The sequence below is a fragment of the Acinetobacter sp. ANC_7504 genome, assembly GCF_056779995.1.
The window spans coordinates 57,672-115,342 of record NZ_JBWYIZ010000008.1 but is presented as its reverse complement, the minus strand read 5'-3'; the positions used below and the strand labels follow the sequence as shown (position 1 = coordinate 115,342).

Below are 57,671 nucleotides of genomic sequence, written 5' to 3'. Positions count from 1 at the left end.
AATCCAGTAACCGCACTTGGACCAACAGAAGGCTACTGGAATCTAGGTTTGAGTGCTCAGTTTAGCCCTACTCCTTCAACCTTTATCGGTGGCGGTGTAAAATATTTTTGGTTAGGAGATGCTGATGGCCGATCTGTTGGTCGTGAAGTGGGTAAGTTTGAAGATAACAATGCTTGGGCATATGGCCTAAAAATGGGTTATCGTTTCTAAACTCTATTCATTTTTTGAAGAGCACTTAAGTGCTCTTTTTTATTTAATCATGAATGCCATTGACTGACTGTATAGTTCATTTATGTATTAACGATAAGATAGTGTCATTCAAAATTAAATAACTCATAAATTCAATAATTTATATAAAAATAAAATTCCTATTATTTTTATCAGAATTAAAATTCAATTATAAATTTATTTCCTTAGAGTATTTACTCTGATTCTTAATGTGTTATTTTGTGAACATAAGATTTAGGATCAGTTTAAGATAACTAATCCTCAATTCAATTGGAAAATACAAAATAATTCATTGAAGAAGATCAGGGAAAATTCAAGTGAAATTAACAAAATTATCAGCTGCTGTATTATTCGGTTTGGCATCATCAGGCACTTTTGCTGCTGCATTAGATCGTTCTGGACAATCTATTTCATCATTCCTTCAACCAGGAAATTACTTCGAAGCTGGCATCTCAATTTTAGATCCATCTGTCTCTGGTAAAGACTTATCTGGTAATTACACTGGTGATATGGCTGGTGATTACTACTTTCCTTCTGCAGCATTAAAAATTCAAGCGACTGATAAAATCTCATTTGGTTTGATTTATGACCAGCCTTTCGGTGCTGATGCAGCATATAAAGGTAACAATAATTTTACCACACAAGGTTCTGATACAATTTTAGGCGCACTCCCAGTTTACCTTGGTGAAAAGCCAGCAAGTGCTCCTATAGGTGTAGGTTTAAATACTGGTGTAACAGGTGGCACATCAGTCGAAGTAGATACACAAAATATTTCCGCTATTATCGGCTTCCAACCTAACGAAAATTTTAATTTCTATGGCGGAGCTGTTTATCAGACTGTTAAAGGAAATGTAAAATTAAGAGGATCGACGTATAGTATCTTTAATGGATACGATGCTGATATTAAAGAAGACGGCGACTTCGGTTGGTTAGTCGGTGCAGCTTATCAAATTCCTGAAATCGCTTTAAAAGCCTCTTTAACATATAGATCTGAAATTAGTCATGACGTTGAAGTAAATGAAAGTATTCCTGCTGCAACCGCATTAGCAAATCCAGCAAATGCTCCTCAATTGATTGGCCTCATTACAACTTTGACTGCACTTGGACAAATCGATCAAGATCGAGCAGATAGCCTACAAGGAGCAATCGGTGCTTTAGGTGCTGGCTTCAAACCTGGATCTACAAATGTTACTACTCCACAATCTGTCAACTTAGATCTACAAAGTGGCATTATGGCGAACACCGTAGCATTTGCAAACATACGTTGGGTGGATTGGTCTAGTTTCTCAATTAAGCCTAATAATTTCGGTCAATTGGCTGATGCACTTGGTAGTGCCGGACTTATCCCTGGCAAACCTAATGGATTTAACCTAGTTGATTATTCTAAAGATCAATGGTCTGTAACAACAGGTGTAGGTCGTAAATTTAACGAGCAATGGGCTGGTAATGTTTCAGTTGGATGGGATTCAGGTGCAGGCAATCCTGTAACGACACTTGGACCAACAGAAGGTTATTGGAATGTAGGTTTAGGTCTTCAATATAGCCCTACTCCAGCTACGTTTATTGCAGGTGGTGTTAAATACTTCTGGTTAGGTGATGCTGATGCTCAGACAGGTGCACATAGCGCAGCAGGAAAGTTTGAAGACAATGACGCTTTAGCTTATGGTCTTAAAATCGGCTATAAATTCTAATCATTCATCAATAAAAAAAGACCACAATCATGTGGTCTTTTTTTATTTTTATACAAGTATAAATTAATTGTCTGTTATATCATCATTTAAAATAAGAAAACGACTCAAACTACAATTCCTTTTTTGCTCAATAATACTTTTTAAAAACATGGACATAATTATTTAATCTCATAACTTGATGATGAAGCAATATAAATTTGATTATATTTCAATCATTTCCGAGTATTTACTCTTTTTTTATTTATGTTATTTTTCATGCAATTTTTTAGCCATATGGCATTCATGGATGAACATCATGAAATTTAAAGTACTTTCATACTCAGTCTTATTATCTACACTCCCATTAACTTCAATCTACGCCGCAGGATTAGATCGTTCAGGTCAGTCGATTTCAGCATTTCTCCAATCAGGTAATTATGCAGAAGCTGGCATTTCTGTTTTAGATCCTACCATTAAAGGTTCTTCCACAGTGATTAATAAAATCACTGGTCAGGATTTAACAGGCGAAAAAATTACCGATATGGGCAGTGATTATTATTTTGTAAACACTGCTCTTAAACTACAGATTACTGACCAAGTTTCTTTAGGATTAATTTACGATCAGCCTTTTGGTGCAGATGCATTATACGATGCTAAAAATCAATCATTTGGCAATAGTTTAAGTGGTACATCAGTTGAAGTTAAGACACAAAATTTAACTGCACTCATTGGCTATCAACCCACTGAAAATTGGAATTTTTATGCTGGTCCAGTATGGCAAACAGTTGAAGCTGATATCAATTTAAAAGGTAGTGCATACCAAGTCTTAAATGGCTATAACATCCATGTAGACCAAAAAGAAGCTTATGGCTGGATTGCAGGTACTGCATACCAAATTCCAAAAATTGCATTAAAAGCATCTATCACTTATCGCTCTGAGATTAAACACAAAGCTCAGTCGAATGAAACCTCGCTCCTTCCACTTTACGCCGATGCATTAAAAAAGCCTGAGTTTAATAGATTAGATAAGATCGCTGCAGTAACTGAAGCAGTTACTCCACAATCTGTAAATATTGATTTACAGTCTGGAATTACAACAAACACTTTGGCGTTTGCTAACCTGCGTTGGGTTCATTGGGATCAATTTACGGTTACACCTAAATTACTTGGATTAGTTGGACAGGACCTCATTTCGTATTCCGATGATCAGTACTCTGCAACCTTAGGTGTTGCACATAAATTTAATGATCAATGGGCAGCAACCACAACTGTAGGCTATGACTCTGGAGCTGGAAACCCTGTAACCACTTTAGGTCCAACTGAAGGTTATTGGAGTGTAGGCTTAGGTGGTCAATTCAACCCATCACAGCAAAGCTTTATTCAAGCTGGTGTTAAATATTTCTGGTTAGGCGATGCAACTGCACAAACGGGTGGCATAAATGTTGGAGAATTCAGCAACAATTATGCATTAGGTTATGGCATGAAAATCGGGTATCGATTCTAACAATTGTTATAAGAAAAGGACGCTAAAGCGTCCTTTTTTCAAAGTAATAATTTAAGCTGGAATATCACGAACAGAAGCGTTGCGAATCGCTTCTTTCAATGCAGCATAACCATTAATCGCAGGAAATTGTGGGAATTCTGCAATTACATTATCTGGCGCATCAAATAAGAAACCTTGATCTGCTTCACCGAGCATCGTGGTATCGTTATACGAGTCGCCTGCAGCAATTACACGGAAATTTAAACCGTGTAAAGCTTGCACTGCTTTACGTTTTTGATCAGGTTGACGTAGTTTATAATTTGTAATCATACCATTTTCGTCAGTTTCTAATTTGTGACAGAAAATCGTAGGCCAACCTAACTGCTTCATCAATGGATGAGCAAATTCATAGAATGTGTCTGATAAAATGATGAGTTGGAAATGAGTACGTACCCACTCGACAAACTCCTTAGCGCCTTCAAACGGTCCCATATCTGCAATAACAGCTTGAATGTCATTTAAACCTAAACCATGCTGTTTAAGAATATTTAAACGCTGAGTCATGAGCACATCGTAGTCTGGAATATCTCGAGTTGTTGCTTCAAGCTCTTTAATTCCTGTTTTTTTTGCAAAATTAATCCAAATTTCAGGAACCAAAACGCCTTCAAGATCTAGACAAACGATTTCCATGATACTGCCCTCAGCATTAATAAAATTTGCAATATCATAGCCGAAGATTGTTGAATATCGATGTAATTTTTTAAATCTATTTTATTCATAAGTATTTATTTTTATTTCATAAGATAAATCTCTGAATTCAACTAAAATATACATCAAATATTTTAATATAGGACTTGTTGTTTCCAAGCCTATATCGCCAGGATTCTCATGACTACCATTCCAAGCATAGATTTAATTGATGCACTTGCATCAGAGTATGAAGATAAATCCCCTTCGGAAATTATAGCCTTAGCTTTAAATCAAACAGGTGAAATTGCCATTTCATTTTCAGGTGCTGAAGATGTTGTATTGATTGATATGGCTGCAAATTTAGGTAAACCTTTTCGCGTGTTTAGTCTAGATACAGGTCGCTTGCATTCAGAAACTTATCAATTTATCGAGACTGTTCGTAAACACTATAATATCAACATTGAAATATGTTTCCCGGAAGCTGAAGCTGTTCAGAATCTGGTCAACGAAAAAGGACTGTTTAGCTTTTATCAAGATGATCATAAAGAGTGTTGTGGTATCCGTAAGGTTCAACCTCTTCGTAAAAAGTTAGCAACACTTGATGGTTGGATCACGGGTCAACGTAAAGATCAAAGTCCGGGTACACGTACTGAAATTCCAGTCATTCAAGCTGATCTAGGTTTTTCAGGTGAAGGTAAACAACTCATTAAATACAACCCTTTGGCGAATTGGACGAGTGCTGACGTTTGGAATTATATTCGCATGATGGAAATTCCATATAATCCATTGCATGAAAAAGGTTTTATTTCAATTGGATGTGAACCATGCACGCGTCCAGTACTTCCAAATCAGCACGAGCGTGAAGGTCGTTGGTGGTGGGAAGAAGCAACGCATAAAGAATGTGGTTTACATTCAGGTAATTTAAAAAAGTAAAAACTGTCTCACAAAGTTTTAAGCCACTGATTTAAAGTGGCTTTTTTGTACTGACCATTCATTAAAAAAATTTATGCCCCCTCCAACAAATACGTCTATACTGATCTCTTGGATTGATAATTCTAAAAAACAATTTTAGAAATTTGCAGTGAGGCAAACCTAGACTATGCGCCCATTACACCCGCTTGATTTTATTTTCTTATCTTTGGAAAAAAGACAACAGCCCATGCATGTTGGCGGATTATTTTTATTTGAAATTCCAGAAGATGCGCCACCAACCTTTATTCAAGATTTAGTGGCAGATATTCGCAACTCAAAATCTATTCCAATTCCACCGTTTAATAATAAATTAAACGGACTGTTTTGGGACACAGACACTGAATTCGATCTTGATCATCACTTCAGACATATTGCTCTACCACATCCTGGTCGTATTCGTGAGCTACTCACCTACATTTCCCAAGAGCACAGTTCATTAATTGATCGAGCTAAGCCATTATGGATGTGTCATATCATTGAGGGCATTGAAGGCAATCGTTTCGCCATGTATTTCAAAATACATCATGGGATGGTCGATGGTATTGCAGGCATGCGTTTAATTGAAAAATCACTCTCTCATGATCCAAATGCAAGAAGTATCGTTCCGCCATGGTGTGTCGAAGGTCCGCGTGCTAAGCGACTTAAAACACCTAAAGTAAGCCGTGCAAAACAAATCTTGTCTAATTTGAAAGGTCAAGTGCAGTCTACACCAGGTGTATTCAAAGTGCTGTCTGAAACTGTCTTTAAAGATATGGGACGTAATCCGGACTATGTATCCAGTTTCCAAGCCCCAAGTAGTATTCTGAATCAAAAAGTCAGCTCATCACGTCGTTTCGCTGCTCAGTCATATGAGTTTAAGCGTCTCAACCATATTTCAAAATCATTGGGTGTGACCATTAACGATATTGTGCTTGCAATTTGTTCCGGTGCTTTACGTGAATATTTAATCAGTCAAAGTGCTTTACCAGAAAAACCATTAATTGCTATGGTTCCTGTCTCCGTTCGTACGGATGATTCAGACATGTCAAATCGTATTACGATGATTCTGGCGAACTTAGCGACACATAAAGCCGATCCATTAGAGCGACTCGATCTTATTCGTCGTAGCGTAATGAATGCGAAACAAAAATTCAAACGCATGACTTCAGATCAGATTCTCAACTATAGTGCCTTCGTATATGGTCCTGCAGGTTTAAATATCATCTCTGGTTTAGCACCTAAACGTCAGGCATTTAACCTCGTTATTTCTAACGTACCAGGACCTAAAGAGCCGCTATATTGGAACGGAGCACGTTTGGACGCACTTTACCCTGCTTCTATCGTACTTGATGGTCAAGCGTTGAATATCACAATGACCAGTTATATGGATAAATTAGAAGTCGGTTTAACCGCATGTCGAAATGCTTTGCCTAAGATGCAAAATTTATTGACCCATTTAGAAGATGAGATTCAACGATTTGAAAAAATTGTGGGTCTACCTGAAGATGAAAAACCGCAGATTATAAAAAAGGCTACTAAGCGTAGTACAGCAAAGAAACAAGTAGTAGCGGATATAGAAATTGCAAATGAAAAACAAGCTTAAGGCTGTATATTTCGATATTTACAAAAAAATTAAGGGGCTTTAAAAAGGCCCCTTAATTTTTAATATTACGACACTGCTTGATTAATTGCTGACAGAGAGAAACGACCATCGCTTGTGTAACTCGAACTTCTTGACCTTGATCGTTGAGCATCAAGCAAGCGCTTTTGTTTGAATCCACAATTTGACGATGGCTACCCGCTAATTGTTCCGTTAAATTCATACCCACTTTGACCTCACTTTGCTAAGACAACATCGCTGTCTTTGGCTATTCGATTTGATTTCTTAAGTATTGAGAAATCGAGATCGAATGTAAAATCTCAGTTGTAACAAGTGTTTAACGATATTCTGTTACAATTTCAATTCAAAATGATATCGTATTGCTCTTGCGTGTATAAATTTTCGACTTGGAACTTAATGACACGTTTCACAAAATGCTCTAAATCAGAGACGGCAGCAGCTTCTACGGTTAATAAACGATCCACAACCGATGGATGCGCAACGACAGTAAAGTCAGTCTGAGACTCAAAATCTCGAGCATATCTTAATATCTCTCGAAAGATTTCGTAACAAACAGTCTCGGCACTTTTCACATAACCACGTCCCTGACACGTTGGACAAGACTCACATAACAAATGTTCAAGTGATTCACGCGTCCGTTTACGCGTCATTTCTACTAAGCCAAGCTCAGACACTTGGGTGATTTTAGTTTTTGCATGGTCACGTTCTAAGACTTTTTCAAATTGCTTAAGCACTTCATCACGGTGTGAGGCCTCTTGCATATCAATAAAGTCAATAATGATAATTCCACCTAAGTTGCGCAGTCTGAGTTGACGCACAATGACTTGTGTCGCTTCCATGTTGGTCTTAAAGACGGTGTCCTCAAGAGAGCGTCCACCTACATATGAGCCTGTATTGACGTCAATAGTGGTCATGGCTTCTGTCTGATCAATCATGAGATAACCACCAGACTTTAATGCAACACGTGTTTGCAGTGCTTTTTGAATATCTGTTTCAACATTGTATAAGTCGAATATCGGACACTCACCAGGATAATGTTTCAGACGATCAACCATATTTGGTACAAACTCAGCCACAAACTCTTGTAGCTTGCCAAACACTTCTCTTGAATCGACTTGAATTTTTACCGTATCTTCATTTGCCAGATCACGGATGATGCGTTGAGGAAGTGGTAGCTCTTCAAAGATAAGTGATGGCACCACGACACTTTTTTGTTTACGTTGAATAAATTCCCAAAGTTTTGCCAAATACGCCATATCTTGCGCAATAGCGGCTTCTTCGATCCCCTCTGCTGCAGTTCGTACAATGACAGAACCGGGTAACTTATGTTCAGCTTGAATACGCTCAATGATCGAACGTAAACGATCACGCTCTTCTTCTGATTCGATTCGCTGAGACACGCCAGTATGATGTCCATAAGGCATCATCACCAAATAGCGAGAAGGAATGGAAAGATCAGTACTTAGACGCGCACCTTTTGTGCCTAACATATCTTTCATCACCTGCACTGTCAGAATCTGACCTGGTTGCAGAAGATCAAAGACATTTGGCGTCGGTTGATTACGAGGCCAAATCATGTCATTGATATGTAAAAAAGCAGTACGAGATAAGCCAATGTCTACAAATGCCGCTTGCATACCAGGCAATACACGTACAACTTTGGCTTTATAAATATTCCCGACTAAACCACGTTTAGCGTTGCGTTCAACAAATAGTTCGTTGACCGTCCCATTTTCAACTAACGCCACCCGACACTCCATTGGGGTGACGTTAATCAACAACTCGTCAGACATAAAAAACACTCAAAACATTATAAAAATTTTTTTAAAAGGTTAATTTAGTGCCTTAACCACTTTTCAATATTTGATTCAGTAACTGTGATGTTTCATGTAAAGGCAAACCCACCACATTGGTGTAGCTACCTTCAATACGAGGAACGAACTTTGCGGCGATTCCTTGTATTGCGTAAGCCCCTGCTTTTCCTACAGGTTCCCCAGTTGACCAATATTCTTCCATATCATGATGACTGAGTGATTGAAAATCAACCTTTGTGCTCACTACCGTAATTATTGTTTTATGTTGTGAAGCCACACAAAGGCCACTGAGAACTTCATGCTGACGCCCTGACAAGGATTGCCAAATTTCAAACGCATGTTGCTTCGAGTCAGGTTTGCCAATAATTTGCCCATCTAAACTGAGGCTTGTATCTGCGGCAATGACCACCGCATCTGGAAATTGTGCTAAAACAACCTGAGCTTTTTGTTCTGCCAAACGTCGAACATAATCATGTGCTTGCTCACCATCACGTACAGACTCATCGATTTCTGGACTAAAAATATCAAATTTAAGTCCAAGCTGTGCAAGCAATTCTTTACGCCGAGGCGAGCTCGACGCCAGGATTAAATTCGCCATTTTCGAAGCAAATAATACAAGATGGGCCAAGTTAAAATACTGCTCATTAGTGGCTGCCAATGACGAGTTATCGAAAATTGCATATCGGAAATAATTTGTGCAAAAAGGACATAAATCAAATGTGCCAATATAGCAACACTAGCGATTGCCCAAGTATTTCCAAACGTCATTAAACGGCGTTCACGCACAAACCAACGGATGGTAAATGTTAGTAAAACGAAGCTTAACGCATGTAATCCAAGGGGTGCATCAAGCAGTAAATCTGTAAATAATCCGACTGCAAAAGCAAACCAAACACCACACCATGTCGGTTGAAGCAAGATCCAATACACCGTAATCATCAACATGATCAGCGGTCGCCATCCTGCCAATGTATAAGACAGAGGATACACCACCAACACTGAACCAATAATGATTGAAAGCACGATGATCCATAGAGGATCACGTGTTTTAACTGACGATATTTTTTTAGCGCTGAGCATGAGGTTGCTCCATGGCTAATGAGTCTGAGAACAGCACCACCACGTGGTGTCCACCTGCCAACTGAGCTGCAGGTTTCACGTCTATCTGCGCAAACTCACCGGTATTTTCACGCTTAACTTTGGACACTGTTCCGACCAAATATCCCGCAGGAAAATGTTGTCCTAAACCTGAACTATACACCTTGTCCCCGACTTTGACGTTAGCGCTGGTCGGTACATATTCCATTTTCAGACGACCTAAATCACCAGTGCCTGACACAATGGCACGCATGCCAGAGTTTTCAAGACGTACTGATAGGGAGTGTTCTTTATCAGACAGCAACATGACACGGCTACTGTGCGGATAAACATTGATGATCTGACCCATGATACCGTTATCATCCAACACCGTTTGCCCGACACGCAGTTGGCTCGCAGCACCGCGGTTAATGATAATGATATGACGTAATGGATCAGCATCTGTGCCGATCACCTCAGAGATTTCCATACGACCGTCAATGATCAAAGGCGTATCCAATAATCCACGTAAGCGCGTATTTTCAGCGGAGAGTTCTGAGAGTTTTTGAAGGCGAACCTGAGCCTGAAGCAGCTCTGCCTGCATCGCAGTATTCTCACGACGCAGTTGCGCTTCAGACTTGGTTTGTTGACTGAGCCATTCTTTCGATAAAACGGGATAGCTTGCAATGGCATAAATGGGATTGTATGCCGCGTACAAGACATCTCTTGCTGGTTGAATCAAGTGTGGAGCGCGCCAATTAAACATTAACACGAACAAACACACGATGACTGCAATGATGAAAGAGCGAAAAGATGGCGGTTGTCTTGAAAACAGATTCGGTTGCACCGCCTCGTCCTTAAATTAAATTACAGAAAATTAACCAACAAACAGCATGTCATGGTTCGGGTTGTCGAAGAGTTCTAAGACTTTACCACCACCACGTGTTACGCAAGAAAGCGGATCTTCAGCAACTACTACTGGCAAACCTGTTTCTTGTGACAATAACTTGTCTAAGTTACGTAATAACGCACCACCACCAGTCAACACAATACCGCGCTCCGCGATATCTGATGACAACTCAGGAGGTGTTTGTTCAAGCGCAGATTTCACTGCAGAGACAATGCTTTGCAATGGATCAGTGATTGCTTGAGTAATTTCATCAGAAGTCACCGTAATTGCGCGCGGAACACCTTCCGCCAAGTTACGACCACGAACTTCGATTTCTAGCACTTTGCCATCTTCATCCGGAAGCGCCATACCCACTTCTTTCTTAATGGTTTCAGCCGTTGTTTCACCAATGACGCAACCGTGTGCTTTACGAACATAATGAATAATTTGTTCGTCAAATACATCACCACCAATGCGTAATGAGTCTGCATAGACACAACCTTGCAATGAAATGATTGCAATTTCAGTTGTACCACCACCCACGTCTACGACCATCGAACCACACGCTTGCTCAACTGGCATGCCTGCACCAATCGCTGCTGCCATTGGCTCTTCGATTAAACGTACATCACGTGCGCCTGCATTGAATACAGCCTCACGAATCGCACGACGCTCAACCAAAGTTGATTTACATGGCACACACACCACAACACGCGGCGCTGGTGGGAAAAGACGCTTTTCATGCACTTTACCAATAAATTGGTTTAACATGGTCTCAGTGACTTCGAAATCCGCAATCACGCCATCTTTCATTGGACGAATTGCAGAAATATTCGCAGGGGTACGACCAAGCATTTGCTTAGCATCCAAGCCAACAGCGGCAACTATTTTTTGTGAACCACTGTGACGAATTGCCACAACAGTCGGTTCATTTAATATAATGCCCCGTCCTGGCGCATAAATTAGTGTATTAGCGGTGCCTAAATCTATGGCTAGATCTGGCGAAAACAAGCCAATTAGTCGTTTTAGAATCACGGGTCGTTCTCAGTTCAACGTTATATAGACGTAAGATGGCAACTTTAACTAAATGTGATGCTTTGGACAAGTCAATCGCTTATTATAACGCATGATATTTTGAATATTTTTATTACTGATTAGGTGAGACAGCATGTCAGCATCAGATGCTCAGCAATCTGCAGATTTAAATGCACAAACCGTTTCAAGCATTGCACACTTAGCACGCTTGTCTTTGGATGACACTCAATCTGCTGAATATGCTCAAAGTTTGAATAAAATTTTAGGAATGATGGAAACCTTGAAAGGCATTGATACCGAAGGTGTTGAGCCACTAAAGAGTCCATTTGACCATCCGCAGCCATTACGTGAAGACGCTGTGTCTGAACAAAACCATCGTGATGACTATCAAGCCGTTGCACCAGCTGTGCAAGACGGTTTGTATCTTGTTCCACGTGTAATTGAATAATTGTTCAGTTTTGCCCTATTTAAATTTTAGTTAAGAATTTTTCTCATGACAGATTTACATCGCTTATCGGTTCGTGAACTTATCGATGGTTTAGCAACCGCTAAATTCTCTTCACGTGAATTGACGCAACATTATTTAAACCGTATTGAAAAAATTGATGCGCAAGTCAAATCTTATGTCACTGTGACTGCTGAACAAGCATTGGCTCAAGCTGATGCAGCTGATGCAGCGATCAAGGCAGGTACAGCGACCACTTTGACTGGTTTACCTATTGCACATAAAGATATTTTCTGTACGCAAGGCATTAAAACCACGGCTGGTTCTAAAATGCTAGACAACTTTATCTCTCCGTACGACGCAACCGTTGTAGCGAAAGGTAAAGCTGCGGGCCTAGTGACTTTAGGTAAAGTGAACATGGACGAATTTGCCATGGGTTCTACATCAGAATCATCTTACTTCGGTGCAACGGCGAACCCTTGGGCTTTAGATCGTGTCCCAGGCGGGTCATCAGGTGGTTCTGCTGCGGCTGTAGCAGCTGACCTTGCACCGTTTGCGACTGGTACAGATACAGGTGGTTCAATCCGTCAACCTGCATCGTTCTGTGGCCTTACAGGCTTAAAACCAACCTATGGTCGTGTATCCCGTTTCGGTATGATTGCCTATGCATCATCACTTGACCAAGGCGGTCCAATGGCACGTTCGGCAGAAGACTGTGCGTACCTTATGAACGTGATGGCAGGTCATGACGCAAAAGATTCAACCTCTGTACAAAAAGATGCTGATGACTACGTTGCAAACTTGAACGGCACGTCTGTAAAAGGATTACGCATTGGTATTCCTAAACAGTACTTTAATGTTGAAGGTTTGGCTGCTGACGTTAAAGCACGTGTTGAAGAATCTCTAAAAAAATTGGAAGAGATGGGCGCAACGCTTGTTGAAATTGACCTCAACATGACTGAGGCATATGTTCCAACCTATTACCTGATTGCCCCTGCTGAAGCATCTTCTAACTTGTCACGTTTTGACGGCGTACGTTATGGCTACCGCTGTGAAGATCCAAAAGACATCATGGACTTATATAAACGTTCTCGCTCTGAAGGTTTTGGTGCTGAAGTTCAACGCCGTATTTTGATTGGTACTTATGCGCTGTCTGCAGGTTATTACGATGCGTACTATGTCAAAGCACAAAAAGTACGTCGTTTAATCCAACAAGATTTCTTAAAAGCATTCGAGTCTGTTGATGTGATTGCTGCTCCTTCTGCGCCGACAACGGCGTATAAGATTGGTGCAAACCTTTCTCCAGTTGAAATGTACTTGGGCGATATCTATACCATCGCGGTCAACCTTGCAGGTCTTCCTGCGATTAACGCGCCTGTTGGTTTTGATCAAAATAATTTACCTGTTGGCTTACAGTTGATTGGTAACTACTGGTCAGAATCTCAATTGTTGTCTGTGGTGCACCAATACCAACAAGCAACTGATTGGCACACCAAACGCGCTGCAATTGCTGAGGAGAATGCATAATGGCGAAGAACAATGCAAAACCTAAGTCAAATTTGATTGATGGTTGGGAAGTCGTTATTGGTATTGAGATTCACACTCAACTTGCGACTAAATCTAAAATCTTTTCAGGTTCTTCAACTGAATTTGGTCAAGACCCAAATACACAAGCGAGCCTTGTTGATTTGGCAATGCCGGGCGTACTGCCTGTATTGAACAAAGAAGTGGTTGATCTTGCCATTCGCTTTGGTTTGGGTATCGATGCGTACATCGACCAAGCATCTGTATTTGCACGTAAAAACTACTTCTACCCTGACTCTCCAAAAGGCTACCAAATCAGCCAAATGGACAACCCGATTGTTGGCTTGGGTCATATCGACATCCAACTTGAAGATGGTACGACTAAACGCATTGGCGTGACTCGTGCACATTTAGAGGAAGATGCAGGTAAATCAATCCATGACCAATTTGAAGGCATGTCAGGTATCGATTTAAACCGTGCAGGCACACCACTTCTTGAGATTGTATCTGAACCTGATATGCGCTCTGTAGAAGAAGCGGTTGCTTATATTAAAGCGATTCACACACTCGTGCGTTGGTTAGGTATTTCTGATGGTAACATGGCAGAAGGTTCTTTCCGTGCCGACTGTAACGTGTCTTTACGCCGTCCGGGTCAACCTTTCGGTACACGTTGTGAGCTTAAAAACCTCAACTCATTCCGTTTCATTGAACAAGCGATCAATGTTGAAATTGAACGTCAAATGGAAATCTTGGAATGGGACGGTACCATCGACCAAGAAACTCGTTTGTTCGACCCTGTGAAGATGGAAACGCGTTCTATGCGTTCGAAAGAAGAAGCGAACGATTACCGCTACTTCCCAGATCCAGACTTGTTGCCTGTGATCATTGCAGATGAGCAAATCGAAGCGATTAAAGCGACTATGCCTGAGCTTCCTGCTGCACGTCGTGCGCGTTTTGTAGCGGACTTTGGTGTGACTGAATACGATGCGCACGTTTTAACATTGACTCGTGAAATGTCAGAGTTTTATGAAGAAGTTGTTAAGGCTGCGGGCGGTGCTGCACAAGGTAAGATTGCTGCAAACTGGGTGATGGGTGAATTCTCAGGTGCTTTAAACAAAGCGGGCTTAGAGTTGGCAGACTCTCCTGTATCAGCAGAGAAATTGGGTGGCATGATTGCGCGTATTGTGGATAACACCATTAACGGTAAGATTGCAAAACAAGTGTTCGGCTTTATGTGGGAAGAAGGCAAAACTGCGGACGAGATTATTGCGGAAAAAGGCTTGAAACAGGAAACTGATACAGGCGCAATTGAAGCAATTATTAAAGACGTTCTTGCTGCTAACGAGAAGATGGTTGAAGAGTATAAATCTGGTAAAGAGAAAGCCTTCAACGGTCTTGTGGGTCAAGTGATGAAAGCAGCGAAAGGTAAAGCCAACCCTGCTCAAGTGAATGAATTGATGAAGAAGTTGATTGGTTGATCTGATCTTTCTTTAAAAGAAAACCCGCGAAAGCGGGTTTTTTTAATAAATTGGAGCCATAGTAAAATCATATTCAACCCGATTGAGAAGCAATTTATTCATACTTATTATGTCTAGCGTACTATCACGCAATGGATAGCCAAACAAAGCAATGCTTTGTACAATTTTATTAGCTTCAAAAGCTTGAAAGTCATTAAGACGTCTATGACTTATTCCTAGCACCGTTTCAAATGGAATATTCCCAGTTTTTAACATACTAAAATATGATGGATAAATTATTCCATCAAACCCACTTTCTCTTATAAAATCAGATAGCTTTTGTAAAATTTTATAAGCATGTTGACTAGCTAAAAATAACATTAAAACAGATAGATCTAAACTTTCAAACTCACTACAGTCCTCATTAAGAATGACACTTAAATCTAAAAGCTTTAAAGTTTTGGACGGCTTAAAAGTTCCAACATAAATTTGATCCTCTGATGAAACTCGACATTCATGTAAACATAACTCCAAATCAGTTGAACAGTAAAATATCGGATTATCCTTACTATCCAATCTTCCATTACCCAAATACTCCATTGGCGGTGAATCAAAATCTGCTGTATTCGGATTCCCTTCTGGATTTTTTCGAACTCTATAAAGAATTTGCTCTTCAGATAAAAAAACTATCGGATATTCTTTTATAATTTTTTTAAAAATTTCTTTTTCTTCGCCATTGAGCAATTGCATTTGTTTAAGAGGTTCAATTTCTCCAACCATCCACAATCGTGGACCATAATCAAAAAAGCCTATTTTAAGCTGTTTTTCAAAAATTTTAAGATCTATATCCAACTCACTACCAAACTTCACTCCTGTAACTTGATACTCATTAAATTGAATTAAAGGTGCAGCACCATAATATCCCTTATGAATTGTCCCTCTTACAAAGAAGTTAAATGCGAGTTTTTCCAACAAAGCATTATTAAGTTTTTTATATTTTTTAGAGCCACATAATGAACAAATATTTTTTGAATAAAACCCAATTTTTTCTGCTTCCAATCTCAACCCATGATTTTTAAAACAACCACTACAAGCTATTGTCGTTATACTTTGAATTTTCATGTGATGATCTATTCAATCTGTTTTAAGTAATTAAAACTTATTCAAAACATAAAAATCAATTACTTATAAATATTTTATATATATTTTTAAAATAAATTTAAAACCTAAAAATATCCCTTAAAAATTAATCTAAATCACTACAATCGAAGACTTAAGACGTATCCAACATTCAAAGTCATTCATTATGCGTGACTAATTCCCTCACCCCCTTGCGCAACAATGTTGCTCATCCCATAGGGAGAGGGAGTGTCATGTAATTATTTTGATACGCGGTGTTCCCTCTCCTGAGCAAGATTTAAAGCATTGCTTTTAAATCGAAGCGCAAGTGATGAGAATCCTCAAAATATATTTTGAGTTCGCAAGGGAGAGGTATCTTTTAAAGTAAAAAAATCTAAACATCAGAAAACACTGTTCTATTTTTCGATCTTCATTTGCCTGCTTTCACTCTTCTATACTGATTTCATCATCAAGAAGAAATGAATCAAATCATGAAATCAACAGTAATGAACGCCCAAAGCTACGGACAACCCGAAGTCCTTGAATTTACAGACTACACACTCCCACCATTAAACACTGAAATGGCACGCATCCAAGTCAAAGCCGCAGGGATTAACCCCATTGATGCACGTCGCATGACAGGTGAATTCAAACATGCACAACTCCCACAAACTTTCGGAACTGAGTTTGCAGGTGTAATCGTAGACGTAGCTGAAAACAGTGCATGGAAAGTCGGTGACGAAGTGCTGGGTTCTGGTGGAGCATTTACCCATGCAACCGTGATAGATGTTCCCCTCGTCAATTTAGTCGCAAAACCGAAAAATCTAGAATGGTCGATTGCAGGCTCGATTGCAGGAGCAGCTCAAACTGCCATGACCATTTTAGATGAAATTGGTCCAATGCAAAGCTTATTGGTACACGGTGGGTCAGGCGGTGTGGGATCAATCACCATTCAATTGGCAGTGAGTCGCGGCATTACCGTCGTGGCAACAGCATCAGCAAAAAACCAAGACTATATTCGCAGTTTAGGGGCGATTCCTGTCGTGTACGGCGAAGGATTGATTGAGCGTCTGAAACAAGCCCATCCAGATCAATTTGATGCTTCGATTGATATGGCAGGTAACGAAGATGCTACTCAAGCCTCATTGGCTACAGTGAAAAATGGCGGATTTATGGGCACGATTGCAGGACGCAAACTGTCATCCGCTAAAATTCAAGCGGTCTGGGTTAAACGTAATGTTTCCAATTTAAAACACGTGGTTGAAGGCGTTGCAAATAACAGCTTCAATTGGACAGTCAGTCGTGAATATCCTTTTACAGAAGCACAGCAAGCCTATCGAGACATTTTAGAGGGACATACGCAAGGTAAAAGCGTGCTGCTATTCAAATAATTACTATGCATACAATGTGAAAAAGGCAGGATATCATCCTGCCTTTTCTCTAGTTTGAATTATGATATTGAGTAACTCTACCCTACATTCATCAATCGATAACTTATTTATTTAATTACCATTTATTAGAATAAGAGATTAACGAGTGATCCCAAGCTTGTTCCAAATATCTGGGGTGAGGAATGTTGTCACCAATTTATTTAAATCAATATAACGCACCACCCCTTTCAGCTGATTATTCACTTCAGGGTTTTTAATAATTTCTTCGCCTGCACTACGACCCAATGCTTGGAAACTTTCACCAACAGCTTGAATACCCTCAGCTTGAATCACCGCTTTGGTCTGTGTTGAACATTGCTCTACGATCACACGTTGCAAGACTTGCGCTAACTTTTGATCCAATGCCGTACGTTGATCAGCACTGACATTACTAAAGCCTTTTAAATCAGGATGAGTAGACAGTGCTGAATATGTCCACTGTAGTACTGTCGTTTTATCAGCAGCGGTCGTCGACTTGACCAAACAATCACTCAATTGATCTACAGCTGCTCCCGCATTCGAAAATGTCGATACGCCCATGATCAAAGCCGATGCACACAGTGTACGTAAAGCAGTTTTATTCATTTTTAATGTCATCACTTAAACTCAATTTTCATCGTTGTCATTATGTTTTTGTTGTATCACATCCTGAACGCATTTCCCTACAGATACACTGTAAAACAAGTAAGCACATGAAAATTTAGGTAGTAAATTTGCTAAATCATGCACATGAATGTTCATATATTGACAATAAAGCTTCAAAACCAGTGGGAATAGATGTCAAATTCAAACTATCAATTTTTTAAATAGTTTTCACCAAAATATATAAATTGGATAAGTAGTTAAAAATCAGTAATGATCTTATTCAGGGCAAAAAACTCGGAATTGAATCATGGAAAGAAGAATTAAGATTGCGCTCATTGGTGGTGGTATTGCTGGATTAGCTTTAATGACCAACTTAGTAAAAAATAAAAAATTTGATGTGCATTTATATGAGTCAGCAGCACAATTTTCAGAAATTGGTGCAGGCATTTCATTTGGTGCCAATGCTGTTAAAGCAATTGAGCTTCTAGGCTTGGGTGAAGAATATCACGCCATTGCGGATACAGTTGCTGCACCTTATCAAGATATCTGGTTCCAATGGCGTAATGGCTATACCGATGAATACCTATCAGCTTCGATCGCACCTCAAGTCGGTCAATCTTCTGTGCATCGTGCTGATTTTCTTGATGCACTTATTCCATTCGTTCCTTCACAAAATGCACATTTCAATAAACGTGTACAATCTGTTGAAGCTTCAAGCGCTGGTGTTCATTTAACTTTCCAAGATGGTGAAGTGGTTGAAGCAGATTACGTGATTGGTTGTGATGGTATCCATTCTGTTGTGCGTGATCATGTATTGGCATCGCATCAACTTCCAAAAGTCGATCCTCAATTTTCAGGAACATGGGCTTATCGCGGCATTATCAAATATTTAGATTTTAAACAGGTCATTGCAGAACTTGGACACGATCCTGAACTTGCAGATGTCCCACAAATGTTATTGGGTAAAGACAAACACATCTTAACTTTCCCTATTCGTAAAGGTGAAGAAATCAATATTGTTGCCTTTAAGTCAGATCGCAAGAATACAACTCTGCCAGAAGGGACTCCTTGGACACGACCAACAACCAATACTGAAATGCTGGCTGATTTTGCGGATTGGAGTGAGAGCTGTCGCGCATTACTGAACTTAATTGAAAAACCTACCATCTGGGCGCTTCATGAGATTGAGCCACTTAAGACCTATCAAAACAGCGAACACAATGTCATTTTGATTGGTGATGCAGCACATGCCATGTTGCCACACCAAGGAGCTGGTGCTGGTCAGGGTCTTGAAGATGCTTTAATTCTTTCTGCATTATTCAAACATCTGGAACATCACTCAGCGCAAATCTGCACTGAAGACCTTGCACAACTCTCTCATGTCTATGAGCAACTGCGCAAAGAGCGTGCCATTCGTGTACAAAATACGTCGCGCGAATCTGGTGAGATTTACGAATTATATTCACCCCTATATCCAGACTTTGACAGTGTAGGTCAACATTTGGCACACCGTTTTGATTGGTTATGGCAACACGATTTAGAAAAAGACGTTGTACTCGCACAACATCGCTTAGGCCAAGCAATAGAGAAACATCTCGTGGCTGAAGCCATATAAATAAGCAAAAACATTAACAGGACTGTTATCAACCGATTCATTGACCAGGGAGGTCTCCATGAATACGTTAAATGCAAATGAAATTATTGATCATGCCAAACTCAAAGCCATTCACTGGCGAGTCATCTTACTCAGCGCATTGATTATTATTTTTGATGGCTATGACTTAGTCATCTACGGTGTGGCATTGCCTAAACTCATGCAAGAATGGGCAATCGATCCAATGACGGCGGGCTTCTTAGGAAGTCTTGCCCTCTTTGGCATGATGTTTGGAGCCATCATTTTTGGCAGTATGAGTGACAAACTTGAAAAATATGGCTTTAGCCGTAAAAAACTGATTGCAGTTTGTATTGTCATTTTTAGTGGTTTTACCGTGATGTGTGGCCTAGCGAGCAATCCTCAAGAGTTCGGGATCTATCGCTTTATTGCTGGCTTAGGTCTAGGTGGCGTGATGCCGAACGTTATTACACTAATGACAGAGTATGCGCCTAAGCGTTTACGCTCCACCTTAGTGTCATTGATGTTTAGTGGTTACGCTGTAGGCGGAATGTGTTCTGCCATTTTAGGCATGTGGCTAGTACCGCAATTTGGCTGGAAAATCATGTTTATGATTGCAGGTATTCCACTCATTCTATTGCCAATCATTTGGAAGTTATTGCCTGAATCCATCGATTACTTGGTTCGTCAAAATAAGCATAAAGAAGCTGCTCACATCTTAGAACAAATTGACACAAATCTAAGAATTCCTGCTGATATGCGCATTAGTCTGCATCAAGAAAACCAAGAATCGTCTAAATCACCAGTGAAAGACTTATTTACTGAAAGTCGTGGAGTAACCACTGTTCTATTCTGGGCAAGTGTCTTTATGGCATTGGTATTGGTATACGCGCTTGGTAACTGGTTACCTAAACTGATGATGGAAGCTGGCTACAACCTCTCAACCAGTTTAGTGTTCCTATTTGCGCTCAATATTGGTGGTATGCTGGGTGCAATTTTTGGTGGTTTTTTTGCTGATAAATTCAGTTTACCTAAAGTTCTTTGTACCTTGTTTATTAGCGGCGCAATTTCCCTATTCTTGTTAAGCTATAACTTACCAACCATGGTGCTTTACTTCTGTGTAGCAGTCGCAGGTGCAGCATCGATTGGCGGACAAATTTTATTGTTGGCTTATATGTCACAATATTATTCATCTAACATACGTGCGACAGGTCTAGGTATGGCACTTGGCGTAGGTCGTTTAGGCGCAATTTTGGGTCCAATCTTATGTGGATGGTTACTTAGCCTTAATTTGCCAGTGCAATATAATTTCATTGCCTTATCTATCCCTTGTATGATTGCAGTGATCAGTGTGACTGCGATCCATCTGCGCAATAAAAAAATTGCAGGCGCAGCAAACGGCGTTAAAAACGTGGCTTATGAGTAGATGATTCATCAACAACATGTAAGTCATTAAAAATAAAAGAGAGAGTTAACTCTCTCTTTTTTTGTTACAGTAGTTATTCGATATAGCGACTGTCTCTAAATATTTACAAGGAATGTAAAGTTGATCGATTTAAGTCTGATTAAAGTTTTTATTATTATTTATCAAACTCAAAATATCAGTCACGCCGCAGAGCGCTTGAATCTCAGCCAACCTTCTGTCACCTATAATTTAAATCGACTGCGGAAAATGCTGAATGATCAGCTTTTTGTACGTGACAAGTTTGGTGTTAAACCCACAAAGCTTGCACAAAGTCTTTATCCAAGTTTCTACGAAGCGATTGTTAAAATTGATATGGCGATTGATTCTGCCAAGCATTTCGACCCGCTAACCTCTTCAAAAGTATTTCGTTTAGGCATTTCTGATTTAGGAGAAATTTGTTTACTTCCCTCGCTGATTGAATATTTAGAACAACATGCTCCCAATATCAAACTTGAAATTGAGGAAATTCACTCTGAAAAAGTAGAGGAATGGCTGGTTGAAGGCTTTTTGGATGTGGCCGTTTTTAATAGCAGTCACACCATTATGCCCAAAATTGAATCTCGAAATTTGTTTGAGGAACGTTATGTCTGTATCGCTAAAAAAGAGCATCCGCGCATACAGCAGAAGCTCAGCATGGAAGCGTATTTATCGGAAAAACATGTTGCGATCAAATCGAGTACTGGTCATATTGAAATTGATCAGCGTTTAAAAGAACTCGGTCATTCTCGTCAGATCATGCTTGAAGTCCCACATTTCAGTGTTTTGCAGAACGTGGTGAAACACTCAGAACTTCTGGTTACTTTGCCTTCGAGAGCCGCGAAGGTTTATCAGCAGCATACGGATATCCAAATTTTTGAACTCCCTTTTGAGGTTCGTCCATTCAATGTCAGTGTTAACTGGTATAACCATAAGGATGACTTAGACGCACGTAAGTGGTTTTGTAAGATTCTAAAAAATATTTTCAGCACGCTCTAAGTTCCCACTCAGACATAAAAAAGGCTCGTCTATACGAGCCTTTTTTTAATAATTTAAATCCATGATGGACACTACTTATCCAAAATAGATTCAAATGCTTTTAGACGTTTACGGATAGAAAGTAGTTCAATAATCGTTTTCCACGAACTCACCAAATATTGGAATGACTCACGAACACGATTGAATACACCCATAATTTGTTGGATCAATCCCAGTGTCAACAGGCCTGCTGCAATCGCGGGGAACAACACAAATAACATATAGAGATTGTCCAGTTGTCCATACCAACGTGCAAACAAGTTGAAATAGGCATAATGGAAATACAATTTAAAATAGTTAGCACGAATATTCTTAAAAAGTTGTTTTAAGGTTGCAGGTTGTGCACGATTTTCATGGTCTTCGCCGTATACCAACTCTTTACGATATGCCGCTTCCACTTTTTGATTATTAAATTCTAATCCTGGCAGTTTCATACCCACCACCATTAATAAGACAGTACCAAATACCGCCCATCCAATCGCAGCCCATACTAAAGAATATTGCAACTCACCAATAAATGGTAAAACAGGCACTTTCGCAGACAATGCAAATAATAAAGGAAGAAAGGCAATTAACATCAGTACTGCTCGTACTAACTCGACCCCTAAATCCTCAACGATCGTTGCAAAACGCATGGTGTCTTCCTGTACACGTTGCGAAGCACCTTCGATATGACGCAATTTCTCCCAATGCTGAACATAGTATTCGTTCATTGCTGTACGCCATCTAAAAATATAGTGACTGGTAAAGAAAGCACTGATGACGCCCGATGTCACTGAAATACTGGCCAAGCTGATAAAGGTCCATGATTCCGCATAGAGTTTATCCACCTCACCACCATCAGAATTTAAAATCTGTTGAATAGAATCCCAAAATGGTACATACCATGCATTCACAGCAACGCTGACTTGTACCGTTAACCAAATATTAAAAAGGATAAATGCAGATCCCCATACTGACCAACGCTGCCACGGATTGTCTGATTTTATTTTCCAAAACAGTGCAAATAAGGCGGTCGCCACCAAGAACCATAGATAAAACCACAAAAATTGCGGTGACCAAAAACGACTGATATTAATCGCAAGTTCAGCCTCTGCATAACCTTGAGGAAAACCTAAATATTCGCCCCATTGTTTTCCATCCGCAAAAAACCATAAAGCGAGATTAATAAAAAACCATAAGATGACAGAGAGAAAAAACCACTTTGGGTTCGGAAAAAATGACTTAAACATTCAGCGCTTATATCCCTAATTTTGTTTGAATGAATTTTCTGAATAGTAATCCTAATTCTGCTGAGTCGGTGCGTTTTTTAGAAATTTTTTGTTATATCTATTGCACGCTCAGGATTGTTGTAACATAAAAAAGCCCCGCAATGCAGGGCTTTTCATCGACTTTAATTAATCACGAGTTTTTACATCGTACAATTCAATTTCAAAGATTAGATTAGAATTGGCTGGGATAATATTCCCCATTTTACGCTCACCATAAGCCAAATGTGCAGGCACAATTAGTTTACGCTTACCCCCAACTTTCATTCCAATAATACCTTGATCCCAACCTTTAATGACACGACCTGTACCAATCACAGTCTCAAAGTAATTACCACGGTCTAATGATGAATCAAACTTCGTACCATCATCCAACCAACCAGTATAATGAGTGGTAATTAAAGCACCTTTTACAGCCTCTTTACCTTCACCTACCACCAAGTCAATAATTTCTAATTCAGCCGTCATGTGCTTACTCCAAATTTAATCTTTAAAATCTTAGTGGCTTACTGTAATTGAGTCCACTCAATCTCAGCTTGACCTTGATCTGAAATCAATGTCCACTCGCCATCCATCACATTCAATTGCAGTTGCATTGTACGTTCGCACAATGCTTGGATTTGTGCCGTTGTTTTTTCACTGAGTTGCCAGATTTGCACATTTTTCAATGTTTTCAATTTACTGTTGCGCTTATACCATTCATCCACTGATGATCCATAAGTGACCACCGCAACTTCCTTACAACGCGCACTCGCTTTTTTTACTTTATCTTCGTCTGGACTACCCACTTCAATCCATTTTTCTAACTGACCTGTTAAATCTTTCTGCCAAAGTGCTGGCTCATCAGTTTCAAATAAATCTTTAGTAAATTCTAAATGCTCATCTGCAAAACGAGCATATGCCAATACTCGAACCATCAAACGTTCAATCGTTTCCGACGGATGTAGAGCCATCGTTAATTGATAGTCGCCATATTGATGAACATCCATATTGGCTATCTTTAAATCTGCTTTATAAATCGTCGCTTTTAACGCCATAAGGGGTATCCTCAAATTTGGTGCTAAGCATACCCGATTCAGCGTGCATTGAGAAAATGCTTTTCAATCCGTCTGTATTCTGAGTTGAATGATCTAACGATTTTATTGATCATAGATTCGCGCCTTAAGAATTGATTGCTCTAAATGCTCCCAATCTTGATTCTGCTGGGTTATCACTTCAATCCGATTATCAATATTCTCTTCGCCTGATTTGTAATTGAATTGATCAGGATTAAAATTGAATGTCATCCAACCTTGGTTGGTATTGAAGATGCCTTTAATACGTACCCAGTGTTTTAGCTCACAAAGGATGTCTAATAATTCATAAAAATCAAACTGCCAACGTTTTGGAAGCTTCCATCCTGCCACAATATACCCTTGAGCCTGTTCGACGTAATGATATGGAAGTTGCTTTACAGCAGGCATTTCCACATCAGCTTTGAACTGTCGCTGAACCTTGAATAAGGGTTGCATTGAACGCTGAATTCCCACATAAGGATAATCAATTTGTTCTAAGCGAATATTGCCTTGATCAGCTTCAAGCCAATGTGGAATATAAGCTAAATATTGTTGTTTTAAATCAGCCAATTCTTTTCGATCCATGTCATTCATGTCCGAAGCATGAGACACAACCACAACTTGAGCCGCTTTTAACTGATCTTGATATAAACTCTGCCTCATCCAATCAGAGTCATGTAAACGAGATCCATCAATCACGGTCACTACAGAACGCATCGCAACTAGATGTTGCCAATGTGGTTCAGTCAGTTGTTCAACCAACTGTGCAGGATGCCCCAACCCTGTCGGCTCTATAAATAGCCGATCTGGGTGAGATTCTTGTAATAACCGAGACAATGCAATTTGCATTGGCAATTGACTTGTACAACACAGACATCCACCCAATAGCTCTTTGATTTCATAGCCATCATTATTTGGCAATAACTGTTGATCAACGCCAATTTGACCAAACTCATTCATCAATACAGCCCATCGCTCATTTTTAGGTTTAAATTTGAGAAGTTGTTGTAAAAGCGTGGTTTTCCCTGCACCTAAAAAACCTGTAATGATATGTGTAGGCACTGACTGAGTTGCAAGTACTTTCAAAATGGATCTCTGAATTTGAAGAGGTGTACGGATTCTTGTCGGAATTTATCTAAAAAACAAGTCTAGGATAATTTTCCTCATAATTTATATGAATGCATGAATTCAAAAGACTAAATGATTGGAATTAAATAGGATAAGTGAACTGTTGAATCAAAATTGAAAATATGTAAATCTATTTCACAGATCATTACTCTGAATTTAATTCAAAACTTCAATTTTGATTTTCTAATTTAACCTTTTCAAATGTAAAACTAAGTAAAAAAATTGCTGTTTTTTTCTTCACCATGACATATTTTTTGACAACTTTATGCGGCATATTGACTCTCATTGAGACAAAAAAACTACATTACACCTTGGTTTGTTAGTCGTGCGTTAACTATCGTGTTTCACTTTGTTGCATTGATTGCCCAATTGAGCTTCTGGACTTAGGATGAATTTCGTTGACTCGCTAACCGTATTAGATGCGATTCAGCTTTTAACATTTTACGCGATGATCTAGATTTAATTTCATATTCGCTTCTCTCCTCGGAAAGCTTATGAGATTAAATTCTAATTTATTTTATTGAATAAGGATGCCACTCATGAATTTAGTTAAAACTTTATTAGCAACTACACTTGCCTTCACAGCTTTCTCAACATTTGCTGCAACAGAAGCAAAAGATGAAAAAAAACAGGAAGTGTTGATTTCTTCTCAAGAACAACCAGTGAATGCTGAAACTACTGCTGCTGGTCAACCAACAGCTGCTCAACCGGGTACAGAGGTTGCAGCTGAAGAAGGTACTGAAGCTCCTGTAGCTCAACCTGCTCAGTAATTAATCAAAAATAAATTGACTGAATTTTAGACCAAGTCTTCCCCCGATGGCTTGATCTGATTAAAAGTAGAGCTTTGCTACAGCTCTACTTTTTTATGCCTGTTTTTTTTGAATAATTCTCTATAAATTACGATAAACACATATACATAATTATTATAAAACGATATAAATGACAAATAAATCACATATTTTAACCAAAAAGCCAATTTAATTCTAAGCACGTGACATGAAAATGAAGAAATTTCTTGGGATAGCTATACTCAGCCTATGGCTGGTTGCATGTTCCAAACCTTTACCAGAGGATAAACTGGATTATGTAGGACATTGGATTAGCGCGGACAGTCGTGTTCAATTGAATATTACTGCTAATGGTCGTATAGAATATAGTAACAATCAGCTCAGTAAAAAAACCGCCGTTTCAGCTCCAATTAAACAGTTTTCAGATACTGGATTTGAAACAGGTTTAGGTCCTATCAACACGAAATTTATTGTCACTCGTCACCCCTACAAGGATGCACAAGGGAATTGGTACATGATTGTCGATGGACATACCCTCGCCAAGCTACAAAATCCATAAAAAAAGACTTCACCATGTGAAGTCTTTTTTCTTAAACCGATTTCTTATATATGCTGCAAGAAGGATGATGATTTTCATTCAAACGAGCAATTTTACGATGCTCAGCAGCTTCAAAACGACAGCGTTTCCAGTCATTATCTAGGTTTAGCGGTGGAATTTGTTTTGGTTTCCCATGTTCATCCACAGCGACCATTGTGAAATAACAACTATTGGTATGTCGTACCGTACGTTTTTGAATATTTTGTGCTTCAACGCGGATCCCAATTTCCATTGAGGTACGCCCCACATGATTCACACTGGCTAAAAAAGTCACCAACTCACCCACGTGGATTGGTTCTTTAAAGTTCACTTTATCAACAGATAAAGTTACCACATAAGAACCTGAATATCGACTTGCACACGCATAAGCAACTTGGTCAAGCAGCTTTAAAATTGTTCCACCATGTACATTACCTGAGAAATTCGCCATATCCGGCGTCATTAATACAGACATCGTTAATTCAGACTGATCATCTGCAAGCGGTAACGCTTGGTTAAATTCGGACATAAATATTAGAACTCAATCATGACAGGAGATTTAATACACTATTATAACTTTTTTCTTGATTATAAAATGTTTAAATCAGAAACAAACTCCAATAATTTCAAGACTTGATAGCTTAAAAGTATCAGAGGAAATCATTCACTCTCAGAAACTATGATAAATTTGCTTAAAATTTATTCATCTTTGACTAAACGAAGCATCTCAGCAGAAATATTATCGTATTTTAACTTTAACGATGCTTGATTCTTGACTTGGATTTCATAGGTTTCATCATAGTTAATTCGTATTATTTCGAATGTAATATCTGAATTTGACGCTAAATAAACAATTTGACCAACTTGAAAAACTGACACACTACACCTTAATTTATATTTCATCTTTTTAAGGGTTAGATAAAGTACTAACCCTCATTTTTATGACCCCAATATAACAATCATTCAATTTATAACAATGATTTTACTTATTTTTTATATATATTTTATGAGACAATTAAGATCTGATTCAATTTAGCAATTTAAACAAACAGCTCTTTTACTATCATCATGGGCAGGATACTGATGAGCATCATATTGTCCTATCGTCCGATGACGTATCTGATCTAATAAACTAACTTTGTTCAATGCTGCAGTCATACCTGCTTGAATCGTATTTTCACGACCCTTAACATCAAAGATATGTGCTTTTTCTCTTAGATCTGGCTGTATCACAATATCTGCATTTTTTAGCTCGTTATACGCGATCTTATTTTGCATAATATTTATATTTTGATTAAACATCCCCCACACATTCGAGGTTTCCGTGTGCTCTGGCTGGGCCAAAATATCAACAGCAATGACAATATCTGCCCCTAATTCTCTCGCCACATTGACTGGTACAGGACTCACTAAACCGCCATCAACATAATCCTTATCAGCAATTTTTACGGGAATAAACATACTTGGAATAGAGATAGAAGCTCTCACTGCTTGCCCAGTATTACCATAGTTAAATACTGTTAAATTTCCATTTTTTAACTCTGTTGCCACCACATACATTGGAATAGGAAGCTGTTCTAAGGGCATAAAGTCCACTTGTTTATTGACATAGTTCTCAACCTTAGCGCCATCAAAAAATCCTTGAATACCAATGTTAAAATCACGTACATCATTGACTTGCATATTTAATGCAACTTCACGTAACGATTTTGCTGATTTTCCACTGGCATATATTGACCCGACTATACTCCCTGCGCTGGTACCAACAATAAAATCAGGCTTGATTCCACGTTGCTCTAAAACTTCAATGACACCAATATGCGCATAGCCTCGCGCTCCCCCACTCCCAAGCACCAATGCAATACTTGGAGCATCAGTTTTCTTATGCTTATTTTTAATGATATGAGATGAAGCATCCACCAAAGGTGTAGACACAGATTTTGAAAGCTGAGCTTTGGCTACAACCTGTTGACAGGCTTGTAAGCCAATCAAAGGTAAGAGGGAAATCAGGAGTACAAACTTCTTCATTGCATCAGAAATTAAAAATCAAAACTGAATGAAAGCATATCATTGACAAGTCGTCTGTATGAATTTTTTATGACAAAAAGCCCCAGATGCGGGGCTTTTTGTACATGACATTTTATTAAGAAGATTTTATGTTAAGCAAAGAATTTTAAAATCATCTGAATTACAGTTGCATTAATTAAGTCAACAAAAAATGCGCCACATAAAGGTACAATGAGGAATGCTTTATGTGAAGGACCATACATATTTGTAATCGCCTGCATGTTTGCAACAGCTGTTGGTGTTGCTCCCATACCGAAACCACAGTGACCTGCTGCAAGAACTGCTGCATCGTAGTTTTTACCCATCACACGGAAAGTGATAAATGCTGCGTACAAAGCCATAGTTAAGGTTTGAGCTGTTAAGATTACAACCAATGGGCCTGCAAGATCAGCCAATTGCCACAACTTAAGTGAAAGAAGTGCCATTGCTAGGTATAACGATAAAGAGGCATTACCAAATACATCAATTGCACGATCGAAGATTTCCACTTTCATGAGACCTTCGAGGATGTTACGCAGGATAACACCACCACCTAATGCCCAAACGAAAGTTGGAAGCTCAAACCAAGTGCCTTTACTATAACCTGTCATAAATTCAGCAAATGCCAAACACGCAGCAAATAAACCTAATGTGGTAATCGCATTATCCGCAGTGATTAAACGAACTTGATTACGGTTTTCAAAAGGCACAAACTCGCCTTGATCATTCGGATTTGCAATTGCATTCGCATCACGTGTGTCTTTTTCAACCGAATTAGTCACTGGTGATGAAAGCTGGTGCTTATTAATCAATAATTTCGCTAATGGACCACCAATCAAACCACCAATAATCAAACCAAATGTCGCACTGGCCATACCCAGTGCTAAAGCACCTTGAATACCATGCTCGACTTCTAAAATCTCACCCCATGCACCAGCAGTACCATGACCACCCGTTAAGGTAATAGAACCTGCAATTAAACCAATAAGTGGATCAATACCAAGTAACGTTGCAAGGCTCATACCGACAAAGTTTTGTACGATAATAAATGATGCGACACAGATCAGGAAGATCACCAGTCCCATACCACCTTCTTTGAGTTTGGCGAAGTTTGCACTTAAACCGATAGAAGCAAAGAACACCAGCATAAAACTGGTTTGCAATTCACTACTCGTGGTGATGCTGTATCCCCACAAATTGTGAACAATTAACGAAACTATGGCAGCAACCAAACCACCAGCTACAGGCTCTGGGATATTATATTTTTTTAAGAAGTCGATTTTGTTGACAAGAAAACGGCCAAGCAATAAAACTATTACTGCAGCAATTAACGTGTAAAAAGCGTTAAAAGTAAATTCCATCATTAATTCTCAGCAAATACAGATGACTGTTAATTCATATTATGCTTGTTTTTTAATCAATAAGATTTATTTCGAATCTCACATCCAAAAATAAACATATCCTTATTCAATATTGATTATCTAAAGGAATAGATAAATTTTTTAATTGAGTAACAATATATTAATTCCTCGATTTCATTGGATTCAATCTTGTTAATAAAAAACATACACTTTTCAAAATAAATCAGTTGCTCAAAACGCACTCTATTCTTAGACATACGTTTGGCTAGATACAATTGATTTATGGCTCAAACAAACACTTAAATATGTTTTAGTGAACTTAAAATGATTAAGAAATTCCTGATGATCAGGACTGCTCACTGTTTAAGCCGAACATTATGCACTTTTTTTTATAATTCGCATTACTTTTGTTTATTCAATCAGCAAAATTCAGACATTCTTTAGTCTGAACTGATGAATGACAAGTGAATAAAAAAACCGAGACTATGCTCGGTTTTTTATAACTCATGCTTAGAAGCTGTATTTCGCCATTAAGCCTACACGGTCATCATTATAGCTTTGACCTGCGAAAGTCTCACGCTTACCATTGATATATTCAACACCTAAATCAACAGGTTTCACAGGTGTATAGATAAAGTTAATCCATGCTTGTTGAACAGTTTCATTTGCACTTGGGTTCGCTTTAGCATATCCCGTGCTGTCATCAGCATAGTGTGCGCCATAAGCCAGTGTTGAGCGTAACTGAGGTGAGAACTTATATGTAGCACCAAGTTGGGTTGCAATAAACTCATTTTGTTCAATATTGTTATTTGCATCGACAACATAAGCACTATTTGAGCCATATAAATAGTTGCTGTTCCCTTTTACATAAGACACGTCAGCAGATACTTTGAGTGGTTCGCTAATTTGATAATTTGTACCGATCGCTACACCAAAACCAGTCTTATCATCACCAGCTTTATCAGACTTATAATTTTCAATTAATGCGCGAGCTGAAGCATTCCCTTTACCCTCTGCATAAGCTTGCGTGACTTTTGCAGTTAAAGTTGGTAAACGATACTTAATTGTATCACCTGATGAATTACCTTCTTCAGCAGCTACGAATAATTGAGTCGTAGGCGCTAATTTATGAGACCAGCGTACTTGTGGTAAACGATTTGTTCCGCCACCAATGTTGGTACCAAAATCGATCATTTCTGGTGCATGATTTGACAAGAAGTTTGAAGTAGTTTGACCGAATAACCAATTATTCAGTGTTAAATATGCATGACGAATACGTAAACTTTCATCTGTTCCAGCAAAGTCCACTTCTACTTTACCACCAACATCAGCCCCTTCTACTTTAGATTTGAAATCTAAACCAAGACGTGTTGTTTTAGCCGTTGCACGTAATTTATCTTCAACAGATTTTGGATCTTTATCACCGCCACGCCCAACGTTACCAACGCTGTTAAAGTCATTGTCAGCACCTTCAATGATATAGTTCGCATCCCCACGAACAAAACCATACAGATTCACTTCAGCACCTGCTTTAGTTTTCAAGTTTGTAGGCGCTGCTGCTACTGGTTGAGCCTTAACTTCAGCCAATTGTACTTGTTGCTGTTGTTGTACTTGATGTTGCTGTTGAATTAAAGCTTTTAACGCTTCAACTTCTTGGCGTAATTTTTGAATTTCATCTTTTTCAGTCGCTGCTTGTGCAGTAGAAAATGCAAAAGTTGCAACTGCGATTGCTAAGCTTTTCTTTAAAAATGTTTGATGTTTTGATTGACTCATTAAAAATCTCCAATTATTTCATCTTGCATCCGTGCATATATGCTTGGTCAACCTGCTGAATCCCAATCACAACGTTTGATTAATTTAAAATAATCAACGATGCACTAAACTGCTTTTTTTAAAATTTGATGAATTGATTAAAATAAATACGTAACATAATGTGTATTCGTTGTAACTTAATCTAGCAACTTATGTTTCATAATTAAATGTTTTTTATTGTCAAAACCAATTTTCTCAATCACAATTTCTGATGATGAATTGAAAAAAGTTTATATCTGTATAATTTATAAAATCTTTATTTAAAAGCATATTCAAAATTATACCTTAGTCGTAGAGACATCATGGATCATCCAAAATTATTCAAATAGGAGTTGCAATGTCCACAGAACGTACTCAAGCCGTTGATGAAGTGATCACTGGACGTCAATCTATACGTGCCTTTTTAGATCAACCCGTAGACACAAAACTTATCCAAGAAATCTTAGAAGTCGCATCAAGAGCTCCTTCTGGCACAAATACTCAACCTTGGAAAGTCTATGTGGTGACAGGCGGACGTCGTCAACGTTTAATTGATCAAGTTTGTCAAGCACAAATGGAACTTTATCAAAACCCTGAACTTGCTCAACAATACACCGAGACTTTTGCTTATTATCCAGAAACATGGATTTCCCCGTATATCGATCGTCGTCGTGAAAATGGTTGGGGACTTTATGGATTGCTGGGCATTCAAAAAGGTGAAAAGGATAAGATGGCTGCACAACATCTTAGAAACTATCAATTATTTGATGCACCTGTTGGCATTTTCTTTACCGTGGATAAAGCCATGGGCATTGGCTCTAAAATGGATATTTCCATGATGATTCAAAATGTTATGCTAGCAGCAAAAGCACGTGGTTTAGACACATGCCCTCAAGCGGCCTGGAATCATTTTCATCAAATCGTCACTGATATTCTTGAAGCTCCCGCCAACGAAGAGCTCGTTTGTGGGATGGCTTTAGGCTATGCCGACACCGATGCGCTTGTAAATACGTTTAGAACACCTCGAGTTCCAGTTGAAGAGTTTGCTGTTTTCTTGGAAGACTGATTTTTTAAGGATTAAAACACTCATCCAGTTTGAGTGGTTTAATACAGACAAACAGTCAGTTTCAAGCATATAATTCCAATTTAAATTAGATGAATATTCAACTAATATTCATCTATCCCTATCCTCTATTTATAAAGGGTTCTGGTTTGAACAAATGGCTGATTCAGCTTAAAAAAGCAACCTATAATACTTCATTCATGTATAACCTGCGGATGATTGTGGCTTTCGCAGGTACCGCGTTTATTCCCTATCTGTTAGATCAGCAATTGATGACGATTCCATTAACATTAGGGGTTGTTGCTGCTGGGCTGAGCGACATCGATGATCGCTTCTCAGTACGTATCATGAATCTGATTTATACCTATATTGGGTTCTTTATTGCGGCAGCTTCTGTTCAATTGTTATTTCCATATCCTGTGCTTTTTGCTTCAGGCCTGATCATCTCTTGTATTGGTCTCATTTTACTAGGCTCATTAGGCAGACGTTATGCCACCATCTCATATGGTTGCTTAGTAATTTCTGTCTATGCCATGCTAGGTGTTGATATTTTTGACGAATGGTACATGCAACCCAGTCTTTTGGTGATTGGTGCCATTTGGTATGGGATCTTGTCTACGCTTAGTTTCTTGCTTTTTCCAGCTCGACAAGTTCAAGATCAACTCTCGAAAAGCTATTCTTCACTCGGTGATTTCCTTTTTGCTAAATCCAATCTCTTTGATGTGGATATGACAGCGAATAGCTACCAAAAAAGTATGATCAGCTTGTCGCTGGAAAATGGGAAATTAGTAGGTATCTTTAATGATATGAAAACCACACTCCTTACCCGATTAAAAGGAGATCGTGGTCAAAGTGATACCCGTCGCAGCTTACAATATTATTTTATTGCACAGGACATTCACGAGCGAGCTGACTCGGCACATATTGATTATCAACAATTAACCAAAGCCTTTGAACATAGTGATATTTTATTTCGCTTCCAACGTATTCTTACACTGCAAGCAAAAGCATGTAAAGATTTAAGTGAAAGCATCTTAAATCGCACAACTTACCAGCATAATCCACGTTTTGAACATGCATTTAGTAATCTCAGAAAGTCATTAGAAAAAATCCGTGATGAACAAAAACATGATCTTATCTGGGTTAATGCTCTTTTTGCCTTACTCCAGAACTTAAAAGCCATCGATGCTCAATTACGAAATCTTGAAACTGAACGGCATATTAAATTTGACCGCACTAAACATTTAGAAAACCAACTTAAAGATGACGATCTGAAAGGTTGGGAAGATATCGTTTCTCGTATCAAACAAAATTTAACCCCTGAATCCGTACTCTTTCGACATGCAATTCGTGTTTCCATCGTACTTTTCATCGGATATGTTTTTGTTCAAGTCACCAATATCGAATACGGTTATTGGGTACTGTTAACAGCCCTATTTGTTAGTCAACCAAACTTCAACGCCACAAAACGTCGACTGAGACTCAGGATCATGGGAACACTTGGTGGCATTATTCTTGGTTTTGCAATTCTGTATTTCGTTCCTTCTGTCGAAGGTCAACTTTTATTATTAATTGTGAGTGGTGTACTATTTTTTGAATTACGCAGTAAGCAATATGCGCAAGCCACTGCCTTTATTACGATCTTAGCCTTAATTAATTTCAATTTGGACGGTTTAGGTTTTCAAGCGGCATTTCCTCGAATGTTAGATACTTTAATTGGCTGTGCATTGGCATGGTTTGGGGTGAGCTTTATTTTTCCAGATTGGAAATTCAGACGACTCCCCCATTCAATCAGACGTTCACTTGAAGCTCAATGCCAGTATCTTACTGAAGTCGTCCAACAGTACCATCATGGACGTAATAACAGTTTGAACTACCGCGTAGTCCGCCGCACTGCACATAATCGTGATGCTGATGTTGCATCACTCATATCGACATTAGCAACAGAACCTGATTTTGATCCAACACAAAAAGCTTTAGCATTTGAGTTCCTCTGTCTCAATCATACATTTATCAGCTATATTGCTGCGCTAGGTGCACACCGTGAAAAAATTCAAGATCAGTCAACATTAGAGCTACTTCAGCAAGCGTTAAATGATATCCAAGGTGCTTTTTTGCGAGATGAATTCCCTGAGCTAAATCTGACAAATTTGGAGTCCGCGATTCGTGAACGTTTGAATAAAGATGATCAGGATTCACATAAATCATTGATTGTTTTACAGCAACTTTCTTTAATGCTTGGTGTATTAAGACGATTGAGTACCTTAAAACAAAGTTTAAGTCATGAACATGATACTCAATCAAGCGCATTGGCATCACTGTAAATGTTGAATTTTCAAGGCAGTAAATTAGTACAATATACTCCCTGATTGTATTAATTTAATGCTAAACTCTGCTCAGATATACACATTTTGTTAACGAAACTATGACTGCAAAAAACTTATACGCCTACACTTTACAACCCGTTCCTTACGAGGTTACTGAAGCTGAACAACGCCATGCGCAACTCGCAATCTGGCGCAGCACAAACAAAATTGGAACTAAAGCTTGGGCTATTATGGGTGCAATTACTGCGCTTGCAATTTTGGGTCTAATTTTTATTAAAAATTACTCTACTGTATTTTGCTGGGTGGCTTTAGTCTGTGTGCTGACATACTTTTTAGTGCGAAAGTTTGGACTAGAATGGTACGCTAAACGTAAAATGAATGAGTTTCCAGTACAAGAAATTACTGGAATTAAATTAGGTGTTCAGCCTCACGGTATCGTGATGCGTCAAAAAATGGGACTACAAGAAGGTGTAGGTTCAATTGGTTGGAAAGATATCTATGAGTGGTATAACACGCCAGATTTCATTCTGGTGAACTTTAAAGTTAAAGGTCAGCAAGGCGCTTATATCTTGCCAAAACGAATGAACAGCAAAAACTTCTCTTTCGAGACCATCCGTAAACATCTTAAAGAAAGCGTAGGTGAGCCAAAATCACTGTAAATACGGCTTTATATTAAAACCTCCGACTTTGGAGGTTTTTTTATCACAATTTTTTATATGAGAATGAGAATAAATATTATCTTCAAATACATTCCACTTTTTTTGAGTTAGGTTATAATCGCACCATTCAAAAATTCCAATTCACTCAGACCCTTATGTTCAAGAAAATATTTTTCCAGTTACACTGGTTTTTCGGAATAACAGCAGGCCTTATTTTGGCACTTATGGGTGTCACTGGGGCAATATATTCTTATGAGCAGCAAATTATCAAGCTGATCAATCAGGAAAGTTATACGGTTGTTGCTGAACAACGCCCAAAATTAACACCAGCTGAAATTTATCAACATTTCCAGCAGGAGCATCCTGATCTTAAAATCAATAGCATTACGATTGCTGCTAAACCTACTGACTCATCGAGTATCAATGTTGCGAAGGAAGGCGAACGTCGTGGTTTGACCATGATGATCAATCCCTACAGTGCTGAATTACTTCCTGAAATTAAAGGTCGAAAATTCTTTGCATTCGTACAACAACTTCATCGTAACTTAACAGTCGGACCTGTTGGAAAACAAATTACCGGTGCATGTACACTGATTCTTATTTTCTTTGTCCTCAGTGGCTTATATCTACGTTGGCCGAAAAAACACAGTTTCAAACAATGGTTTTCAGTTAAACCCAAATTAAAAGGTCGAAACTTTATTTGGGATTTACACGCAGTCGTTGGAACATGGGTGGCCATTTTCTATCTCATGTTGGCTTGCACAGGTTTATATTGGTCATATGACTGGTGGCGCAACGGCATGTTTAAAGTGCTTGGTGTTGAGCGCCCGCAACCCCAAATGCAAGCGGGAGGTCCTGGTTCAAATGCTGGACCAAATGCTCAACGTGAAGGACGTGAAGGACGTGAAGGACGTGAAGGACGTGAAGGACGTGAAGGACGTGAAGGACGTGAAGGACGTGAAGGACGTGAAGGACGTGAAGAGCGTAAATCACTCCAAACAGAACAGATTCACTTTGCGCTCAACCAATCTTGGTCTACTTTTAATCAACAGTTTAAAAATCAATTTTCTTCCGTAACCTTCACCATTCCTAAACGTGCAAACGGTGAATTAGAACTGAGTTTCGTTGATCCTGTTCCGCAACATGAACGTGCTCGTAACAAAGCGACTGTCGACTTAAATACGAATCAATTGAAAGATGTTGAATTGTACGAAGACAAAAAGCTCAATGAAAAAATCATGAGCAGCATGTTACCTGTACACCGTGGCAGCTTCTTTGGTCCTATTTACCAGTTCTTCGCGATGTTAGCTGCACTCGCTATGCCGTTATTCTTTGTGACGGGTTGGATGCTCTACCTCAAACGCCGCAAGCAAAAACAATTGACCCGTGAAGCGAAGCAAAATTTAGCAGTGGTTGATGTTGATCCAAATGCCAAACCTTGGCTCATCGCTTATGCAAGTCAAACTGGTGTATCCGAGCAATTGGCTTGGCGTACAGCTTCAATTCTGCAAGCAGCACGCCAACCCGTCACTGTTAAATCAGTGCAAAGCCTGACCACTAATGAGCTACAAACAGCATCTCAAATTCTAGTGGTCGCGAGTACTTACGGTACAGGTGAAGCTCCAGACTTAGCTGCAAGCTTTGAAAAGAAATTGATGTCTCATCCACTGAATCTAAGTCATGCTCAATTCGCAGTTATGGCACTTGGTTCACGTGAATATCCTGACACTTATTGTAGTTTTGGTCATCGTATTTATGACTGGTTCAATGCATCTGGTGCAACTCCCCTCTTTAATGTGATTGAAGTGGACAATGCCAATAACCAAGATATTCAAAATTGGACAGATGCACTCGCACAAGCTGCTCAATTGGAATTAGCAACACTATCTATTGATAAAGTCTTTGATCAATGGAAACTTCAAAAACGTACACTGCTTAATCCAAACAGTTTGGGTCAACCAGCTTATAATTTAGAGCTTGAGTCTGATCACGACGCGATCTGGCAAGCTGGAGATATTGCGGAAATTCAACCCGGCAATAGCATTGAACGTATTCAAGCATTTTTACAACAGCACAACTTAGATGAGGCTTTAGTTCTCGCAACTACAGGTCAAACCTTAGTTGAAAGCCTGTGGAATAAAAATTTAAATAGCGAGATTCAGCCATTTGCTACAGCTGAGGAACTCGTTGAGCAGCTTGAAAATTTACCTACTCGTGAATATTCGATCGCAAGTATTCCAACTCAAGGCATGATGCGCTTGGTGGTACGTCAACAACGTGATGAACAGCAGCAACTCGGCTTAGGCTCAGGCTGGTTAACACATCATGTTGCGGTTGGTAGTCAGGTACAACTTCGTATTCGAACCAATGAATCATTCCATTTAATTGATGATAATCGACCGATTATTTGTATCGGTAACGGGACAGGAATCGCAGGTCTAATGAGCTTAATTTCAGCTCGCGTACGTTTGGACTACACTGACAACTGGCTCATCTTCGGTGAACGCCAACGCGAATATGATTTCTTTTATAAAGAAACAATCGAAGCTTGGCAAAATACAGCGATGTTAAAGCGTATTGATCTCGCGTTCTCTCGAGACCAACCAGAAAAAGTCTATGTACACCATATTCTGCGTCAAAATGCGGATGAAGTCGTTAAATGGATTCATCAAGGTGCTGTCATCTATGTGTGCGGCAGTATCAATGGTATGGCAAGCGATGTTGATCTAGCCTTAATTGAAATCTTAGGTGACACTACTGTAGATGAATTAAGACAAGCTGGTCGCTACCGTAGAGACGTTTACTAACACGGTTATTATGATCAAAACCGAGCACGATTTTTATTTAATCTGCTCGGTTTTTTTATGCGCTATACTTTTTCGCATTTCCCACTAGTGATGACATCGAATGTATATAAGGATTTTAAAATTTTTCGCTTGGTTAATAGCATTGATACTATTAATCGATGGAATCATTTTAATCAGTCAAAATAAAATTCATTTAGGTACTGTACTTCCAGCATTTATTGGCATAATGATTATTGTATGTCTGTTTTTTAATAAGAAAATCGAACACTACCGTTTGAATCATTCTAACTTTAACTTGTTTTGGAAAATGGGATGGACAATTTTTTCCATCTGGTTAATCAGCTTGGCTATTTTTTTTAATTTTTTAGCTAAATCAAATCATTCCCCCATCATGAATACACCACCTGATGCGATTATTATTTTGGGTAGTGGTTTAATCAATAACCAACCCTCCCCAACGCTTCAGGCTCGATTAGACCAAGGTGCAACGATCGCCGCTCAATATTCCAGTAGTTCTATTATTGTAACTGGCGGTTTAGGTTTTGATCAGAAAATTACTGAAGCTGCAGTGATGAAAGCATATTTGATCGACAAGTATCGTATTCACCCACAGCGTATATTTGAAGAAAGTCAAAGCACCAGCACCGAACTCAATCTAAAAAACAGTGTTCCGCTGCTAAACAAAATAGACTTAAACCAAGATAGTCATATTGTAGTTGTGACTAGTGATTTTCATACACCACGTGCTGCAGCCATTGCCCGATTTCAAGGTTATACCCAAATCACATCAGTCAGTGCTGAAACTCCTTTAACCACACGATATAACGCATGGCTTAGAGAATATTTTGCTTATATTAGTGGTTGGATTTTAAGAGAATACTAAATTTTCTATTTATCATGTATTCGGATTTTTCGAGGCGAAGGAACCCCTTCTCTATTTAATTTTTCAGGTTGATCGATCGATAACTGGTATAGATAAGCTTTTAGGTCAATTAGAAATTGTCGCCCCGATACCAAAACATTTTGACCTTCTGGCATCAAGTTAAGTGACAAATGAGTATTGTGTTGTCGAATATAAGGAACAACTTGTTCAATAAATGGTATCAGTTGGATTTCCTCCACATGATATTTTTCCCACTTATCACGAACCAATAATTGTGCCATACCTTTACTTTGCCAAACAGCAAGCGTGCGCTGACCAGATGGAGTGGAGCACAATGCCCAGCCATCATTATATAAACTATAAACTTTAGCCTGAGCGACAATTGTTTCCATAAATTGTTGGTATTGTTCTTTTGGAGAGACAACTGTAGAGGCAATAGAGGTACTTGAAGGCTTACGCTGGTATGGATTTCTCATAATTCTATTATAAACATGAATTCATCATATTTTATATAAATTATAGAAACTTAAAAGACTTTTTATAGAAAGAATATGGTGGGCGCTGACGGGATCGAACCGCCGACATTCTGCTTGTAAGGCAGACGCTCTACCAACTGAGCTAAGCGCCCTTGAGGAATAAAAATAGCACCGCTATTTTTAAGATGCAAGAAAGAAATCTTGCTGATTTAAACCATTATATCTAGACAAGGGATCTAGAAAATGGCGCAGCGGACGGGACTCGAACCCGCGACCCTCGGCGTGACAGGCCGATATTCTAACCAACTGAACTACCGCTGCAACGGTAACTGCTTACGCAATTAGGGTCATATAAGCTTTGCAGCTTGAATATGGTGGGCGCTGACGGGATCGAACCGCCGACATTCTGCTTGTAAGGCAGACGCTCTACCAACTGAGCTAAGCGCCCTTATTAGGCTTTGATTTTTAGGATGGCGCAGCGGACGGGACTCGAACCCGCGACCCTCGGCGTGACAGGCCGATATTCTAACCAACTGAACTACCGCTGCATCACAAAAAATCTGGTGGGCGCTGACGGGATCGAACCGCCGACATTCTGCTTGTAAGGCAGACGCTCTACCAACTGAGCTAAGCGCCCTTAATAAGGTCATTACATAAAATGGCGCAGCGGACGGGACTCGAACCCGCGACCCTCGGCGTGACAGGCCGATATTCTAACCAACTGAACTACCGCTGCACTTATGTAATATCTCTATTAAAGTACAAACAATCTATTAAGTTTAAAGTGGCGCAGCGGACGGGACTCGAACCCGCGACCCTCGGCGTGACAGGCCGATATTCTAACCAACTGAACTACCGCTGCACTAAAACTTAACGTAAAGGCTTGGTGGGCGCTGACGGGATCGAACCGCCGACATTCTGCTTGTAAGGCAGACGCTCTACCAACTGAGCTAAGCGCCCTTTACGACTTCATCGTTTGTGTGGTGCATTATAGAGAATCCTCAGATACTGTCAAACGCTTTTCTACAGGTTTCTCAGTTTTTCAGTTTGAATGATTAAAAAATAGATCATTTCTCTTGAAAAATCGCTTTTTTGTCTATTATTTGCCTGATTAGAGATATGTTTTTATTTTTATTCAAAGTTTTTATCACAACACATTTTACGATTCTGATTTAAATTTGATCCAATTGGATCTCTTGTTCTGAAATATAGACTAAAGCGCCTTCGTCCAATATATCAAATAGCTCAATGACATCTGCACTGTGCATTCGAATACATCCATGTGATTTAGGAATACCTAAAGGTTCTGACTCTGGCGTACCATGAATATAGATATATCGATTATAGGTATCACAACCCTCCCCTTGATTAAAACCAGGTTCTAAACCTGCTAACCAAAGAATTCGAGTTAGAATCCAGTCACGTTCTGGAAATTGCTCACCAAGTTCCACATCATAGATCTCCCCAGTCCAAATACGTGCTTTAAAAACAGCATTGATTGGGTGGTCATCGCCAATTTTTTGTTCAATGCGATGCCATCCTCTTGGTGTTTTACCTGAATTTTCCTGTTCACCTATACCGTTCAATCCAGTAGACACCAAATAGCTTTTTTTCATACGTGGTACATATAGAACTTGTTTCGCCATATCAATCAGGATATCCGCCTGACTTAGGGTATAACTTTCAAGATTTGGGTTCATACAAAACTCAGCGTTAAATTATTTTTAATCATTTATTTAAACAATATTTTTTGATTCAGGTCTTAACCACAACCAAATCGCGACAATTAGCATGGTGAGATTCGTAAAAATTTTTACTAAATCAGGAGCATTGGTATAAAGCATAAGAATACCGCTGATCAACATCATCATCGAGGCGAGCCATTTTGCTTTGCGTGGAACCGTGCCATGCTCACGCCAATTTCGCAGTGTAGGTCCATATTTAGGATGATTGAGTAGCCAATCATCAACCTGTGGCCAACCTTTTGAAGCAGCCCATGCGGCAAGAATTAAAAAGACTGTGGTTGGCAATCCTGGCAATAGCGCACCAATAAAACCTAGAGTCACAAAAATAATGACCAAGCTCCGCCAAAACACGATTTTCATACCGCAACTCATTCAGTTGAATCTCACTAGTATATATGCTTTTGTGGTAGTGTCTGATTGTAAATTTATTTTCAATTTTGAATTCTAGTTGGAGAAACGGTGCAATCTGATTTTTATGAGCCATGGCAGAACTTTCATCATACAATTGTACGTCAACTGGCTTTTGTCATCGCAAGTCCTAATATTATTCGTTTTGCGCCTAAAGAATTAACGATCGTTCATCCTTTTGAATTGCACCATGAACAATTTTGGCAAACTCAGTACGAAAAATATATCTCCAGACTGCATGATCTAGATCAAAACCCACAAGAGCTGATTGATTTTATTCAGCAACTTAAAAGTACGCGTCTAGGTTTGCGCTTTGAATATTTAATGTGGTTCTGGCTGCAAGATGATCAACGCGATCAAGCTGATTTTTCGCTGTTAGATCACAGTGTTCAAATCATTGACGGCCGCCATACTTTGGGTGAAATTGACTTTGTGATATTAAATCATCACACCCAAGAAATTGAACAATGGGAAGTTGCACTGAAATTTTATTTAGCAGAACAAGACTTTCAACTTCAACATTGGTACGGATTAAATCGAAGCGACACTCTATTTAGAAAGCTCAATCATTTTACGCAAAAGCAATTTCAATTTACTCAAGCCAATACTTATAAAATTGATCGAAAAATTGCGGTGATGAAAGGTCAACTCTACTTTCCGTATCATACCGAACTTCAAACCTTACCTAACTGGGTCAGCCCACATCGTCGTATAGGCACATGGGGATATCAATTACGATCATCTTTTTATCGACTGGAAAGACAGGAATGGATTTGTCCGAATGCAAGTCAGACTTCAAATGAAGCACATTGGTGGAGTAATGGGCTTTATCACAATGTACAAACAAATCAGTTTTATATGTACCGTCAACCAGCTTTAAAGCTCCCTTACGTGTAGTTCGTGTAATAAAAAAATGTATCGAATACAATTAATAACATTCTGATAATAAAACTCTCATATTCTTCTAAATGATTAATTTTTATTCTGATTAAGCATCAAAATAATTTACAATCATTGGAGATAATGATGAAAAAAGTATTAGCCGCTTCATTCGTAGTTGCATTTGTATTAACTGGTTGTAATACATTCAAAGGTTTTGGACAAGATGTTTCAAAAGCTGGGGAAACTGTAACAAATACTGCTGAAAAAACTTCAAACGAAATTCGTAACAACTAATTCGAAGTTGAAGCTAAAAGCCCTATTTTTTAATAGGGCTTTTTTTATTTAAATTTGATTTCCTTGAATGATTAATATTTTGCATCAAATTCAACATACTTTATGATAGATCGACTTTGACCAATTCGATTTCTCTCCATGACCCAATCTGCAACACTCGATTTAAGCTTACAATTACTTCGCCAACCTTCAGTGACTCCAGTCGATCATAACTGTCAAAATATTATGGCTGATCGATTATCAAAGATTGGTTTTAACATTGAAAATATGCGTTTTGAAGATGTAGATAACTTATGGGCTCGTCGCGGGACTGAATCACCTGTGTTTTGTTTTGCGGGTCATACTGATGTTGTTCCTACAGGCAATCTAGAAGCGTGGAACTCCGATCCATTCGCCCCAGAAATTAGAGATGGAAAGTTATACGGGCGTGGCAGTGCAGATATGAAAACGGCGTTGGCAGCCATGGTAATTGCCTCTGAACGTTTCGTTGCTAAGCATCCAGACCACAAAGGTTCGATTGCTTTTTTGATCACTTCAGATGAAGAAGGTCCATCTATCAATGGAACAGTGAAAGTTGTAGAAACTTTAGAAGCACGCCAAGAAAAAATGACATGGTGTTTGGTCGGTGAACCGTCAAGTACGAATACTTTAGGTGACATTGTTAAAAATGGCCGTCGTGGGTCTCTCAATGCCAATTTAACAGTGAAAGGTAAGCAAGGGCATGTGGCCTATCCACATTTGGCAATTAACCCAATTCATACAGCCTCAAAAGCAATTGCTGAATTATGTGAGACAGAATGGGATCAAGGCAATGAGTATTTCCCTGCAACGTCTTTCCAAATCTCCAATATTTCTGCTGGAACGGGTGCAACCAATGTTGTGCCTGGCACGATGAACTTATTATTTAATTTCCGTTATTCTACAGAAGTTACTGCTGATGAATTAAAAGCACGTACACATGAAATTTTAGATCGCCACGGCGTTGAGTATGATATCGAGTGGATACTATCAGGTTTACCATTCCTTACCCCTGTTGGAGAGCTCGTCAATGCTGCCAAAAAAGCGATTTTGGATGTGACTGGTACGACAACAGAATTATCAACCAGTGGTGGTACATCAGATGGCCGCTTTATCGCACCAACTGGAGCTCAGGTACTCGAACTGGGAGTACTTAATGCCACAATCCATCAAATTAATGAACATGTTGAAATCGCACATTTGGAACCTTTAGCTGAAATTTATGAAAAAATCTTAATTGAGTTATTGGCATAACGCTAAAATTTAAGAGCAACGAAATATAAAAAAGGATGCGAATGCATCCTTTTTTAATTCGCTTAAAATACTTCAATCCTGTTTTAAAAGCTGATTGATCTGCTCAATCAACACTGCTTCTTGGAAAGGTTTACCCATATAAGCCGATACACCAAGCTCAAGAGCATGTTGTTTATGCTTATCCCCCACTCGTGAAGTGATCATAACCACAGGTAAGTTCTGCAAATGTGGTTGATTTCTCAGCCATTGCATCACTTCAAAACCATCCATTCTTGGCATTTCAACATCAATTAACATTAAGGCAGGTGTTGAATGCTGTAAATGTTCAAGTGCTTCAATACCATCTATAGCTGTGACAATCTGGTAACCATAACGCTCAAGTAGTTTAGATGTTACTTTTCGAACTGTGACCGAATCATCAACCACTAAAATCGTAGGTGCTTCATTGTCATGCTCTAAATTTGAGAGCTTCGACTCTATATGTACAGACCAATCCTCCTGAGTGAGATATTGAACCACACGATTTACATTTAAAATTGGGCAAATTTCTCCACTGCCCATAATGGTTACACCGCTGAGATAATCAATTTGATGGATCAGCCTCCCAGTCTGTTTCACAATAATTTGTGAATTAGTTCCTAAGACTTCATCAACGAATAAAGCCACAGGTTGAGACTGGTGCATATTCACCAAAATCACTGGAACTTTTTGGGTTTCTGAATATGGTGAGTTTCTTTTTATATTTTGATTTAACAACACGAAGTCAGCCAAATCGTTTAATTGATAACTTGCTTCATGCACCCTCAACAACTGACTCTGTTGTTTCGCGTGATTTAAATCATGTCTATCAATCATTTCAACACGTTGTATTTGATGTAATGGTAAGGCAAAGAATTGATCTGCAACTTTTACCATCAACGCTTCAGTAATAATTGAAGATTTAGGAATTCTGATTTCAAAACAAGTTCCTTGTCCTCTTTCCGAAGTAACATGAACATGCCCACCCAGTGCCTGTATTTCACTTTTTACGACATCTAAACCGACACCACGTCCTGAAACCGTTGTTAATTTTGCAGCAGTGGTAAAGCCTGGTCTAAAAATCAATTGTAACAGTTCAGTTTCAGAATATTCCCGTTCAGTATTGAGCCAACCAAATTCAACAGCTTTTTGCTTAATCTCTTGTGAATCAATTCCTCGACCATCATCCTTGATCAAAATACTCAGCTCATTGTGATGATTCACCAGTGTCAGTTGCATAACTGCTTGTTCAGGTTTATTTAATTTCAACCGCTGTTCTGCTGACTCAATTCCGTGATCAATCGCATTACGCAGAATATGCTCAAGTGAGGTAATCAACTTTTCAAGAATACTACGATCTAATTCGATGTCTGCATGTTCAATCTGTAACTGAACAGATTTATTCAGATTCATCGAAAGTTGCTTGCATAAGCGTTCAAGACGCATTTGTATCGTCTTGAATGGTACGACACGAGTACGCATCAACGAGTGTTGGATGTTGTTTTGTATTCTTGCCTGCTGAATCAATATACTTTCTGCAGATTGAAGCTTTTCAAGCAGAGAGTTTCTGATATCTAACAAGTCTGATGTTGACTCTGATATAGATTTAGAGAGTTGATTGAGTGATGAATATTGATCCATTTCTAAGGGATCAAACCCATGCTCGGCGGAATTATGTGATCTACGTTGTAATAAAATTTGGGATTCTAATTCCCCTTCCATCCGTCTCAATTGTGAAGTAAGGCGCTGAATGGTTTGATCCATTTCTACCAAATTTGACCGATATGATTTTAATTCTACTTCTACTTGCGAACGTTGAATCAAATCCTCCCCAATCAAATTAAGGGTTGCTTCAATTACAGCAGTAGAGACTGAAAGTGTCTCGTTCGCTACGGCAGATTGCACGAACTTTTGCAAATTACCACTCATTGGAGGCGGTAAAACACTCTTCTTAGCGTTAGATGGTTCATTCTGATGTGAGTTTTGCTGAATGTAAGAAGAGTCAAACTTTGATGAATTATTATGCGTAGTGACTAAATCACTTAAATTGGTTTCAAGGTCCGCTGATAAAGTTGAATGAATACTAAAATCTGAAGACATGTGGTGAGTGATATCATTTTGCATCGAATGTACTAAGTTCAGCTTCGAGTCACCACCCTTAAGATTTAAATGTCCAAGCTCAATTAAACCCTGAATAAGCCTTGATGCCTGCTCCACCGGATAATCGACAGACTCAACTTTAATGATATTGACACGCCTTACCAAATCCTGCTGTAAGGCTTTAATCAAAATAATGAAACTTTTTATATCAATTTGTTGCTCTGAAATGAGTTGAAGATATAAAGATTCAAGCTCATGGATTAGATTTGCAAAGTAATCTGCTTGCAACATGTATGCACCACCTTTCAACGTGTGCAATTGCCGCATAATTTTTTGGATACACGTAGCATCTTCTTGATACTCTAACCATCTATTGAACAAGTCTTCGATTTGAGACAAGATTTCTTCCGCTTCCTCGACAAAAAAACCACTTACTTCGCGATCTAAGCCCTGTTTTGCTTTCGCTGAATCTTTGAGTGCGTAATCTATATTGAGTAATGTCAGAATTGTTTCATCTAAGGAGCGAGCAGATACTTCGCTCTCCTGCTCTATAGTGGAAATGCAATTCGATTGATTGGAAAAGCTGAAGTATTCATGATTAAGTTGTTTTAAATCACCTAATAGCTGCTGAGAAACTTCATTATTTTGAGCAAATTGACCTATAGCGAGTTCATCAAATATTTCTAAGAGTTTTTCATGCCCTTGTTGTAAAACTCGGTAGACATTTGAGTAGGCAATTGAATTCGGTTCTCTTGCAATGTTGAAGTGAATTGAACTCAAAATTTCTGAAATTTTTTGAAGGAGATCAAAATCAACTTTAATGGCAAATTTAGCAATTGAACTGAGTTGTTGACTCAGTAAGCTCGAACGTTCAGTAGTACGTGTAGAGCTAAAGAGGTTAGAAATACCATCTTGTACAAAGGTATCGATAAGGAAAACATCTTCTACACCCAAATCTACAATTTTCTTGAGTAACTCTTGCGGATCAAGATTTGGATCGTTCTGTGTAATCTGTTCTGAGAAGTCTCTCAATGCGATTAAAAAAGTATGCTCTAATGCCTGAAACTGTTGTTGTCTCGTTACGTTGTCACCTGTTGTTTGCAAGCTTTCTAAGTAATACTGGATTAAATCAATATACTGCGTTGTGAGCGCTTGCAATTCTTTATTGTTGGTATCAAGAGATGGATTACGTTGTATTATTTTTTCGAATGACTGACTCAATACTTCAATTTTCTCAAGTCCAACAATTGCAGAACTCCCCCTGAGAGAATGGACAACACGAGCAAGCGTATCCACCTGAAATTGTTGATTGGATTTATCCAACATATCTTGCAGGGATTTCAATTGTTCTGAAGCTTCAGCATAAAAACTTTGCAGAACCTCGTTATCCCATATTTGAGTATTCTCAATTGTGGCTGCTGCTGAGAGTGAATTTGAGTCATTCAAACAATGACATTCAATCCTGAAATCTAGATCTAGCTGTGTGAGATGAGCGTTGATCGCCAACAAAGGATGCAATGATTGATCTATGATATTTGAATGTTCTAATTGCCGACCTAAAAGCAATAGAGGTTTAACATCTAATTGAATCGCTTGTTTCACTGTTAAACTAGGCACAATGATGTAGCGATATATACGAGAGATCAGCTCAACATACTCAAGGACCAGTTGACTCCATGAACGTTGCTGATCAAGCCTAATATTCAGTATTGTCTCAACGGTCCATGCAAGCTCAGAAACTGAGTTGAATCCAAGCATTCGACCTGAACCCTTTAAGGTATGAAAATTACGGCGCAATGCTTGCCAAATATTTACCTGTTCTAAATCATTCGATAAGACTTGAAGATTTTCTGATATTTCTAGAAGTAATTCCTTAAGCTCTTCAGCAAAGGTGGTAATAAGCTCCTCATCTTCAAAATTTGATTCATCCTGAGGAAGCTGCATATCTATATATGCACGATAGAGTGCTTCTGAAAGATATAATTGTATTTTATTAGGATTATTATTTTTCATGGCTCAATCACTCAGGTAATTTAAAGTTTGCAACTGATTTCCTTAAAGAATCAGCCATTTGAGTGAGTTCTGCTATCGATTGTGCAGTATCTAAGGTTGAAGCATGATTTTCTCGTGTGACATCTTGCACAAGCGACATTGTTTTCGCAATTTGACCCGCAGCAGCTGACTGAACTTTTGAGGATGCTGAAATATTCGCAATCAGTTGAGCCAACTGTTTTGAAATCAACTGAATATCTGCAAGTGCTGCTCCTGCATCTTGAGCAAGTCCAGTCCCCTTAACCACCTCAGAAGTTGTTTGCTCCATAGAGCGAACGGCCTCATGCGTATCTAATTGAATATTTTTTACCAATATCTCAATATGTTTGGTCGCAGCAGTTGAACGTTCAGCTAAACGCTGCACCTCATCAGCAACACTAGCGAAACCTCGTCCAGCATCGCCTGCCATTGCGGCTTGAATGGCTGCATTTAAAGCCAACAGATGCGTTTGCCCTGCAATGTCTTCAATGGTTGCAACAAAGTTTCCAATCTCTTGAGTAGATTCACCCAGCCTTTTAATTTTTTTAGATGTTTCTTGAATCTGCCCTCGTATTTGATCCATTCCATCTATTGATCGTTCAACCACTTCCCCACCCTTCGCTGCGATAAGTACAGCGCGCTGAGCAACTTTTGCAGATTGCGCTGCATTTTCATAAACGTGATCAATTGAGTCCGCCATGTCATGAATGGCGAGCGATGTATTTTGGATTTCACGAGCTTGCAGCTCTGAAGATTGCGCCAATTGTGAACTCATGTGCTGAGTTTGATGAATATATTGGGTAACTTGTTGAGAAGCCTGATTAATTCTCATCACCAAATCACGCAAATGATCAATCGCTACATTAATTGAATCCGCGATTGTCCCCGTAAAATCTGCAGAAACCGCAGCATATTTGGTCAAATCGCCTTCAGCTAAATCCCCAATTTCATCTAAAAGCCGATAAATCGCCGTTTGATTCTTCTTATCTTTATCCACTAGCTCCATCAAACGCAGACGATCTTCTTGGCTTCTCAAAATAAAAAGTTTAATCACTGCAAAGGTGAAGCTCGATAAACTAATCAACAATAAGAGTGACAGTAAAATCAGTAACCACGTAGAACCTGTGCGAATTTCATTGAGGGCTACTTGAATTTTTTGTAACTGAGACTCCGTGATATTGCTTTGAGACTCTAACCATAGTCGATCTACTTCATTTAAAGCCGGACTATAAAAATAAACTGATTTTACATTTTCAAGTTGTGAACTAAAAATAAGCTGAGAGTTTTTGAGAATCTGTAATGTATAATCTGTAGGATTATCCTCAAACTGTTGAGTCTGAATAATCATCATTTGATTGAGATATTTCAGTTCCCCCACCCCACGACTTTGCTCTACCGTGCGTGGGAGATTAAACATAAGAAACAATAAAATCAGAAAAGCACAAACGAGGCTAATAATAGCCATGATTAAATAAGACTTCGTTTGGGCAGATTGCCCAAACAGCTCTGAAAACTGTTCAAGTTTTAACTTAAGTGAAGCTTTCCATCCCTGTGTGTTGGAATCTGAATCATTCACATTCCGACTGGTCTTTTTTAACCGTAAACTCACTCAGCTCCCCCAAAAAACTATTGCTGACTACACATTAAATTGAATTTGATGTGAACATGTGCTTTAGACGATCATGCTCATATAGCAGACTCATCATCAGCACAGCTACAGGTGTTGAATGATCGAGAAAATAACCTTGGCAAAACGATCTATATGGTTCTGCGATCAAATCCGAACTGGTGCTATAGGTATTATTCTTATAATGTTTTACACCAAGGACTTCATCCACAAGCAATCCAACACAGTCTTGCCCCACGTTAAAACATAAAATTTTAACATTAGCGTGTAATTGTGTTGATTTACTCAAAGCAAATTGCTTTAGATCTAATACGGACAGTACTCGACCTCGCAAATTCGCCAAACCTAAATACCACGGCGGCGTAAGTGGTAATGAGGTAATGCTCATTAAAGGGCTAACCTCCGCAATATCACCAAGTGGGGTAATAAATTGCTGCTGCTCAACTTTAAAACATACACCAGACCAGAGGTCCTGATTTTGCACATCACGGTACTCATTTGCTTGAGCCGAATTAGCATTACTGGCTTGCGTTAACCAGTGTTGTTGATCACTTTCATCTTGAATGATCATGCTGTGCCTGTATTTAAATATTGCTGAATGACATCAAGTAATCTTGATTCATCTACAGGTTTGATCAGGTAGTCGACAGCGCCTTGTCTTTTGCCCCAAATTCGATCCGTATCCTGATCTTTGGTACTGACAATGACAACTGGAATATGCTTCGTTACATCAGCTCTTGCAATTTGCCTCGTCGCTTGAAATCCATTCACACCAGGCATCACCACATCCATAAGTACAAGATCTGGTTGCTCTGCTTGCGCTAAGGTAACACCATCTGCACCATTGGTTGCTTCTAGCACTTCATAGCCATTTTTGGACAGAATTTCTTTAAATCTAAACATTTCTGTTGGAGAGTCATCTACCACTAAGATACGTGTCATATTTTGTTTTCCCAGTACTTAACGTGAAGCGACAAGTTTACGAATCGCATTCAATAGCTCATCTTTACTGAATGGTTTCGTGAGGTATTCATCAGATCCAACAACTCGTCCTTTTGCCTGATCAAACATCCCATCTTTACTGGATAACATGACCACTGGAATATGTTGGAAATTTTGTGAGTTTTTTAACAATGCGCACGTTTGATACCCATCTAAACGCGGCATCATAATATCTACAAAAATAATATCAGGTCGAGTTTCAGCAATTTTAGATAATGCTTCAAATCCATCTACTGCAGTTACAACGTCATATCCTTCACGCTGTAATAAAGTTTCTGCGGTCCGACGAATCGTTTTTGAATCATCAATGACCATCACTTTAATATTTTGCAGATTATCATCCATTGAATGATCCTTCCTGAGATGAGATTTAAAGAAAAATGAAACGCTTAATTTAGAGAATAACCATTATTTTCTAACATAACATTACATTGATTTTCAATGCAGTTGAGTACTCGCGGAGAGATTGTGTCACAAAGCTTCAGAGAATTTAAGGGTGAATCAGATTAAGCGTAAATTATTTAACGGTTTATATTTATAAATTTACCAAAACCACATAAAATGCTTGTTATTAAAAGCAAAAATTAAAAAATTGAATTGATATCACGGGGGCCAATTCCAATGTTTAATCTTTCGCACAAATCAAGAATTGGGTTAAAGCATCTTCATCATAAAACATTCTTAGTAATCATGATGACATTTGGTTTATGTATCAGTGAAGCAATTGCAAATACCACAGTGACCAAACCGTCTTGGTATCGTTATTATGATAAAAATGGCGTAGCTAATATTAGTAGCTCGGTAACACCCGAGCATATTCGTCACGGTTATGAAGCACTTGACCGTAATATGCAAGTGATTAAAAAAAATCGACCTTATGATGCCGATAAAGAACAGCAACAAAGTGCTGTACGTACGCAACAAGCCAAACAACATGAACAAGATTTACGCTTAAAACGCGCTTACGGTTCTAGTAAAGTGGCTGCGAACAAACGTGATGATATGTTGAAAAACATCAACCAACAAATCACCTTTCAAAAACAACAGTACCAACAACTGGAGCAAGATCGAATATTGTTTAAAAAGCAGGAACAGACCTATATCAAGAAAGGGAACCCTGTCCCTAAAAACTTACAAGATCGAATCACTTATAATGCACAGAATATGAGTAATATCCAAAAAAATATTGAATCTTTACAAACAAACTATCGAAATACTCAGTCACAATACGACAATATTATCAAGCGCTTAAAAACTCTTGAATAAAGAAGAGTTTGTCTGAATGGAAAGGAATTATCACATGCCGAATGCGACTCGACACAGCAGTCAGTTTAAGAAATATCTCGTATTAGGAACGCTGTGTACGAGTTGTCTTTTAGCCGCTTGTCAAAAAAATGACGAAAGTGTACAGCCAACCTCATCCACCCCTCAAAAAATTGAATTAATACAACAGGACTTAGTCAAAGTTGAAAATGGGGTCTCAAATCTAAAATTTGCTTTCACAGGCACCATACGCGCTGTGAATCAAAGTACAATTCAAGCGCAAGTGACTGCCACTGCTAGTCAAGTCTCTGTACAAGTCGGTGAAAGGGTGAGTAAAGGACAAGTCTTGGTACGTTTAAATAATCAAGATAATGCAGCCCGACTCGCACAAGCTCGCGCTAATCTTGCTTCTGCACAAGCGCAGGCACAACAAGCTGCAAATATGGTCACTCGAAAAAAACGACTTTATGATCAAGGATTTGTTTCTAAGGTTGAATATGAACAAAGTCAAGTGGAGCATAAAGCTCAACTCGAAACTGTACGAGCTCAGCAAGCAAATGTGGATATCGCACTGAAAGCCGATGCTGATGGATTAATTCGTAGCCCCATTTCTGGCGTGATTACCAAACGTCAAGTTGAACCTGGTCAAACCGTTTCAATGGGTCAAACACTATTTGAAATCGTAGATCCACAAAAATTAGAGATTCAAGCAAAACTCCCTGTCGAATCTCAACATGCGCTCAACATTGGAAACAACATTGAATATAAAATTCAAGGGACTACCCAAAATTATACTGCCAAGTTAACACGCATTTCCCCAATGGCCGATCAAATCAGTCGTCAGGTTGAGTTTTTTGCTCAACCAAATGAATCAATCAATTCACTGAGTATTGGTGCTTTTGTCGAAGGTTTCATTTTAGATGACAAACAAATTCAGGGGCAAAAAGTTCCTCTTGATACTATTCAAGATGCAGATGGCAAACCTTATCTGTGGATCATCCGTGATCAGAAAATTCAGAAAGCCAATATTCGAATTCTGGATCGACAACCCAACGAGAATATTGCAATGATCAGTGGTCTTCAGCCAACGGATTACATCAGTAGAATTAAGTTTAATAATGATGACTTAAATAAAACAGTCTCAATTGCTTCAAAGTAAGACAGGATCTGAACTATGTGGTTAACTCGAATCAGTGTGAAATATCCTGTCTTTACGATCATGATGATGCTATGCCTGATGGTATTGGGCTTATCATCATGGCAACGAATGGGAGTTGAAGAATTCCCTGATGTCGATTTCCCATTTGTGGTCGTGTATACCACTTACCCAGGTGCTTCTCCTGAAACTGTTGAATCTGAAATTACCAAAAAGATGGAAGATCAGATCAATACGATCTCAGGTGTTAAACAAGTGATATCGCAGTCGAGTGAAGGACTCTCTACAATTATCACTGAGTTTAATTTGGATGTTCCTTCAACCGTTGCAGCTCAAGATATTCGAGACAAAATTGCGCCAGTGACAGCTGAATTTCGTGATGAAATTACTGATCCTATTGTTGAGCGCTATGACCCTTCCGCAGGTGCCATCATGTCGGTGGTATTTGAGTCTGAGAATATGTCACTCCGAGAGCTCAGCTCTTATTTAGATCAAAAAATTGTTCCTCAATTGAGAACTGTTCGTGGGGTAGGTACAGTTAATCTGCTAGGTGACTCGCAGCGTCAAATTCGTATTGAAGTTAATCCACAAAAATTACAAAGTCTTGGTGTTGGCGTTGATCAAGTCATTAACACACTAAAAGGCGAAAACATTGAAGTCCCTGGGGGCACACTCAAACAGTCAAATTCAGAGCTGGTTGTTGAAATTAAATCAAGAGTAATTCATCCCCAATCCTTTGGGGATCTCATCGTCGCGAGTAAAAATGGCACGCCAATCTACTTAAAACAAGTAGCTGAAATTTACGACAGCCAAGCTGAACTCGAGTCGAGTGCATTCATTAACGGTCAAAATGCTGTCGCGTTGGATATTCTCAGAAGCTCTGATTCAAATGTAATTGATGTTGTAGATGCGGCTTATAAAACACTAAACCGTATAGAACAACAACTCCCGAAAGGGACAACATTGAAAGTAGTTGTCGATACATCTCGAGGCATACGAGCAAGTATTGGTGATGTTGCCCGTACAATTATTGAAGGTGGTGTACTTGCGGTTGTCATCGTTCTACTGTTTTTAGGTTCATTTAGATCGACGATTATTACAGGCCTTACCCTGCCAATCGCCTTACTTGGTACATTAACGTTCATTTGGGCTTTTGGTTTTACCATCAATATGATGACTCTTCTTGCCCTGTCTTTAAGTATTGGTCTTCTTATTGATGATGCAATTGTGGTACGTGAAAATATTGTCCGCCATGCTGATATGGGGAAAGATCATGAGACTGCTGCTTTAGATGGAACCAAAGAAATTGGGCTGGCAGTTCTCGCAACCACTTTGACTATTGTTGCGGTGTTCTTACCAGTTGCATTCATGGGCGGTATTATCGGTCGTTTCTTCTACCAATTTGGCGTGACAGTGAGTACCGCCGTACTGATCTCAATGTTTGTCAGTTTTACGCTCGATCCAATGCTCTCAGCTCACTGGGCTGAACGTCATCATCCAAATAAAAAACCGAGCGCATTGAAACGCTTCTTCAATGGGATCTCAAATAAACTTGATTCATTAAATGAAGTGTACGAGAAGCTGCTAAAACTGGCTCTAAGATTCCGCTTTCTAACAATTATCGTTGCTGTTGCTTCACTGTTTGGCGCGCTCGCGCTATCAAAAATGGTGGGAACAGAGTTTGTACCAGTTCCAGATAAAGGTGAAATTCGGATCAAATTTGAAACGCCCGTAGATGCTTCACTCGAATACTCTCAGGCAAAGTTAAAACAAGTTGAATCTATTATTCGACAGCATCCAGAGGTTAAAGGAACGTACGGCGTTATTAATGGGGTGACTGATCGCGGGAAAAACCACGTAAGCATCCGAGTCAGTTTAAGTCCTCGCCAAGAGCGCTCTCAGACACTGACTGATTTAACCAATGAGTTTCGTGATCGACTACAAACAGTGGCGGGTATTACCCTCACCTCTATAGCTTCAGCGGATGAAACTGTGTCTGGTGGTCAAAAGCCTGTCATGATTTCCATCAAAGGGCCTGAGCTAGATGAATTACAAAAAATTTCTGATCGCTTCATGGTGGAAATGGCAAAAATTGATGGTGTCGTCGATTTAGAAAGCTCGCTCAAAGAGCCTAAACCTACCCTTGAAGTGCATGTAAATCGTGTACTTGCAAACGATTTAGGATTATCAGTCAGCCAAATTGCCAATGTGATCCGCCCTCTCCTTGCTGGTGATGATGTAACGACGTGGAAAGACGAAAAAGGTGAAACCTATGATGTCAATTTGCGCCTCTCTGAAGATCAACGTACGCTTCCAAGTGACATCAATAATTTATATTTAAAATCGCAAAAAGTGGATGCGAATAATCAACCGATCTTGGTTCCGCTCTCAAGCGTAACAAGCACACAAGAAAGTTATGGTGCATCTCAAATCAACCGTCGTGATTTAGCACGTGAAGTCATGGTTGAAGCCAATACTTCAGGTCGACCTGCAGGTGATATTGGTCGAGATATTAAAGCATTACAAGATAACTTCGAGATGCCTGCCGGCTATGGTTTTGAAACACAAGGTGCAAACGCAGATATGGAAGAATCGATTGGGTACGCTGTTACAGCTGTTACACTTTCTATTGTATTTATCTATATTGTTTTAGGCTCTCAATTCAATAGTTTTATTCATCCTGCGGCGATCATGGCCTCATTACCATTGTCATTGGTCGGGGTATTCCTTGCATTATTCTTATTTAACTCAACAATGAATTTATTTTCCATTATTGGCATCATCATGTTAATGGGATTAGTAACCAAGAATGCAATTCTCCTCATTGACTTTATTAAGAAAGCTATTGATCGCGGTGAGACACGTTTTGATGCCATTATTGCTGCAGGTAAAACACGACTGAGACCCATTCTGATGACCACGAGTGCGATGGTCATGGGTATGGTGCCATTGGCATTAGGCTTGGGTGAAGGAGGTGAACAAAGTGCTCCGATGGCGCATGCTGTCATTGGGGGCGTCATTACCTCTACCCTGCTGACCTTAGTTGTCGTTCCCGTTATCTTTACTTACTTAGATGACTTTAAGAATTTTATGGTACGTCAAACACGAAAATTCATGTCATAATGTAGAGAATTGTCATGAGGTGTCATTCAAAATGCTCACCTCATTTTTTATCGTATAATCTTATGCTTTAACGCTCATTATTAGGACAAATTCCATGCGCGCGAGTCGCTTTTTATTTGCAACGTTAAGAGAAACCCCAAGTGATGCTGAAGTAATCTCTCATCAGCTGATGCTTCGTGCGGGTATGATTCGTAAATTGGCTTCAGGATTATATTCTTGGTTGCCAATGGGCGTACGTGTGTTAAATAAAGTCGAAGCGATTGTTCGCGAAGAAATGGACCGTGCTGGTTCACTACAAGTATTGATGCCTGTGACCCAACCAGCAAGTTTATGGGAAGAATCTGGTCGCTATGTGCAATATGGTCCAGAACTTTTACGCTTTAATGACCGTCATAACAACCCGTTTGTTCTC

Annotated in this window: 51 protein-coding genes, 8 tRNA genes and 1 pseudogene (2 of these 60 cut by a window edge); 26 read left to right on the top strand and 34 right to left on the bottom strand. The window is 39.1% G+C overall.

The features are described 5' to 3' along the window. The 3 genes from AC1M9F_RS10005 to AC1M9F_RS09995 all read left to right on the top strand — a co-directional run. A protein-coding gene (locus AC1M9F_RS10005) for an OmpP1/FadL family transporter (protein ID WP_481597681.1) crosses the window boundary here: on the top strand, positions 1-210 show its 3' portion. 1,041 nt of this gene lie to the left of the window's left edge; only the last 210 of its 1,251 coding nucleotides appear in the window; its start codon lies beyond the left edge, outside the window; its stop codon occupies positions 208-210. A 335-nt stretch (positions 211-545) separates the two neighbouring features. Next, complete coding sequence (locus tag AC1M9F_RS10000) at positions 546-1,919, top strand: OmpP1/FadL family transporter (RefSeq protein WP_481597680.1); 1,374 nt, start codon at positions 546-548, stop codon at positions 1,917-1,919. Positions 1,920-2,214: 295 nt separating this feature from the next. After that, positions 2,215-3,402 carry an OmpP1/FadL family transporter gene (locus tag AC1M9F_RS09995; RefSeq protein WP_481597679.1) on the top strand — a complete coding sequence of 396 codons (1,188 nt, stop codon included), beginning with the start codon at positions 2,215-2,217 and terminating at the stop codon, positions 3,400-3,402. A gap of 51 nt (positions 3,403-3,453) precedes the next feature. Here AC1M9F_RS09995 and thrH read toward each other — a convergent pair whose 3' ends face one another. Further along, a complete protein-coding gene (gene thrH / locus AC1M9F_RS09990; RefSeq protein ID WP_035269809.1) occupies positions 3,454-4,071 on the bottom strand; it encodes a bifunctional phosphoserine phosphatase/homoserine phosphotransferase ThrH in 618 nt (205 codons plus the stop codon). 198 nt (positions 4,072-4,269) lie between these two features. On the opposite strand from thrH, the gene AC1M9F_RS09985 reads away from it, so the two are divergent. Beyond that, the gene (locus AC1M9F_RS09985) at positions 4,270-5,004 is read left to right on the top strand and encodes a phosphoadenylyl-sulfate reductase (protein WP_035269807.1); all 735 of its coding nucleotides are present in this window, start codon (positions 4,270-4,272) and stop codon (positions 5,002-5,004) included. A gap of 166 nt (positions 5,005-5,170) precedes the next feature. Beyond that, entirely contained in the window at positions 5,171-6,625 is a 1,455-nt protein-coding gene (locus tag AC1M9F_RS09980; protein WP_481597678.1) for a WS/DGAT/MGAT family O-acyltransferase, read from the top strand. Positions 6,626-6,677: 52 nt separating this feature from the next. Here the strand turns inward: AC1M9F_RS09980 and AC1M9F_RS09975 are convergent, their stop codons facing one another. The 6 genes from AC1M9F_RS09975 to AC1M9F_RS09950 all read right to left on the bottom strand — a co-directional run bounded on the left by AC1M9F_RS09975 (position 6,678) and on the right by AC1M9F_RS09950 (position 11,458). Further along, a complete protein-coding gene (locus AC1M9F_RS09975) occupies positions 6,678-6,845 on the bottom strand; it encodes a PA1571 family protein (RefSeq protein WP_171076802.1) in 168 nt (55 codons plus the stop codon). A 136-nt stretch (positions 6,846-6,981) separates the two neighbouring features. Next, a complete protein-coding gene (rng, locus tag AC1M9F_RS09970; RefSeq protein WP_035269804.1) occupies positions 6,982-8,436 on the bottom strand; it encodes a ribonuclease G in 1,455 nt (484 codons plus the stop codon). Positions 8,437-8,488: 52 nt separating this feature from the next. Continuing rightward, on the bottom strand, positions 8,489-9,055 hold the full coding sequence (locus AC1M9F_RS09965) for a Maf family nucleotide pyrophosphatase (RefSeq protein ID WP_481597677.1): 567 nt from the start codon (positions 9,053-9,055) through the stop codon (positions 8,489-8,491). Then, the gene (gene mreD, locus AC1M9F_RS09960) at positions 9,043-9,537 is read right to left on the bottom strand and encodes a rod shape-determining protein MreD (RefSeq protein ID WP_092766998.1); all 495 of its coding nucleotides are present in this window, start codon (positions 9,535-9,537) and stop codon (positions 9,043-9,045) included. Before mreD ends, AC1M9F_RS09965 begins: the two co-directional genes overlap by 13 nt. Continuing rightward, positions 9,524-10,381 (bottom strand): rod shape-determining protein MreC, encoded by an 858-nt coding sequence (gene mreC, locus AC1M9F_RS09955; protein WP_035269796.1) that lies wholly within the window; start codon positions 10,379-10,381, stop codon positions 9,524-9,526. Before mreC ends, mreD begins: the two co-directional genes overlap by 14 nt. A gap of 30 nt (positions 10,382-10,411) precedes the next feature. After that, positions 10,412-11,458 (bottom strand): rod shape-determining protein, encoded by a 1,047-nt coding sequence (locus AC1M9F_RS09950; RefSeq protein ID WP_035269793.1) that lies wholly within the window; start codon positions 11,456-11,458, stop codon positions 10,412-10,414. A gap of 133 nt (positions 11,459-11,591) precedes the next feature. Here AC1M9F_RS09950 and gatC point away from each other — a divergent pair, with 133 nt between their 5' ends. Genes gatC through gatB form a run of 3 tightly spaced genes read left to right on the top strand, consistent with a single transcriptional unit; the run spans position 11,592 to position 14,905 of the window. Next, positions 11,592-11,906: an Asp-tRNA(Asn)/Glu-tRNA(Gln) amidotransferase subunit GatC gene (gene gatC, locus AC1M9F_RS09945; RefSeq protein WP_035269791.1), complete on the top strand. Its 315-nt coding sequence runs from the start codon at positions 11,592-11,594 to the stop codon at positions 11,904-11,906. A 45-nt stretch (positions 11,907-11,951) separates the two neighbouring features. Beyond that, complete coding sequence (gatA, locus tag AC1M9F_RS09940) at positions 11,952-13,430, top strand: Asp-tRNA(Asn)/Glu-tRNA(Gln) amidotransferase subunit GatA (RefSeq protein ID WP_481597676.1); 1,479 nt, start codon at positions 11,952-11,954, stop codon at positions 13,428-13,430. After that, on the top strand, positions 13,430-14,905 hold the full coding sequence (gene gatB / locus AC1M9F_RS09935) for an Asp-tRNA(Asn)/Glu-tRNA(Gln) amidotransferase subunit GatB (protein ID WP_481597675.1): 1,476 nt from the start codon (positions 13,430-13,432) through the stop codon (positions 14,903-14,905). The genes gatA and gatB overlap by 1 nt, the downstream gene beginning before the upstream one ends. Positions 14,906-14,947: 42 nt before the next feature. Here the strand turns inward: gatB and AC1M9F_RS09930 are convergent, their stop codons facing one another. Further along, the gene (locus AC1M9F_RS09930) at positions 14,948-16,006 is read right to left on the bottom strand and encodes an RES family NAD+ phosphorylase (RefSeq protein WP_481597674.1); all 1,059 of its coding nucleotides are present in this window, start codon (positions 16,004-16,006) and stop codon (positions 14,948-14,950) included. Positions 16,007-16,494: 488 nt separating this feature from the next. On the opposite strand from AC1M9F_RS09930, the gene AC1M9F_RS09925 reads away from it, so the two are divergent. After that, positions 16,495-17,394, top strand: a complete 900-nt coding sequence (locus tag AC1M9F_RS09925) for an NADP-dependent oxidoreductase (protein WP_481597673.1) — start codon at positions 16,495-16,497, stop codon at positions 17,392-17,394. A 138-nt stretch (positions 17,395-17,532) separates the two neighbouring features. On the opposite strand, the gene AC1M9F_RS09920 is transcribed toward AC1M9F_RS09925, so the two are convergent. Further along, a complete protein-coding gene (locus tag AC1M9F_RS09920; RefSeq protein WP_481597672.1) occupies positions 17,533-18,018 on the bottom strand; it encodes a hypothetical protein in 486 nt (161 codons plus the stop codon). A 307-nt stretch (positions 18,019-18,325) separates the two neighbouring features. On the opposite strand from AC1M9F_RS09920, the gene salA reads away from it, so the two are divergent. The 3 genes from salA to AC1M9F_RS09905 all read left to right on the top strand — a co-directional run bounded on the left by salA (position 18,326) and on the right by AC1M9F_RS09905 (position 22,070). Then, entirely contained in the window at positions 18,326-19,633 is a 1,308-nt protein-coding gene (gene salA, locus AC1M9F_RS09915) for a salicylate 1-monooxygenase (protein WP_481597671.1), read from the top strand. A 58-nt stretch (positions 19,634-19,691) separates the two neighbouring features. After that, complete coding sequence (locus AC1M9F_RS09910; RefSeq protein WP_481591631.1) at positions 19,692-21,056, top strand: aromatic acid/H+ symport family MFS transporter; 1,365 nt, start codon at positions 19,692-19,694, stop codon at positions 21,054-21,056. Positions 21,057-21,179: 123 nt separating this feature from the next. After that, entirely contained in the window at positions 21,180-22,070 is an 891-nt protein-coding gene (locus AC1M9F_RS09905) for a LysR family transcriptional regulator (protein ID WP_228143106.1), read from the top strand. Between the two features lie 71 nt (positions 22,071-22,141). On the opposite strand, the gene sbmA is transcribed toward AC1M9F_RS09905, so the two are convergent. From sbmA to AC1M9F_RS09885, 4 genes are all read right to left on the bottom strand, one after another. Continuing rightward, entirely contained in the window at positions 22,142-23,341 is a 1,200-nt protein-coding gene (gene sbmA / locus AC1M9F_RS09900) for a peptide antibiotic transporter SbmA (protein WP_481597670.1), read from the bottom strand. A gap of 165 nt (positions 23,342-23,506) precedes the next feature. Next, positions 23,507-23,845 (bottom strand): FKBP-type peptidyl-prolyl cis-trans isomerase, encoded by a 339-nt coding sequence (locus AC1M9F_RS09895; protein ID WP_481597669.1) that lies wholly within the window; start codon positions 23,843-23,845, stop codon positions 23,507-23,509. Positions 23,846-23,883: 38 nt separating this feature from the next. Next, positions 23,884-24,414: a YaeQ family protein gene (locus AC1M9F_RS09890; RefSeq protein WP_481597668.1), complete on the bottom strand. Its 531-nt coding sequence runs from the start codon at positions 24,412-24,414 to the stop codon at positions 23,884-23,886. A gap of 102 nt (positions 24,415-24,516) precedes the next feature. Beyond that, the gene (locus AC1M9F_RS09885; protein WP_481597667.1) at positions 24,517-25,518 is read right to left on the bottom strand and encodes a CobW family GTP-binding protein; all 1,002 of its coding nucleotides are present in this window, start codon (positions 25,516-25,518) and stop codon (positions 24,517-24,519) included. Positions 25,519-26,099: 581 nt separating this feature from the next. Between AC1M9F_RS09885 and AC1M9F_RS09880 the strand changes: the two genes are divergently transcribed. Continuing rightward, positions 26,100-26,330 (top strand): hypothetical protein, encoded by a 231-nt coding sequence (locus AC1M9F_RS09880; RefSeq protein WP_035268355.1) that lies wholly within the window; start codon positions 26,100-26,102, stop codon positions 26,328-26,330. Between the two features lie 226 nt (positions 26,331-26,556). Further along, positions 26,557-26,907, top strand: coding sequence for a hypothetical protein (locus tag AC1M9F_RS09875; protein ID WP_228143104.1), 351 nt, complete (start codon positions 26,557-26,559; stop codon positions 26,905-26,907). Between the two features lie 31 nt (positions 26,908-26,938). Here AC1M9F_RS09875 and AC1M9F_RS09870 read toward each other — a convergent pair whose 3' ends face one another. The 5 genes from AC1M9F_RS09870 to AC1M9F_RS09850 form a co-directional block, all read right to left on the bottom strand. Further along, positions 26,939-27,454: an acyl-CoA thioesterase gene (locus tag AC1M9F_RS09870; RefSeq protein ID WP_035268353.1), complete on the bottom strand. Its 516-nt coding sequence runs from the start codon at positions 27,452-27,454 to the stop codon at positions 26,939-26,941. Between the two features lie 170 nt (positions 27,455-27,624). Further along, complete coding sequence (locus AC1M9F_RS09865) at positions 27,625-27,804, bottom strand: hypothetical protein (RefSeq protein ID WP_035268348.1); 180 nt, start codon at positions 27,802-27,804, stop codon at positions 27,625-27,627. 153 nt (positions 27,805-27,957) lie between these two features. Next, a complete protein-coding gene (locus AC1M9F_RS09860; protein ID WP_481596312.1) occupies positions 27,958-28,953 on the bottom strand; it encodes a patatin-like phospholipase family protein in 996 nt (331 codons plus the stop codon). 131 nt (positions 28,954-29,084) lie between these two features. Further along, positions 29,085-30,332 (bottom strand): sodium/glutamate symporter, encoded by a 1,248-nt coding sequence (gene gltS / locus AC1M9F_RS09855; RefSeq protein ID WP_481596313.1) that lies wholly within the window; start codon positions 30,330-30,332, stop codon positions 29,085-29,087. Between the two features lie 510 nt (positions 30,333-30,842). Continuing rightward, positions 30,843-32,105 (bottom strand): DcaP family trimeric outer membrane transporter, encoded by a 1,263-nt coding sequence (locus AC1M9F_RS09850; RefSeq protein ID WP_481597666.1) that lies wholly within the window; start codon positions 32,103-32,105, stop codon positions 30,843-30,845. A 376-nt stretch (positions 32,106-32,481) separates the two neighbouring features. On the opposite strand from AC1M9F_RS09850, the gene AC1M9F_RS09845 reads away from it, so the two are divergent. The 5 genes from AC1M9F_RS09845 to AC1M9F_RS09825 all read left to right on the top strand — a co-directional run bounded on the left by AC1M9F_RS09845 (position 32,482) and on the right by AC1M9F_RS09825 (position 39,862). Beyond that, complete coding sequence (locus AC1M9F_RS09845; RefSeq protein ID WP_481597665.1) at positions 32,482-33,189, top strand: nitroreductase; 708 nt, start codon at positions 32,482-32,484, stop codon at positions 33,187-33,189. 146 nt (positions 33,190-33,335) lie between these two features. Beyond that, positions 33,336-35,510: a YccS family putative transporter gene (gene yccS / locus AC1M9F_RS09840; RefSeq protein ID WP_180028073.1), complete on the top strand. Its 2,175-nt coding sequence runs from the start codon at positions 33,336-33,338 to the stop codon at positions 35,508-35,510. Between the two features lie 101 nt (positions 35,511-35,611). Then, positions 35,612-36,172 carry a YcxB family protein gene (locus tag AC1M9F_RS09835; protein ID WP_035268336.1) on the top strand — a complete coding sequence of 187 codons (561 nt, stop codon included), beginning with the start codon at positions 35,612-35,614 and terminating at the stop codon, positions 36,170-36,172. A 155-nt stretch (positions 36,173-36,327) separates the two neighbouring features. Then, positions 36,328-38,979, top strand: coding sequence for a PepSY domain-containing protein (locus AC1M9F_RS09830; protein ID WP_481597664.1), 2,652 nt, complete (start codon positions 36,328-36,330; stop codon positions 38,977-38,979). A 100-nt stretch (positions 38,980-39,079) separates the two neighbouring features. Then, positions 39,080-39,862: a YdcF family protein gene (locus tag AC1M9F_RS09825; RefSeq protein ID WP_481597663.1), complete on the top strand. Its 783-nt coding sequence runs from the start codon at positions 39,080-39,082 to the stop codon at positions 39,860-39,862. Positions 39,863-39,867: 5 nt separating this feature from the next. Here the strand turns inward: AC1M9F_RS09825 and AC1M9F_RS09820 are convergent, their stop codons facing one another. The 11 genes from AC1M9F_RS09820 to AC1M9F_RS09770 all read right to left on the bottom strand — a co-directional run bounded on the left by AC1M9F_RS09820 (position 39,868) and on the right by AC1M9F_RS09770 (position 42,443). Continuing rightward, complete coding sequence (locus tag AC1M9F_RS09820; RefSeq protein ID WP_035268330.1) at positions 39,868-40,338, bottom strand: DUF2750 domain-containing protein; 471 nt, start codon at positions 40,336-40,338, stop codon at positions 39,868-39,870. A 76-nt stretch (positions 40,339-40,414) separates the two neighbouring features. Next, positions 40,415-40,490: transfer RNA gene (locus AC1M9F_RS09815), tRNA-Val, on the bottom strand. Positions 40,491-40,582: 92 nt separating this feature from the next. Further along, positions 40,583-40,659: transfer RNA gene (locus tag AC1M9F_RS09810), tRNA-Asp, on the bottom strand. Positions 40,660-40,710: 51 nt separating this feature from the next. Then, positions 40,711-40,786, bottom strand: a tRNA-Val gene (locus AC1M9F_RS09805). Positions 40,787-40,809: 23 nt separating this feature from the next. After that, a tRNA-Asp gene (locus AC1M9F_RS09800) sits at positions 40,810-40,886 on the bottom strand. A 13-nt stretch (positions 40,887-40,899) separates the two neighbouring features. Further along, positions 40,900-40,975 (bottom strand) — tRNA-Val (locus tag AC1M9F_RS09795). Between the two features lie 22 nt (positions 40,976-40,997). Beyond that, a tRNA-Asp gene (locus AC1M9F_RS09790) sits at positions 40,998-41,074 on the bottom strand. 49 nt (positions 41,075-41,123) lie between these two features. Further along, positions 41,124-41,200, bottom strand: a tRNA-Asp gene (locus AC1M9F_RS09785). 22 nt (positions 41,201-41,222) lie between these two features. Next, positions 41,223-41,298: transfer RNA gene (locus AC1M9F_RS09780), tRNA-Val, on the bottom strand. A 212-nt stretch (positions 41,299-41,510) separates the two neighbouring features. Then, on the bottom strand, positions 41,511-42,038 hold the full coding sequence (elsL, locus tag AC1M9F_RS09775) for a cell wall-recycling L,D-carboxypeptidase ElsL (protein ID WP_481597662.1): 528 nt from the start codon (positions 42,036-42,038) through the stop codon (positions 41,511-41,513). Positions 42,039-42,074: 36 nt separating this feature from the next. Then, positions 42,075-42,443: a YbaN family protein gene (locus AC1M9F_RS09770; RefSeq protein ID WP_035269059.1), complete on the bottom strand. Its 369-nt coding sequence runs from the start codon at positions 42,441-42,443 to the stop codon at positions 42,075-42,077. Positions 42,444-42,542: 99 nt separating this feature from the next. On the opposite strand from AC1M9F_RS09770, the gene AC1M9F_RS09765 reads away from it, so the two are divergent. From AC1M9F_RS09765 to dapE, 3 genes are all read left to right on the top strand, one after another. Continuing rightward, complete coding sequence (locus tag AC1M9F_RS09765; protein ID WP_481597661.1) at positions 42,543-43,388, top strand: DUF1853 family protein; 846 nt, start codon at positions 42,543-42,545, stop codon at positions 43,386-43,388. Between the two features lie 126 nt (positions 43,389-43,514). Next, entirely contained in the window at positions 43,515-43,667 is a 153-nt protein-coding gene (locus tag AC1M9F_RS09760; RefSeq protein ID WP_092766976.1) for an entericidin A/B family lipoprotein, read from the top strand. Positions 43,668-43,805: 138 nt separating this feature from the next. Next, complete coding sequence (gene dapE, locus AC1M9F_RS09755; RefSeq protein ID WP_481597660.1) at positions 43,806-44,939, top strand: succinyl-diaminopimelate desuccinylase; 1,134 nt, start codon at positions 43,806-43,808, stop codon at positions 44,937-44,939. Positions 44,940-45,011: 72 nt separating this feature from the next. Here the strand turns inward: dapE and AC1M9F_RS09750 are convergent, their stop codons facing one another. The 5 genes and pseudogenes from AC1M9F_RS09750 to pilG all read right to left on the bottom strand — a co-directional run bounded on the left by AC1M9F_RS09750 (position 45,012) and on the right by pilG (position 52,062). Further along, positions 45,012-49,070: a hybrid sensor histidine kinase/response regulator gene (locus tag AC1M9F_RS09750; RefSeq protein WP_481597659.1), complete on the bottom strand. Its 4,059-nt coding sequence runs from the start codon at positions 49,068-49,070 to the stop codon at positions 45,012-45,014. 7 nt (positions 49,071-49,077) lie between these two features. Further along, positions 49,078-50,202: pseudogene (locus AC1M9F_RS09745) on the bottom strand (methyl-accepting chemotaxis protein); the annotation flags it as partial. A gap of 529 nt (positions 50,203-50,731) precedes the next feature. After that, the gene (locus tag AC1M9F_RS09740; RefSeq protein ID WP_481597658.1) at positions 50,732-51,286 is read right to left on the bottom strand and encodes a chemotaxis protein CheW; all 555 of its coding nucleotides are present in this window, start codon (positions 51,284-51,286) and stop codon (positions 50,732-50,734) included. Then, a complete protein-coding gene (locus AC1M9F_RS09735; RefSeq protein WP_035269071.1) occupies positions 51,283-51,657 on the bottom strand; it encodes a response regulator in 375 nt (124 codons plus the stop codon). The genes AC1M9F_RS09740 and AC1M9F_RS09735 overlap by 4 nt, the downstream gene beginning before the upstream one ends. Before the next feature lie 18 nt (positions 51,658-51,675). Further along, complete coding sequence (gene pilG / locus AC1M9F_RS09730) at positions 51,676-52,062, bottom strand: twitching motility response regulator PilG (RefSeq protein ID WP_035269072.1); 387 nt, start codon at positions 52,060-52,062, stop codon at positions 51,676-51,678. A 348-nt stretch (positions 52,063-52,410) separates the two neighbouring features. Between pilG and AC1M9F_RS09725 the strand changes: the two genes are divergently transcribed. The 4 genes from AC1M9F_RS09725 to AC1M9F_RS09710 all read left to right on the top strand — a co-directional run. After that, entirely contained in the window at positions 52,411-52,983 is a 573-nt protein-coding gene (locus tag AC1M9F_RS09725) for a hypothetical protein (RefSeq protein ID WP_481591663.1), read from the top strand. A 34-nt stretch (positions 52,984-53,017) separates the two neighbouring features. Next, on the top strand, positions 53,018-54,139 hold the full coding sequence (locus tag AC1M9F_RS09720; RefSeq protein WP_481591618.1) for an efflux RND transporter periplasmic adaptor subunit: 1,122 nt from the start codon (positions 53,018-53,020) through the stop codon (positions 54,137-54,139). A gap of 15 nt (positions 54,140-54,154) precedes the next feature. Next, entirely contained in the window at positions 54,155-57,259 is a 3,105-nt protein-coding gene (locus tag AC1M9F_RS09715; protein WP_481597657.1) for an efflux RND transporter permease subunit, read from the top strand. Positions 57,260-57,353: 94 nt separating this feature from the next. Beyond that, positions 57,354-57,671: the 5' end (the start) of a proline--tRNA ligase gene (locus tag AC1M9F_RS09710; RefSeq protein ID WP_481597656.1), read on the top strand. It continues 1,398 nt past the right edge of the window; 318 of the gene's 1,716 nt are visible here — the first part of the coding sequence; its start codon is at positions 57,354-57,356; its stop codon lies off the right edge, out of view.

Excerpts from the sequence above, each read along its gene's own strand:
- AC1M9F_RS09995 (WP_481597679.1), top strand. The coding sequence starts at position 2,215 with ATGAAATTTAAAGTACTTTCATACTCAGTCTTATTATCTACACTCCCA.
- thrH (WP_035269809.1), bottom strand. The coding sequence starts at position 4,071 with ATGGAAATCGTTTGTCTAGATCTTGAAGGCGTTTTGGTTCCTGAAATT.
- AC1M9F_RS09985 (WP_035269807.1), top strand. The coding sequence starts at position 4,270 with ATGACTACCATTCCAAGCATAGATTTAATTGATGCACTTGCATCAGAG.
- AC1M9F_RS09980 (WP_481597678.1), top strand. The coding sequence starts at position 5,171 with ATGCGCCCATTACACCCGCTTGATTTTATTTTCTTATCTTTGGAAAAA.
- AC1M9F_RS09975 (WP_171076802.1), bottom strand. The coding sequence starts at position 6,845 with ATGAATTTAACGGAACAATTAGCGGGTAGCCATCGTCAAATTGTGGAT.
- rng (WP_035269804.1), bottom strand. The coding sequence starts at position 8,436 with ATGTCTGACGAGTTGTTGATTAACGTCACCCCAATGGAGTGTCGGGTG.
- AC1M9F_RS09965 (WP_481597677.1), bottom strand. The coding sequence starts at position 9,055 with ATGGCGAATTTAATCCTGGCGTCGAGCTCGCCTCGGCGTAAAGAATTG.
- mreD (WP_092766998.1), bottom strand. The coding sequence starts at position 9,537 with ATGCTCAGCGCTAAAAAAATATCGTCAGTTAAAACACGTGATCCTCTA.
- gatC (WP_035269791.1), top strand. The coding sequence starts at position 11,592 with ATGTCAGCATCAGATGCTCAGCAATCTGCAGATTTAAATGCACAAACC.
- gatA (WP_481597676.1), top strand. The coding sequence starts at position 11,952 with ATGACAGATTTACATCGCTTATCGGTTCGTGAACTTATCGATGGTTTA.
- gatB (WP_481597675.1), top strand. The coding sequence starts at position 13,430 with ATGGCGAAGAACAATGCAAAACCTAAGTCAAATTTGATTGATGGTTGG.
- AC1M9F_RS09930 (WP_481597674.1), bottom strand. The coding sequence starts at position 16,006 with ATGAAAATTCAAAGTATAACGACAATAGCTTGTAGTGGTTGTTTTAAA.
- AC1M9F_RS09925 (WP_481597673.1), top strand. The coding sequence starts at position 16,495 with ATGAAATCAACAGTAATGAACGCCCAAAGCTACGGACAACCCGAAGTC.
- AC1M9F_RS09920 (WP_481597672.1), bottom strand. The coding sequence starts at position 18,018 with ATGAATAAAACTGCTTTACGTACACTGTGTGCATCGGCTTTGATCATG.
- salA (WP_481597671.1), top strand. The coding sequence starts at position 18,326 with ATGGAAAGAAGAATTAAGATTGCGCTCATTGGTGGTGGTATTGCTGGA.
- AC1M9F_RS09910 (WP_481591631.1), top strand. The coding sequence starts at position 19,692 with ATGAATACGTTAAATGCAAATGAAATTATTGATCATGCCAAACTCAAA.
- sbmA (WP_481597670.1), bottom strand. The coding sequence starts at position 23,341 with ATGTTTAAGTCATTTTTTCCGAACCCAAAGTGGTTTTTTCTCTCTGTC.
- AC1M9F_RS09895 (WP_481597669.1), bottom strand. The coding sequence starts at position 23,845 with ATGACGGCTGAATTAGAAATTATTGACTTGGTGGTAGGTGAAGGTAAA.
- AC1M9F_RS09890 (WP_481597668.1), bottom strand. The coding sequence starts at position 24,414 with ATGGCGTTAAAAGCGACGATTTATAAAGCAGATTTAAAGATAGCCAAT.
- AC1M9F_RS09880 (WP_035268355.1), top strand. The coding sequence starts at position 26,100 with ATGAATTTAGTTAAAACTTTATTAGCAACTACACTTGCCTTCACAGCT.
- AC1M9F_RS09875 (WP_228143104.1), top strand. The coding sequence starts at position 26,557 with ATGAAAATGAAGAAATTTCTTGGGATAGCTATACTCAGCCTATGGCTG.
- AC1M9F_RS09870 (WP_035268353.1), bottom strand. The coding sequence starts at position 27,454 with ATGTCCGAATTTAACCAAGCGTTACCGCTTGCAGATGATCAGTCTGAA.
- AC1M9F_RS09860 (WP_481596312.1), bottom strand. The coding sequence starts at position 28,953 with ATGAAGAAGTTTGTACTCCTGATTTCCCTCTTACCTTTGATTGGCTTA.
- gltS (WP_481596313.1), bottom strand. The coding sequence starts at position 30,332 with ATGGAATTTACTTTTAACGCTTTTTACACGTTAATTGCTGCAGTAATA.
- AC1M9F_RS09850 (WP_481597666.1), bottom strand. The coding sequence starts at position 32,105 with ATGAGTCAATCAAAACATCAAACATTTTTAAAGAAAAGCTTAGCAATC.
- AC1M9F_RS09845 (WP_481597665.1), top strand. The coding sequence starts at position 32,482 with ATGTCCACAGAACGTACTCAAGCCGTTGATGAAGTGATCACTGGACGT.
- AC1M9F_RS09835 (WP_035268336.1), top strand. The coding sequence starts at position 35,612 with ATGACTGCAAAAAACTTATACGCCTACACTTTACAACCCGTTCCTTAC.
- AC1M9F_RS09830 (WP_481597664.1), top strand. The coding sequence starts at position 36,328 with ATGTTCAAGAAAATATTTTTCCAGTTACACTGGTTTTTCGGAATAACA.
- AC1M9F_RS09825 (WP_481597663.1), top strand. The coding sequence starts at position 39,080 with ATGTATATAAGGATTTTAAAATTTTTCGCTTGGTTAATAGCATTGATA.
- AC1M9F_RS09820 (WP_035268330.1), bottom strand. The coding sequence starts at position 40,338 with ATGAGAAATCCATACCAGCGTAAGCCTTCAAGTACCTCTATTGCCTCT.
- elsL (WP_481597662.1), bottom strand. The coding sequence starts at position 42,038 with ATGAACCCAAATCTTGAAAGTTATACCCTAAGTCAGGCGGATATCCTG.
- AC1M9F_RS09770 (WP_035269059.1), bottom strand. The coding sequence starts at position 42,443 with ATGAAAATCGTGTTTTGGCGGAGCTTGGTCATTATTTTTGTGACTCTA.
- AC1M9F_RS09760 (WP_092766976.1), top strand. The coding sequence starts at position 43,515 with ATGATGAAAAAAGTATTAGCCGCTTCATTCGTAGTTGCATTTGTATTA.
- dapE (WP_481597660.1), top strand. The coding sequence starts at position 43,806 with ATGACCCAATCTGCAACACTCGATTTAAGCTTACAATTACTTCGCCAA.
- AC1M9F_RS09750 (WP_481597659.1), bottom strand. The coding sequence starts at position 49,070 with ATGAAAAATAATAATCCTAATAAAATACAATTATATCTTTCAGAAGCA.
- AC1M9F_RS09740 (WP_481597658.1), bottom strand. The coding sequence starts at position 51,286 with ATGATCATTCAAGATGAAAGTGATCAACAACACTGGTTAACGCAAGCC.
- AC1M9F_RS09735 (WP_035269071.1), bottom strand. The coding sequence starts at position 51,657 with ATGACACGTATCTTAGTGGTAGATGACTCTCCAACAGAAATGTTTAGA.
- pilG (WP_035269072.1), bottom strand. The coding sequence starts at position 52,062 with ATGGATGATAATCTGCAAAATATTAAAGTGATGGTCATTGATGATTCA.
- AC1M9F_RS09725 (WP_481591663.1), top strand. The coding sequence starts at position 52,411 with ATGACATTTGGTTTATGTATCAGTGAAGCAATTGCAAATACCACAGTG.
- AC1M9F_RS09720 (WP_481591618.1), top strand. The coding sequence starts at position 53,018 with ATGCCGAATGCGACTCGACACAGCAGTCAGTTTAAGAAATATCTCGTA.
- AC1M9F_RS09715 (WP_481597657.1), top strand. The coding sequence starts at position 54,155 with ATGTGGTTAACTCGAATCAGTGTGAAATATCCTGTCTTTACGATCATG.